This window comes from Sphingobacterium haloxyli (assembly GCF_002980525.1).
GTDB lineage: Bacteria > Bacteroidota > Bacteroidia > Sphingobacteriales > Sphingobacteriaceae > Sphingobacterium > Sphingobacterium haloxyli.
Genome location: NZ_PVBQ01000006.1, coordinates 1 through 57671, shown reverse-complemented (window position 1 = coordinate 57671; position 57671 = coordinate 1). Strand labels below are relative to the sequence as shown.

Here is a 57671-nt window from a genome sequence, read left to right as displayed (position 1 = left end):
TCTTCTGAAACGCCGATCCCTAACGCTTCAATAATTGCTTTAATTTCTATATCGGGTATTTCCTTACCGATCAATTGACGCACTCGACCATAATGAACGGGGAATATAAACGGCGAGACGGGTCTTGGATAGCTGTCGCTTATAGAAGAAACGATCTTACCACCGGCGATCTCCTGAATCATTAATGCCGCTTTTTGCAATGCATACACCGGCATATTGGGATCTGTACCGCGCTCAAAACGAAACGAAGAATCTGTTTTTAGACCGTGACGTTTCGATGTCTTCCGTATCGATACGGCATCAAAATACGCCGATTCCAAGAAAATGCTGGTAGTTGCCTCGTTAACACCCGAATACTCACCTCCAAAAACACCAGCGATACACATCGGCTTATCCGCATCTGCGATAACCAGATCTTCTGACGAGAGCTTTCTTTCTACGCCATCTAATGTTACAAAAAGCTCGTTTTCTGCCGCGTACCGTACGACTATTCTATTTTCGGCAATCTTCGCTGCGTCAAACGCATGCAGGGGTTGCCCCAAATCGTGTAATATATAGTTTGTGATATCTACTATATTATTTATAGGACGCACGCCGATTACATTCAGTTTTTCTTTCAGCCAATCGGGCGACTCTACTACGGTAATACCGGAAATAGTCACTCCGGCGTACCGTGGGGCTGCCTCAGGCGCTTTTACTTCTACTTGCACACCTACTTCCGTTCCTTCTTCAAAAGCAGATACATCTTCTAGTGTATAAGGTTTACGGAAATACGCCGCCAAATCACGAGCGACACCTAAATGCGACGCAGCGTCTGCCCGGTTGGGTGTTAAACCGATTTCATATCGGAAATCGTCTTGGATGTTAAAATAATCTTTTACCAGCGCGCCTACTACCGCATCAGCGTTCAGCTCTACGATGCCCGCGTGTGAAGTTCCTAAACCGATCTCGTCCTCACCACATAACATCCCCTCCGAAACTTCTCCGCGGATTTTAGATTTCGTGATTTTAAAAGGTTCACCATTTGTCGGATGGCAATACGTTCCCACCGTAGCTACGATTACTTTTAGCCCCTCCCGCACATTGGGTGCACCACAGACAACATGCAATAATTCCGGTCTGCCAACATCCACTGTTGTGACTTTTAATTTATCCGCATTGGGGTGCTGTGCGCATGTTTTCACTTCTCCTACAACTAAACCTTCTAAACCACCTGGAATGCTCTGCACCGTCTCTAATAACTCCACTTCCAGTCCTATGTCTGTTAAAATCAAGGATAGCTCTTCTGGTGTTTTATCGATGTTTATGTAGTTCTTAAGCCAATTATAGGAAATATTCATGTTGAATCTTTATTTTAGGCACAAAGATAGTTTTTTTGGCGTGTTCGGTAAAACGTTTTCTGTTGATGCTGATGAACACGTCGTTTTTTTGGCGAAAATATGGAGATTAAAATCCGGTATTTTATCATTTTTGCTGTTCAAAAACGTCGTTTAAGAGTGTTTTTAACGCGTTTTCTATTTAAAAACACCAGCATACAGCAGGGACAGGAAGTGATAAACAATGAGTCAAAACACATGAACAATGGGCCAAAGCATATCAACAGTGCGCCGTAGCGTACCACCTGTAAGCCACAACACATGTACAATGGGTCTAAACACATGCACAATGAGCCAAAGTAGATCACCAATGTACCGTAGCGTACCCCCCGTAAGCCACAACACAAATGCAGAACTTCAAAGTGCATCGGCTATGCGTAAAAACGCATGTACAATAAACCAAACCCCACACGTAATGGAGCAAAGCGCATCACCAACGCGCCATAGCGTACTATCTAAGATCTATAGCATGTATTCGGTAAGCCAGGATAGATGCGCTTTACTTCCGCTTACAGATTGCTTTTCGCTCTTCGCTAGGAGAAAGTCGAAATAGTTCTTTGTATCGCGTGGCAAAGTGCCTGGCACTGGAAAAATGTACTCTATCGGCAATCTGTTCGATAGAGAGATGGGATCTTTTAAGCAACAACTCCCGACCTCTATGCAAACGAAGTATACGAATATATGCATGAAGTTTAACACCGCTTCCTTCAAACGCACGGCTCAGATTTCTGGTTGAACAGCCTAGCGCAGCGGCAATACGGCTGCGATCCAGATCTCGTTCCATATAATGCTCTAGTATGTACGCACACGCCCGACGACTAAGAATATCCAGTTTTTTTTCTGACATAGGAATCCAAGATAGCGATTTTCTCTAAAATCAAATTTAATCCTTACTTTTGGGCTCTTTTTAGGGTAGAGAAATATGAGTATAAGCAATAATAACAACAATCAGCAAGACAGTTTATTAGGAGACCTTGAAAAAACCATCATCATCAACCAATTGATGGGCGCCCCTTTTTCGGAGCGGGATGAACAGTGGCGAGATCATTTTTTGAGCCATATCGATGGAGCAAACCTCAAACTTGGTGAACCGGAAGTAGCGATTAGCAAAGACGGGTTTCCCTACATACAACTCCAGACGGTTGCTGCTGGTGAGAGTTTTCAGGCGTTTGTTATCAAAAACCAGCTAAACACTATATTAGATCAAGGCTTTGGCATCGCCATCAATGCACATTTACAGCAGCCTGATTGGATTTTTTCCTACGGTGATGTCGTAAATCTTAAATTAAATGGCTCTTTTTACTCCGATAAAAGTGTCTTTTCCAATTCGAAAGAATATCTAGGTATTGATAAGGACGAAGAGATTTTGGTAGGACAGCCTGCTGAAGAGATTTTTCCTAATTTTCTTCGGAGACAGATTCGCGAGTTTTTACGATATTCCGGGGTCAAAAATCCAAAAATTATGTTAATTGCGCGTAATTACACTGATGAAGAGCGTGCATCACAGGATTTGGTGTTTAATATTATACCTGCACAATTTCAGTCGGAAAAAGACTTTAACGCCATCATGAACACCATACAATGGTTTTTACCAAAACATTACTCATTTTTCGGTGTGGATGAACTGGCCATCGAAAATGGATTTCAACCCCTCTAACAAAATCAAAATAAACTCAAATGTATTTTAACGTACGTGTTTACGGTCTATTAATTACAGATACCAAGGAAGTTCTTATTAGTGATGAAAAGACGCTCAATGTATCTTTCACTAAATTTCCTGGCGGCGGGCTGGAGTACGGCGAGGGGTTAATCGATGCCCTAAAGCGAGAGTTTATGGAAGAATGTCAATTAGATATAGACATTGTTCGGCATATATATACCACAGATTTCTATGAACGATCCAGCTTTAACGACAGCCAGATTATTTCTATCTACTATCAAGTGACCGCGAAAAGTCCGATCTTATTCGATATAAAAACAAGTCCTTTTGATTTTTCCCACGAAAAACAACAAGAAAAAATGGAGGTCTTCAGGTTTATGCCAATCGATATTCTGCAAGAAGCTGATTTGACATTTAAAACAGACCAGATGGCTTGGCATCAATTCAAAAAATCGGCATTGTAAAAAACGCGATTACAGTCCATCAATTGGCGAAGAGCCCTTGGAAGATAACCGCGTCTTCAGTTTATTTCAAAAAATACGCTAGTGCAATCACGACTACAATACCGACGATAATAATGATCAGATTTCGTTTACCTTCATTATCCGACTCTCCGCTTTTAAATTTATAGTCTCTTTTGAATTTGTTCATATCCATAACTGCCTCCTTTTTCTATGGTGATGATAATAAACGTAAACCTAAATAAATTCACTTTTATATGCAAAAATATAACGCATATAAAATGAACTTACTTTAGCTCTCCTCGGCCTTTAAAAAATACTTAATAGCGGAAATTCACATAGATAATTATTTATTCGTGGTGGTAGGGCTCTCCCCGTTGAATTGTAAATGCCCGATAAAGCTGCTCCACAAAAAACAAACGAATCATCTGATGAGAAAATGTCATTTTGGACAACGATAACTGTTCATTGGCCCGTTCATATACTTCTTCTGAAAAACCATAGGGACCTCCAATGATAAATACGACATGCTGAACAGAACCCACCATTTTCTGCTCCAGAAACTTCGCAAACTCTAGAGAACGAAATGCTTTTCCGCGTTCGTCTAATAAGACCACAAAGTCCCCATTCTTCAATTGTTTTAGGATAAGCTCACCTTCTCTGGTCTTTTGTTGTTCCTGCGTTAAGTGCCTTGCGTTTTTAATATCAGGAATAACGAAAATATCAAAATGTACATAATGCTTTAGCCGCTTCGCATAATTTTCTATGCCCATTTTAATAAAACTCTCATCCGTTTTTCCGACACACAATAAAGCTACTTTCATTGAAATTACCTATAAATTCTAACATCAAAAAAGCCTGGGAGTAATCTGGCGATTTCCCAGGCTTTAAAAATATAATCCCGTAAACGGGATAATCAACCTAAACCTATAGCAAAGGTAAATATAATTATTATACCTCCCAATTTTTCTTGTGCTTTTTTTAAGGGAAAAAGAATAGATAAAGCTACCTTTGCAAAAAAAAGATTATGTTTACCGGCATTATTGAAACTGTAGGAACACTGACCGACATCGAAAAGGAATTAGGAAATATACATTTCTTTATACAATCTGACATCTCTAACGAGTTGAAAATCGATCAAAGTGTATCACATAATGGCGTATGCCTAACGGTGGTCGGCATAGAAGAAAATACACATAAGGTGACGGCAATACAGGAAACATTATTGAAATCCAACTTGGGTGATCTTAAAGTTGGAGACTTGATCAATCTAGAACGCTGCACTCCGACGAATGGGCGATTCGATGGTCACATTGTGCAAGGGCATGTAGACCAAACCGCTATTTGTATTGGGAAAGAAGAGCAACGGGGAAGTTGGTTATTTACTTTTGAATATCTGCCTCAACAGCAAAACATAACCGTGGAAAAAGGCTCTATAACCGTAAATGGAATTAGCTTAACCGTAGTCAATTCGCAGAAGAACCAGTTTTCAGTTGCCATTATCCCCTACACGATAGAACACACCAATCTGCAACAGGTAAAAATTGGCGACACCGTCAATCTAGAATTTGATATTGTTGGAAAATATGTATCAAAAATAATGGCTATGCGTGATCACTCTAAATAATGCCCTTGCCTGACCAATAATGCTCTATATTTATTGAATACGCTGGATTTTGAAATAAATCCTAAATATCGATCATCTTCGTCGACCACAGGCAGTATCCACACATCATCTTTGTTCATCTTTGTCATCACGACTTCCATATTCTCTTTGTCACGTACGACATCGTTAGGCTTTTGGGCTAGTTGTTCGAACGTCTTATCAGCACCCTCCTCTTCGCCCAATAAAATGGCAAAAAGGCGTTCACTGTAGATTGTCCCCAACAATTTACCGCTATCATCTACGATAGGAAAGATATTACGTTTTGAATGGATAATATCTGATTTTCTATCCAATGGCGTTTCATGGAGTCGCAATATGACAAAATTGGTCTCTAGCACATATCGGAGCTTCATCATACTTAACACCGTTCGATCTTTATCTTCGTAGGAAAGTAGATCGCCCGAATCTGCCAATACTTTTGTATAGATAGAATGTTTGAGTATAGACCGATTAATGAGATAAGATATAGATGTAACCAACATCAACGGTACCATCAGTGTATAGCCACCCGTAATTTCTGCTATTAGAAACAGACCTGTCAACGGAGCATGCATAATCCCCGCCAACGCACCGGCCATGCCGGCCACTACAAAGTTAGGTACATTGAGCATCACAACTCCGGTCTGATTGATGCCGTAGGCAAAAGCAAAGCCGAGCAGCCCGCCCATTACCAGGCTCGGGCCAAACACACCTCCGTTTCCACCTCCGTTCAGTGTAAACAGTGATGCAAAAGATTTTGCAAATAATGTTAAAACAGTATAGCATACAACGACACCTGCCATATGCCTATAATCAGCAAAGAGACTATTTTTCACAATTGCGTCAAATTGCCCGTCCAACATTTGTTGGATCGCGAGATATCCCTCACCATATAACGCCGGAAAAATAAAAATCATCAGCCCTAGCGAAATGCCACTGAACCATACCTTATGATAAGGATTATGGATTTTCGCGAACCAAGACTTTACGGACGTGCTAATTTTTGCAAAATAAACCGTATAGAGACCAACAATTACCGCCAATAGTATATAGAAGATAAGTGCTCCGACCTCCCATTCGGTGCTAGCCGTATGGAAAAGAGGTTCGCTATAAAGTAGCCGAGAAACAACGGAGGCTAATGCGGCAGAAATCAATAAAGGAATAAAAGCTGGTATAGAAAATTCCGGTAATAAGATCTCAATAGCAAAAATCATCCCTGCAATAGGACTATTAAAAGCTCCCGCAATTCCTGCAGCTGCACCACAAGCCAACAACATGGTAATTTCCTTATATTGTAGTCCAAAGAAACGTCCTACATTGGAGCCGATGGACGACCCACTGTATGCGATAGGGGCCTCTAAACCACAAGAACCACCAAAGCCCACCGTGATAGCGCTCGTTACGATCTGTGAATATACATTATGTGGCTCTATACGACTAGATTTCCGCGATATTGCATAAATAATAGGTGTGATACCATGTTCAAATTTCCTCTTTTTAAGAAACTTGCGCACATATAATACGCTTAGCAAAATACCCAGAAGCGGGAGAATCAAATAAAAAGAATATTTATAATGCCACTCGATATCGTTCTGCAGCGTGGCCGCGATAAAATGAGTCAGACCTTTTAACAGTGCAGCCGCCAACCCGCCTATGATCCCAACGAGAAACGCCAGTATAATTAGAAAATTCCGGTTTGAAATTTTCTGCATCCGCCAGCGGTTCAGTTCGTCTAATTTCTTTTTAATGCTTACTTTCATGTGAACACGGCCTCCTTTTAGAGGTCAAACCCCATTACCTCTCTTTTCTTTTTCGTTTTAAAACGTTCGGGTACAACAGCTAAAATTTCATTTTTCAAGGCATTTACAGCCTGTTTCTTCACGAAGTTTGACGTCGTTGCCAAGCTTATTTCTCGTACAGGTTCCGGCATTTTGAAATACCTTACGTGGTTAAGCTGATCTTCATCATAACCCAAGATGCTCATTTCCGGCAATATTGTGATTCCTCCATTGATATCTACCATTCGTTTCAGGGTTTCCACACTTCCTGTATTATATTCAAATGTCCCTTCAGCTGCTTGATTATGCTTATAATGACATATATTTAAGACTTGCCCGCGCATACAGTGCCCCTCGTTAAGAAGCCACAATTTTTCATTGGCGATTTCGTCTGCCGTTACTATCTTCTTTTCATACAGTGGGCTTTTCTCCGATACATACGCGACAAAAGTCTCGTAGTACAGTTCCGTTTCTTCTATGCCGGCTTCCTGTAAAGGGGTAGAAAGAATACCACAGTCCAAGCGTCCTGTTTTAAGCTCCTGAATAATCCGTTCGGTCGTATATTCCCAAATCTGCAGCTGTAATTGTGGGTAGGTTTGAAGCATCTTTGTCAATACATCAGGAAGCAAATAGGGTGCTACTGTCGGGATAACACCCAATTTTAATTCTCCCGAAATAACGCCCCTCTCCTCTTGCAGTAATTCTTCTATTTTTTTGGACTCATTCAATACCACTCGTGCTTGCCGAACAATCTTTTCCCCTATTTCTGTAGGCACCACCGGTTGTCGACTTCGATCAAATATCTTCGCTCCCAACGACTCCTCTAATTTCTGAATCTGCATACTCAAGGTCGGCTGTGTTACATAACAGTGCTCTGCCGCAGCGACAAAACTACGGTAAGTATCCACGGCTATAATGTATTCCAGTTGCACAAGTGTCATCTTATCGATTTTTAACTAAGCAAAGGTAGTTTTTTATTCGTACAAACAGCCCACGATTGAATGATTAATGCTTAACTTTGAGCAATGCTAAATTAGAAATGTATGATCAAACTAAAAGCCAAAGGCGGTCTGTTATGTGCCTTTTTATTAGGAGTTAGCGTATTTAATTTTTCGGCATCCATTCCCGACGAGGGGATGTTTCCGCTCAGTGAACTTAGCCGCGCAGGATTAAAAAAAGCAGGCTTAAAAATAGCCGAGAAAGACATCTATAACCCTGGACAAGTTGGATTGGTAGACGCGCTGGTACAGGTAAGTGGTTGTTCGGGTTCTTTCGTATCACCTAACGGTCTTATCATTACGAATCACCACTGTGCATTTAGCGCGGTACAGCTAGCGAGTTCACCCGAATTCAACTACTTGAAAAACGGCTTTGTTGCACAATCCTATGAGCAGGAAATTGAAGCCGAGGGTTTAACCATCCGCATTACAGAATCTTACGAAGATGTATCGGAAGAGATTTTAAGTGCAGTGGCTTCCATCACCGACCCGGCAGAGCGCATTAATATGATCAGCAAAAAACGGTCTGAAATTGCGAAAAGAGCAGAAATGGAAGATCCAACCATTAAGGCGGAAGTATCAGAAATGTTCATCGGAAAAAGCTACGTCCTCTTCCGTTACAAAACGATCGAGGACGTACGTCTGGTTTATGTTCCCAGACAAGATATTGGTGAATTCGGCGGTGAAACAGATAATTGGGTTTGGCCGCGGCATACGGGAGACTTTTCTTTTTTACGTGCTTACGTAGCACCTGACGGATCGTCGGCGAAATACGCCAAAGAGAACGTGCCTTACCAACCTAAAAAGCACCTTAAAGTGAATCCGAAAGGTGTCAACGAAAATGATTTTGTTTTCATATTAGGGTATCCAGGCAGAACATTTAGACACCGTCCGGCACAATACATTGAATATCAACAAAAGTTTTTATTGCCTTATACGTCCGAACTCTATGATTTTCAAAACCAGCAAATGTTTGCAGCGGGAAAAGAAGACCCAAAAACGGAACTGGCGCTGGCAACACGTATCAAGCGAAACGCGAACGTCATGAAAAACTATCGTGGTAAATTGAAAGGGCTTCAGAATTTGGATTTGGTAGGCGACAAACGAGAGGAAGATGACGCACTGAGAAAATTCATTACAAGCAAACCCGATCTCCAAGCTAAATACGGCACGCTGATGGCCGACATTGATAAGCATTACCAAGCTGTTTTTGAAGTGGCTCCAAAAGAGCTTTGGTTCAATAACATTTATAATAGCGTGTCCTTGCTTCGGGTAGCTTATACGATCAACGATTTTAAAGAAGCTATCCTCAAGCAAAATGGACTTAACGCACAAGAAGAGGTATTCGCGCTTAACCTAAATCAGCTGCGGGAATATGTAGAGAACATCTACGGTAGTTACCACCTTACGGTAGACAAAAATATTGGACGCCGTATGTTTGAGGACGCCTATCAGCTAGATGGACCCAACCAACTGGATTACTTCGCTAAGAGAAACTTCACCAATAAAGAGGAAGCGGGAGATTATATTGTAGCAGCTTTAGACAAATCCAAACTTAACAACAAAGAAACACTCTACCATACGGTATTAAAAGATATCCAGTCGTTAAAGAATTATAACGATGATTTATTGACGATTCTAAAAGAGCTGGATGCTGAGCGCGAGGTATTCAATGCGGAGCAGAAACGCCGTGAGGGTGTCTTAAATCGCCTTATGGGAGATTACGTGGCCGTAAAGGAGCAATATCAGGCAAAAAACTTTATTCCAGATGCGAACTCCACGCTACGCCTTACTTTCGGAAATATCAAAGGATACAGTCCTGCCGATGCCACGTATATGAGTCCGTTTACAACGATAAAAGGGCTTATAGAAAAAGGAAATTCGGGGTTATCGGAATATGAATATCCTGAAAGTATTAAAGCGGCATGGTTGGAAAAGAACTTCGGTGCCTATGTAAAGAAAGATCTCAACGATGTTCCAGTCAATATCCTCTACAATATGGATACAACCGGTGGAAACTCTGGTTCGCCGATTATGAATGCGCATGGTGAGCTCATTGGTGTCAACTTTGACCGTGCCTATGATGCGACCATTAATGATTTTGCCTGGAGCGAAGACTATAGCCGCTCCATTGGTGTGGATATCCGTTACGTATTATGGATAGCTGACAAAATCGACAATGCACACTTCATTTTAAACGAAATGGGGATTTAGCGACGAGTCACTTTCCGTATCTTCACCGTTAGCACCGCAATGGCTACTATAAAACATACCATAGCAATTATGGCCATCACTATCACGCCCTTATAAGTATGATAATTTTCTCCGTGCTGGATAAACATAACTCTAAAAATGCGTAAGTAGTGAGTGGAAGGAATGACATCCGCAATAAGCTGTACCCAGGTTGGCATCAAACTAGACGGCCAAGTGAAACCACTTAAAATGAATGCTGGTGTTGCGATCACCATTAATATCTCCGTGGCTTTCAATTGTGACGGCAAAACGATGCTTACTAAAACACCGATAAAACATACGGCCAACATAAACACGAATGTACATAACACAAACCACCAAAAATCAGTATGTAGCGGCATCTCATACCATTTTCCAAATCCCCAATATAATATCAGTATACCAACGGACATGAGGATATAAGGAATAATCTTGACAAAGATAAGCCCCACAGGGTTTCGCATTTTCTGTGCTAATTCTACAAAAGTGCCGTTTTCAAATTCGGAAGAAAAGGATAATGCCAGTCCCAAAAGGAGTACCTGCTGCAATACAATAATCAGCACACCTGGCAGCATGAAATACAGGTAGTTTCCACTTCGGATATTCTGTCTGACCATGGTCGTTTTGAAAGGCTCGTATTGTTCGGCTGCGATCTTAGCAGGAACACCTTGCTTCATCTGGGTCTCTATTTGTACGCCCGCTTTCAGCGTCATCGCACAGACATTAACCGCCATGGCGGCTGTATTGGAAGTCAGCGTGTTGGAACCATCCACAAAAATGGTCACTTCTGGAACCCGCTTTTGCTGGACACCTGCGGCAAAGCCCTTCGGGATATGCACGATAACCGTTGCATCATGTTCAATAGCAATCTCCTTTGAATCAAACAGCGACGGCAGCATACCCACCACCTTGATGCTTTCGTTGTCGTTCATCATATCGACAAAAGTAGCGCTCATTGGACTACTGTCCTCATCGACAACAATAATCGGCATTTCCGTTACTTTCCCTTGTTGATACACATGCCCTATCAATACACCATAGAGAATCGGTGCTCCGATAAAGAGCATCATCAGTACACTGTTGTTGAAAAAGAGCTTAAACTCGCGTTGAATGAGTTCGATAAATTTTTTCACGTTCTAATCCTTTCTATGGTGCTTGAAGAACAACCAACGTCTTTGTTAACAAATCACTCACCTCTGCATGATCTTGAGGCACTACTTTAACCTCGAATACCGTCAATTGGTTATCATAGTCCGGATAAGCCGTAGAAATATTTGCATACGAGCTCAATGCTTTCATCGCTACTACCCTACCCTTGATTTCCTTGTTATCCAAATAAGGGACACGCAGAACAACTTCACTTCCTCTATTTAATTTACCTACTCTATTTTCAGGAACAGTAAACCGGAAATAAGTCGCATTGTTAATGTAACCATTGATAACTGCATATCCAGCAGTGGCGAGTTCCCCTACGTTTAAATTAACAGTCTCCACACTCATATCCTGCGGAGCGATAAGGTATTTTTCCCGTGCGGCTACCTTAACCTCCGCTACCGCCCCTAAAGCGCGCTCTTTCTGACCTAATGCCATAACCTGCTGCTCATAACGCGCACCATTCCGCGCCTCTTCTATTTCAGCTTGCGCCGCAAGGTATTGATTTTTCGCTCCTTGGTATTTGGCGTACGTTTCATCATATTGTTGCTGCGACACTAAACTGTCACGCAATAAGTTTTTCAAGCGATTGATCGATTTCCCGGCGAATTCATATTGCTCTTTTAATCCGTCTACCTTAGCCTGCAATTGTACCAACTGCCCACGTGTAGCACCTTTTGTCGCCATATTATATTGTGCTTCGGCAGATTGTAGAGCTCCTTGTGCCTGCTCTGCTTTTGCATCCACTTCGGGGATATCCAATATCACCAACGTATCTCCCGCATGTACAAACGCTCCTTCTTGAACACGTATTTCCGCCACTTTTCCGGATACTTTTGTCACAACCGTTATTTGTTCACGTTCTACTTTTCCTTCCAAAGGCTTCTCCCGAACTTCATTTTTGCACGCAAAAAATAAGAACGCCAAGGGTATAAGGTATAACTGTTTCATTTCTATTCGTATATGGTTTGTAATAGTTTTCCTGATGTATGTAATAATTCCAAGGCCACTGCACGTTGCTGCAAAACATGGCTGTAAAAATTAAGATTGACTTTATACCACTCATTTTCGGTTGCCAACAGTTCCGTTATATCAATCAAACCGGCTTCATACTGCTTTGAAGCCATCTGCAAATTATTCTGGGCTACTTTTACCTGCTGGTCACCTACTTTCAATTTTTGATTGCTAGTGGTATAACTGACTTTGTTTTTATCCAGCAATAAGTTCAGCTTTTCCGTTGCGTCAAGAAGCTTCGTTTCGTTAATGGCTTGATCTAATTGTACTTGCTTCACTTTATTTCGGTGTTCCCCACCGTTAAAGATATCCCATCTCACCCCGACGCCAACCATAAAGTTAGGTCTACCCTTTAAATAGTTGGTAGAAAGATCGATATCACCTACTACGGGTCTGTCTTTAATGGTTAAATTTGTATTATGGAGATTCAAATAGCTCGCTGAGCCGAAAGCAAAAACCGTCGGTAGTGATGCTCCTTTTTCTTTTTTATACAGATATTCATAAGCTTTAGATGACGCATCCAACGCTTTTAGTTCGGAACGCTCTTCCACTCCCGTTGGTACATCCGATAAATAGATGGGCGAAAGATTATACAATACCTCTTCTACTGCTGATGTCGACAAACCTGTTTCTTGTTGTATTTTTTTGACCAGTAACGCACGATTTCCAGCTAACTCCACCTTTTTTTCTTCCAATTCCAACAGAGCAAGTTTAAGTTTATCCCGATCATATGGAATAGCCAATCCATTTTCGATGGCCTTATTCACTTTTTCCTGTTCCTTTTTCAACCTCCGCTCGGAATCTACAATCAGTTTATCAACCTCGTTCAACAGCATCAGCTGATCGAACGTAGACGCAATCTCCTTCGCCATTCCCTCTTTTCCCGCTTCGGCCAAATAGCCTTGTGCCCGTGCCTTTTCCTGAAGGGCACGTTCACCATTTGGTATCTGCAATCCCGAAAAAATAACTTGCTTTACAGATACACCCGCATATGCAGCTTGTGATCTAAGGTTAAAATCTGTCGCACCGTCAAATAGTCCTAGATTTAATACCGGCAGATTTACTGTAGGAACGTCTATACTGCCATTGTTGTACATAAAACCATACAAACCCGTTGCTGACACATGTGGTAGTTTATTGGCTTTCACACCCTCCGCCTCAAGATTTGCTTTATCTACTTCTAAGCTTTTAATTATCAAACCTTTATTGATCTGAAATGATTGCTGTATAATTTCTTTTACCTTTGGATCTATAAAGGACTGTGCCCGTCCTGTTTGCTGTAAAACGACGCCAAACATGATAAAGATCCATCCCCATTTATTACCCATAACCTTTTTATTTGTATTGCGAAACAAATATCTGATTTATATGATGTGCTTTTTTTAAGATATCTTAAAAAAGGAAGTCTTCTGTCGATTTATTGAGTTAACGCTGTGCTCTAATGACGCTAAGCGTCTGTTGAGAAATGCCTAAATAGGAAGCAATATCTCCTAATGGTGCTCGCAGAAGTATATTTGGATGCTGCTCCATTAAGTTTTGATAGCGCTCTTGTGCCGTTTCAAATTGCAAGCTCTGTAGCCGCGTGGAAAACCCGATCAATGCTTGCAACAGTATGGTTTGTATAAGTCTGTTCATGGCTATGGAACGGGATGCAAGTTTCGCTATCGCATCAAACGGGATCAGGGTGATTGTTGAAGGTTCGAGTGCCTCGATACCGTACATTGATTTTTTATGATAGAATACGCTTTCTGTACCTGCTGCAAAGGTTTGTTCTGAAAAAAAATAATGTGTGATGTCCTTATCCAGTTTATAATAAAACATCCGCACAAGCCCCTGCTCAATGAAAAACACGTTCCGCGAATAATGCCCTGCATCTAAAATAACGGCTTTTTTTTCATAGGTTTTAGTGACAGATACCTGTTCCAAGTATACTAACAGGTCATCTGTCAAACCAAACGTTGTCTTCAAATAGGGAATCAACTGCATCCCCTAAAATAACATAATTTTTAGAAAATACAATCTCATAATTTGTGATTAGCTAGCGTGCTAGATAACCAAAGGTCTTCACATCTTACGCTGGATTTTTATATTTGATTTCCAACGCCAATATAATGTCCCGTTTCTTCCCTTCTATTAAAGATAAATTTCCCGCAACAAACACCCCTTTCTTACCGTTGATACTATTTGAAATACCATATACCGTGGATTCGTCGTCTGGATTGGAGGGCCCCTCGTAACGATAAAGATGATCTATCTGATAATTTTCGGCGTCATTCAATATCTCATCAAATTCCACATTAAAGTCGATAGTGTATCCCATATCTCTTAATTTAGCTAATGCTACGTCCGTAGTTTCATAATCGTGTTTTGTATCCATAATATCTAAAGTTTGTTTTATTTAATAGGATAACACATCAAAGGGCAGTTCTGTTTTCGCATTTTTTTTCTAGCTTTGGACATCTTTTTAAAATAGGAAGCGAAAAATTATGGCATACCCTATACCCGAGGCTCAATACACTCCTGGAAAAGCATTGGAAAGGTTAATCACCATCCTAGATACGCTCCGTATCGCCTGTCCGTGGGATCGAAAACAAACCATGGAATCCTTGAGACATCTCACCATTGAAGAGCTCTATGAGCTGACAGATGCGATTCTAGAAAAAGACTATAATGAGATAAAAAAAGAGCTTGGCGATGTTATGCTACATCTTCTTTTCTACACCAAGATTGCCGATGAACAACAACAGTTTAATGTAGTAGACGTATTGAATGCGATTTGTGATAAGTTGATTATACGACATCCGCACATCTACGCAGATACACAGGTAGCAAATGAGGAAGATGTAAAAAGCAACTGGGAGTCTATCAAATTAAAAGAGGGAAACAAATCTGTTTTATCTGGTGTACCAAAAGGATTGCCTGCCCTCGTCAAAGCGTATCGTATTCAAGATAAAGTGCGGGGGGTCGGTTTTGATTGGGAGGATAAAACGGAAGTTTGGGGAAAGGTAGAGGAAGAACTAGCAGAATTTAAGCACGAATTTAACCTCACAGACGGCGAGCCTGTCGACCAAGAGAAAGCAGAAGCAGAATTTGGTGATCTGCTATTTTCCTTAATTAATTACGCCCGACATCTGGGCATCAATCCTGAAAATGCTTTAGAACGTACCAATAAAAAATTTATGCAACGATTCAGCCATTTGGAAAAGCGGGCTGCCGAAAACGGACAAAGCCTCAAAGAAATGACATTAGCCGAAATGGACGTTTATTGGAACGAAGCAAAAAAACTGTCCTAACAAAAGACTTTAAGGTTCATCGCAATCCAAGGTATCTACCTTAACAAACAGTTTTTGAAACTGTTCCATTTGTGTTCCATCATAGTTAATATGGGGGACCAGATGGTTCGCACTATTCCACCAGCCGTATACCAATACGTAGTCGAAAGCACGATCTAACCTATCAGCACGTTTCATGGTGTTTTCATAGTTATGCCATAGGTAGGCAGGCGTGCTATTATTTTTCATTTGCTCCCTTGTCACCTGTTCATAAGCTTCCAGCAAACGATCTCCACCTTGATGAAGCGCCTCGGCATATTCCCTCGCCCGCGTACCTTCTTTCACAGCAGCAATTAAAAGCTCCGGTTTTTCTTTCGCTTTTTTTTGTACTTTTTTTAAGTCTGCAGTCTCCAGTAAATAACGTAACACGTCTTTTTTCAAACGTTGAAAATAAGATGCTTGGACGATTTGCAAACTTTCAACAGATCGTATCACGCTGTCATATCGGATAGTCAGCTCTTCCAACGTCCCCTCATCATGAACGTAGTGGCTAGTACGAAAAAGATTATACGTATCGGCGAGCTGCACCTCCGTATATTTTTTGCTATCGTAATATCCCTTGTACGTACATAACTCATCGTTGAACCCCCAAGCTTTTGTTTGGGCAAAAGCTGAACTCAAGAGAGATACCACCATAAAAGATCCGATCGAAATTTGTCTTAACCTCATAACCTCCATTTATAAAACTAATATAGTGAGCTTGTCTTTAATTAGCAATTAATCCGTAAATTCGCGACATGAAAGAAACTGTCGTTAGCGGTATCAGAAGTACCGGGAGATTACATTTAGGCAACTATTATGGAGCATTGAGCAACTTCGTCAAAATGCAACATGAATACAATTGCTTTTTCTTTATAGCGGACCTGCATTCCCTAACCACACATCCCACTCCAGAGCATTTAAATCGAACAGTAAGAGAAGTTGTGGTAGAATACCTAGCGGCAGGCATTGATCCCGAACAGTCGACTATATATGTGCAGTCGGATGTTCCAGAAGTAGCGGAGCTCTACCTCTACATGAATATGAATGCCTATTTGGGCGAATTAGAGCGCGCAACGGCTTTCAAAGATAAGGTCCGCGCTAATCCGGACAATGTTAACGCAGGTCTATTAACATATCCGGTATTGATGGCATGCGACATCTTGATTCATCACGGCACCAAGGTTCCCGTTGGAAAAGATCAGGAACAGCATTTAGAAATGACACGAACTTTTGGAAATCGGTTTAACAGGCTATACAATGTAGACTACTTTAAGGAAGCGTTTGCGTTCTCTTATAGTGATAAACTGGTCAAAATTCCAGGGCTGGATGGCAATGGAAAAATGGGTAAGTCCAATGGTGAGGCAAGTTGTATATACTTGAGTGATGCACCAGAGGTTATCCGCAAAAAGGTAATGCGCGCTGTATCTGATGCTGGCCCAACAGAGATGAATCAAACGAAGCCTGAGCCTATACAGAATCTATTTGATTTAATGAAGGTCGTTTCTACACAAGACACCCTGCAACATTTCGAAGACCTATATAACAAATGTGCTATCCGTTATGGTGACTTTAAAAAGCAGCTTGCCGAGGATATGGTCTTAGCGACGGAGCCCGTTCGCTCACGTATACAGGCCATTTCAAACGATGACGCATATCTCAAAAAAGTTATCCACATGGGAGCAGAAAAAGCTCGGGAGAGCGCATGTAGGACGATCAAAGAAGTACGTGAAATAATAGGAATCAAGAAGTTATATTAAACTATGCATATAGCAATCGTAGGAAATATCGGAGCAGGAAAAACGACGCTGACAGCATTGTTAGCTCGTCATCTTAACTTTGAAGCACAATATGAAGCAGTAGAAGACAATCCTTATTTGGAAGACTTTTACGGCGATATGAAGCGGTGGGCATTTAATTTGCAAATATTCTTTCTCAACACGCGTTTTAGACATATTGTAGATCTCCAGAGCCGAGGGATAAATATGGTTCAAGACAGAACAATCTATGAGGACGCTTACATTTTTGCGGAAAACCTATATGACATGGGGCTAATGAGCGCCCGTGATTTTGAAAATTATAGCAATATCTTTCAAAGCATTGTTCATTATATCAAAGCACCGGATCTCTTAATATACTTACGCGCTTCCGTACCCACATTAGTAAATAACATCCAAAAAAGAGGACGTGATTACGAGTCGGCAATTCGTTTAGACTATCTATCTAAACTCAATGAAAAATACGAAAAATGGATCGGCAATTATACCGACGGAAAACTGTTGGTTTTAGACAAGGACAATCTAGACTTCGCCAATAAACCGGAAGACCTTGGTAAAATAATCGAGAAGGTGGAAGCGGAAATGTTTGGGCTATTTTAACCCATCACTTTTTACAACAATCCCTCATCACGGAAGCTGAAATAAGAAGTATCCGTGAAGATAATGTGGTCATTCACCCTTATATCCATCAGCTCGGCGGCTGTAACAATTCTTTTTGTAATTAATTTATCCGCATTACTAGGCCGCAGCGTACCTGATGGATGATTGTGAATTAAAACAAGAGAGCCGGCTTGTACTTGCAATGCATATCGGAGAATGACCCGTATATCCACAGGCGTCGAATCATTGCCTCCTCGACCTATTATTTTCTTATCTACCAATCTACAGCCGGTATTTAAGTAGAGTACCCAAAATTCCTCATGCACCAAGTCTTGTATATAAGACCTAAAATAGTCGTAAACCTTCCTACTGCTGTTCAATACGGAGATCGTTTCGGGTTCCATCTCTTTTCTACGTCGCCCCAGTTCTAAAGCGGCAATAATGCTAATGGCCTTTGCCTCTCCAATACCATGATAACGACATAGGTCGGGCACTTCTAACCGCGAAATATTATTTAAATTATTTTGAGCATCGGATAATATCCTACGACACAGCTCAACCGCAGTTTCCTTGCTTGAGCCGGAACCAATAAGGATAGCCATCAACTCTGCATCTGTCAAGGCCCTTCGACCTTGTTCCAATAGCTTTTCTCGTGGACGGTCAGCTGCTGACCATTCCCGAATGATTAGTTTTTCCATGACAACAAGTATATAATGGTGCACTAAAGTTACTATTCTTTTTAGTAAAAACAAATCTACTAACACAAAACGCATTAACAATTCTTAACCGATTCAAGCCTCGCATTTCGTAGAGAAACTTTATCTTTGCAATCCATATAAATATCAAGACATGAGTAAAGCAATTATCAAGACGGAAAAAGGCGATATGACCGTGCAATTCTATGCGGAAGACGCTCCAAATACGGTGGCCAACTTTATCAAACTGGCAAAATCTGGTTATTACGACGGCTTAGCATTCCATCGTGTCATTCCTGATTTCGTTATCCAGGGTGGTTGCCCCAATACGCGCGAAGGAGCAACAGGTATACCTGGTACTGGCGGCCCCGGTTATAAAATCGATTGCGAATTGACCGGAGAGAACCAATATCATGATAGAGGTGTATTATCGATGGCACATGCAGGAAGAAATACGGGCGGTTCGCAATTTTTTATCTGTCACAGCCGTAACAACACCGCACATTTAGATCGAAACCACACCTGTTTCGGTAAAGTTATTGAAAATGTAGATGTCGTGGATGACATCCGTCAAGGAGATCGCATCTTAGGAATTGAAGTTATTGAAGAGTAAAACCTAAAGAGATATGAATTTAAGAGCTTTAGTATCAGTTACGGGAAAACCTGGCCTTTTTAAATTAATTGGGCAGAGTAAAAGTGGGTTTATATTAGAAACCTTGGATGATAAAAAAACCAAATCCACGGTCAATCTATCTACGACTAAAATGGCTACCCTAGAAGACATCACCATTTATGGTGAAGAAGAAGAAATACGTCTAATCGATGTGTTTGAAGCCATTAAAGAAAAAGGAAGCCATACACCAGATATCAAAAATGGACAAGCTTTACGTGAGTTTTTCCGCGAAGTGGCCCCCGGACATGACGAGTCAAGAGTTTATGCCTCTGATATGAAAAAAATTATATCATGGTACAACATCATCAAAGAATTGCCGTTATTTGAAGAGGAAACACCAGAACCGATTCAACAGTAAGGTTTTAATAGAGGCGCAATAAACTTGCGCCTCTACATATGTTACATTAGAACAACCTCAGTTGCATGTCACGATTCGGCCTTTCGAATAAGTCTGTACGCAGAACAGGATAAGTCTCTTGTCCCATATATTTTCTGACAGCGATCTTGAATAGTTGTCGTATTCCTTCTGCAGTTTCGCCGTCTCCGCGAATTCTCCTCCCCCATTTGCTGTCGTTCAGCTTGCCTCCATGACAAGCTTCTATACCGTGTATAATCTTTTCCGCTCCCGCTGGATAATTCTTATATACCCAGTCCCTGAAAATATTCGCGATTGCACCGTTTAGGCGTACAATGGTGTAACTAGCCCATCTAGCTCCTGCGTCAGCCGCATACTTTATCAATGCGGGCATCTCGTCGCTGTTTATTCCCGGAACAATCGGAGCGATCATTAACGATACAGGGATGTTTTTCTCGGCCAATTTTTCTATGAGCTTGAGTCGTGCAGTGGCGGTTGCCGTCCGCGGTTCCATCTTCCTTCTCACTTCTTCCCGCAAGCTATTAATGGTCACCGATACACTTACTAACCCCAATTCAGCAAGGGCTGCTAGTATATCCAAATCGCGAAGCATAAGGACATTCTTGCTGATGATCGAGACTGGGTGCTTGTAGGTTAGAAAAGTGTTTAAAAGTTGCCGGGTAATCCCCAGCTTCCTTTCGATCGGCTGATAGCAATCCGTATTGCCGGACATAAAGACCGGCTCTGGAATATAACCTTTCCTATCAAATTCTTTTTCCAACAACTCCACGGCATTATATTTAACCAAAATCTTTCGTTCAAAATCCAGCCCTGCGCTGTATCCCCAATACTCGTGAGAATTACGGGCATAGCAATAAATACAGCCGTGCTCACAACCTTGATAGGGGTTCAGCGACTGGTAAAATCCTATATCGGGGCTATCCACCTTAGATAAAATTGCTTTCGGATATGTTGCTATAAATTTCGTGGAATCAGATGTTAAAAAAGGTTCATCCAATCCTTCTATATATTCCTGTACGTAGCTCTGTCCGAAAAATTTATTATTGGGATTTAGCTGCGCCCCTCTTCCTTTAAAATACTCTTCTTCCTTCGAATCCATAAACAAAAATACTAAAAATATTAGTTTTTATGTTTGTCGCCGGAGAATATTTCATTTCTTTTCCACTAACCCTGTAACGGTTTGGCCGTAACAATCTACTTCATCAGCTCTCATTGTTGTCAAGCGATGCCATCGTTTATACGTATTAATAAAAACGGTCAAGCATGAGAACCTTGGCTGACAAAGCCAATGATACCAGTAGGTCGTATTTATTTTTTGTTACCCAGGATTTGAGATTCCAATTCCAACTGTTTTCTCAATGCACTATACTCGACATCCTGCACAGTGGTGCCTTTGTCAATCGCCAATACGGCAGCCAACGCCGCGCTCTGCCCGAGGATCATAAACACGGGTTCCATTCGAATACTACCGAAAGCGATGTGAGAACTCGAAACACAAACCGGAACCAACAGGTTTGTGCATTCCTCCTGTTTTGGAATCAAGGAACCGTAGGATATCCGGTAAGGCCCCTTCTTCGGTTTCACCCCAATATCTCCCTCATTCTGCACATATCCATCGGGCTTAATGTAACGTTGGACGTTATGTGAATCAAGCGTATAGGAGCCCATGCCTACCGGATCAGCAACCTCCTGATCGCTAAACACATCATGCTCGGTCATCACATGTTGCCCAATCATCCGTCTTGCTTCGCGGATATATAGCTGGTGCGGCCAGTTCCCGTTATCCACGAACTCATCCTTGGCCAGCCCCCATTGCGCCATCTCCTCCCGTACATCTGCCGGGACCCGTTCATCGTTGGCAAGAAAGTACATCAGTCCTTTCTGGTAATCCTCATGTTCCTTAATGATCTCCTTCCGCCGCTCATACGAAGCTATGGGGTAATCGTAATTCATCCCGATGAGGTCGGTACTGAACGGGCCGTGGTTGTTTGTGTCCGTTTTTCTATTTGGGATTGGATCGAACTTATGGAATGTTTCCCGCCAGCCCGACGCAAACACGCGCGCCAATAGTTCATAATTATTTGGGTTATAATTATCTGGTTTCGGAAATTCAACCCGATTTTCGGGATGATTGCTCAGGCAAATTCGGAAGCAGTATGCCTGCAACCGGTGGTCACCCTGCCCATATTCCCCAGGGTGCTCTGCCGATACTCCATATAGCAATCCACTAGTACTGTCTCCCGGAACCACGTATGGACTGATGTCCGTAGCGAACCAGTGCTTGTGATGCAAAACCCCTGTCTGTACACCGTTCCATTGCTCCTCGTACACACTATTTGCCTCACGGCCCACATGGTAGCTCACCCCAGCGGCGGCCATCAGATCCCCCTCGTAGGTAGCATCAATGAACATCTTCCCCGTGTAAGTCTTCCCGCTTAGCGTGGTGATCGACACGATCCGCCCGTCCTTCATCGCAACACCCGAATCTCGGTCAAGCCATTCGTCACGACGAACGTCGATATCATATTCCGTTACGTATTCTTCAAAGACCTTTTCGGCTGCATGTGGCTCGAAAATCCACATCGTCCGGTTATCTCCATCGATTGCAGCTGTGCCCTGTCCCTTGTTACCGTATTCGTCCTGATTTTGCCAACGCCAAGAAGCGCTATCCTGATAGTGCAAGTATAGACGGTGGTAGAAATCACGTGCCAGGCCGCCGATCACTGACTTGTCGCCTGTATCCGTGAATCCTAATCCACCGGACGATAATCCTCCCAGCTGCCTGTCAGGAGAAACTACAATTACCGATTTGCCCGACTTAATGGCTTGCACAGCCGATATGATTGCTGCCGAAGTACCGCCATAGATTACGATATCAGCTTTCTCCCCAGCCGAATCGAAATTACTACAACCGCCATGGGCGTACAAGGCAATAAGCAATAGAAAAGAAATGTACTTCATTATCAGTTTATTTAGTTTTTTCGTCATCCGCAGGCACAAATAGCACCGCATTGGCAGCCACAATTCCGTCTGCACCTTTGGTGCTTAACTCAACAAACGTTTCATTGCCCACTGCGCTTACGTGAAGTTCACCCAATGACACCCAAGTGCTTGACGTTTGTCCTTTAATTTCAATTTCAGACAAATCTAATGTTTTTTCTAAAACCTGCCCGCCACGTGCCAACGTATATCGAAACTGGGATGCGCTTTCAGCGGTTTTTGGGAAATAAGTATACACGTTGTAGCACCCCGGTTTCAAGTCACTTGCTACAAATCTGGCCGTGCTCACTCCGTCTTCGCTGTTAGCTTCCACATAGGTAGAACCGTAGCCCTTTCTTATACTTTGGTTCCATGTTCCAGTAAAATGTACCGCGTCTCTGTCTGTGCTACTGATTAAGATATCCGGTTGACGTCCGTCAGCCTTCGGATTTGTTGCTAGCTCAGCCTTTATGCTATTCACATCAACCTGCTGTACAGGAATACGCTCATCAATGGCTAAACATGCAGCCACAGCAGCCGATTGCGCCAGCACCATAAACACCGGCTCCATACGGATCGACCCGAAAGCAATGTGACTTGCCGAAAGACATACGGGTACCAATAGATTAGTTACCTCTTCCCATTTCGGAACGATCGAACGGTAGGAGATCGGGAACGGCGGGAATCCACCAACTTCCACATTCCCTTCATTTTTCACCATCCCGTTTACTACCAAACGATCACAGTTGTGCGAATCCATCGTGTAGGCAGCCCAGCCAACTTCATCGTCCACTACCTCCCTACCCTGGCAGTGGTGCTGGGTCATCACCAGTTCGCCGACCATACGCCGCGCTTCGCGTATATATAACTGAGGACTCCAATGGCCATTGTCCACGTATTCGTCTTTCGGATAACCCCACTCTTTCATCTGTTTACGAATGAATTCCGGAACCGAGGAATCGTTTCCCACGAAGTAAAGCAGTCCTTTGGTATAATCCTCATGTGCCTTTATAATCTCTTGTCTACGTTTGTAATCCGCCTCCGGATAGTCCCAGTTCTCTCCAATCATATCCGTGGAAAATCCGTTTCGGTTGTTAATATCGGTCTTTCCGTTCGGCATCAAACTCCAGATAAATACATCGGCAAGTGCTTTCCACGGCTGGATTTCCTTCTGTCTGCGGAGCAGCTCGTAACGCGAGGGGTTGTAATTATCCGGTTCGGTAATCGGTATTCGATTTTCCGGCACGTTAGTCAGCGCAATGCGGAAATTGTAGGCCTGTACCTTTTTGTCCCCTGTACCATCGGGCTGCAGCTTACCATCGCGTATCCCCCACAGCAATCCGCTGGCAGGATTGCCTCGCTCTACATACGGGTCGACCCCATCAGGAAACTGGTGTCCTTTCATCAACTGTACTCCGTTTATTGTCTCACCGTACACACTGTTGGCTTCTCTTCCCACGTGGTAGGAGACTCCCGCCGCAGCGAACAGATCTCCCTCATATGTACAGTCCATATACACCTTAGCCTTGACTGCCATAGCAGGTTTTTCGGGTCCATCTACAGGTTGAAACCGGACTAATGTGATCTCTGTTCCACTTTTTTCCACGTCGAGCAACAGCTGTCCGTGGTGCATCTCTGCTTTGCAGTTCTCCATATACTGCTTGAACAAGCCTTCGGCGACTTTCGGCTCAAATATCCACTGTTCAAATCCGCCGTAGTGTTTGCCAATTTTACGGTAGAAGTCCAGTGCTAAACCACGCACCACATACTTGTTACCAATATCGGTCTGCCCCAGTCCACCGGAGGTCAAACCACCAAGCATTTGGCCCGGATCAACTAGGATAACTGATTTGCCGGCTTTAGATGCCGTATAGGCTGCCACCACACCGGCAGAGGTACCACCGTAAATGCAAAGATCATATTCTTTTGTCTGGGATTGACTAGTAGCAATCATTCCTATCCATAGTAAAGTAAACAAATAACTTTTAAGATGTTTCATATTAGTAATTTGGATTTTGTTCAAGATTAGGATTCGTTACGGTCTCAATATTCGGAATAGGCCATAGGTAATCACGCTGTGCATTGAACTTGCGATTTTCGATTACCCTCATCTCGCCTCGATTCGGAACAGCTGAATAATCGACAAACCCGTCTATATCGATTTTAGGCGCAGTCGCTAATAAGCCTCTGGGAATACGACCGTAAACCGTACCGTTCATTATTTTTTCAGCCAACTCCCAACGTCGTAGATCAACCATCCTAAACCCTTCATTCGCTAATTCATATGCCCGCTCTTTGCGGACAAGTTCTCGTAGTTCAGCTTGCGTTTTGTCTAAAGCAATTGGCGGCATTTCTACTGAAGATCGCTGTCGTACTTGGTTTAATGCATCATAGACCGACTGGTCGATTTCACCAGCCTCAATTTTCGCTTCCGCATAAATCAAAAGTACTTCGGCATAACGCGATTGAATGATGTTTAACTCGGAGTTAGCGACGAAATCTTTATCTTCAAAGTCGACGTATTTTTTCCAGCAATAGCCTGAAAAGGTTGCATAGGCATTGGTTGCTTCCTGATTCCCTATACGGACTGGGACTGACGTATTGTACGCGTAATTCCAGCACTGCGTACTATCCTTATGAGTCTCAAACTGAAACCCGAAAAACTCGGTACCAGGAAGAGCAACCGTGTAGCCCAAGCGCGGATCGCGATTTTCAAATGGCTTTTCCGGGTCATATAGTTGACTTTCATCAATCTCCAGTCCATCTGTACAGGTATATAGGTCTATCAACGCTTGGGAAGGAATTTTATTAGAGTGCCCCTGTGCATTTCGGGAAAGGAAAGCTCGCGGAGCGACATGGGTCCTAGTCCCCTGATCCCTTAAATATTGGAAAGCGAATATAATCTCCTGGGAAGATTGTCCCGCATAAGAAAACAATTCCCCGAAATTCGGATGAAGCGAATAAATCTCCATATCCATTACCGCTTTGGTAGATTTAATCGCTTCACTCCATCTTCCGTTATTCAACGCTGCCCGGGCACGTATAGCCAGCGCTGCTCCTTTCGTAGCACGTCCTATGTCAGCTGCCCCGTAACTTTCTGGCAGCATCTCAGCCGCTTCATACAATTCTTGAAGTACAAAATCTACAACTTCTTCCTGAGGAGCTTTCGGTATCAGCGCGCTATCCAAGGTCAGTCGGCTTTTCGCGAGAGGCACACCACCGAAGAAGTCAGCCAAATATTGATAGGTGAACGCACGCACAAACCGAGTTTCTGCTTGATAACGTTCGTACAGCGCCATGTCCATCTCTCCTTCCAATTTATGCATGTTGTCCAAAATAAAATTGCACTTGCCAATCACCTTATATGCTTCCCGCCAGATATTGATCACGTAGTCATTGTTACTGTCGTGATCGCCACGGCCAAGGGATTGTAACGGCGACGTATTTCGGTCCCAACCGAGATCAGAAATAGCATCCTGTGTAAGATTCACGGGTATACCATCTGATGCGTGGTAAGTCATTGCACTATACAAACCGCTAACGGCCAAGCTTAATTCGTCTGCATTGTTGAAGTAATCCTCGTCCGACGGACCGAAAAGTGGCTTACGGTCCAAGTAACTTTCGCACGACTGAAGTGTAATAAAAAATACAACCGCCGTCGAAACAAATATATGACACATTCTTTTCATGATTTACTATAATTTAACTATGCTAAAAAGTGATATCCAATCCAAAGGTGTATACCTTTACCTGCGGGTAAAAATTGCCCGTCCCGACAGGTGCTTCCACATCGTATCCATCCCAAAAATCGTCTACGCTAAACAAATTCGTTCCATTGGCAAAAATCCGTAGTCGCTGAATACGGGTTCTTGACAGCCATGCTTGTGGAAACGTATACCCAATCTGTGCATTTTTAAGCCTTAGATAAGCTGCATCCCGCATCCAGAACTGGGAAGCCTGCGCATTATTATTCTGTCCGAAGGCCAATCGTGGATAAGTCGCATCCCGATTTTCCGGCGTCCAACGGTCCTTATTATCTTCCCGGATTGTTCCTCCGATGGCACCCGTTGTGGTAAACGGTTGGATTCCGGCTCCATAGAGATAGCCATCCGCCTTGCCAACGCCTTGTAGTAATATGCTTGCATCAAAACCTTTATAGGACGCTGAACCATTCAGTGAATATGTGTAACGTGGCACCGTACTTCCGATAACCACCTTGTCGGTTTCATTGATGATGCCGTCGTCATTTTGGTTTGCATATTTGATATCGCCCGGCGCAAGTGTCCCAAATTGTGTAGGATGGTCAGCTATCTCTTCTTCGGACTGGAAATAGCCCTCCACTTCATAGCCAAAAATCGATCCGATGGGATAACCTTCACGGTTTACGGTCAAACCCGTATTGTTGACCCCGCGCATATCCAATACCTTGTTTTTCACATCAGAAAGATTGGCTGTTATACTATAACGGAACTCACGCTGAAAATCGCTGTTATATGTAGCTGCAAACTCCCATCCTCTATTCTCCACTACACCAACATTTTGGTACGGTGCAGCTAAACCTATAATCATCGGGATATCCAACAAAAGCAGAATATCATTGGTTTTTCGATAATAGTAATCTGCTGTTAGATTCAATCGGCTAAACAACGTCAAATCCAACCCTATATTCTTTTCCTCGGTGCTTTCCCAAGTAATGTTGGGATTAGAAAGATTGTTCAACGCTGCCGTACCAATAATTCCTCCTCCCAGCGTGTAAGACCCGAGATCCAACGCTGCCACAGCCGGATAGGTACCGATGTTCTGATTTCCCAATCTCCCCCACGACACACGCACTTTACCTTCGACCAGCCAGTGTTTAGTATTCTCCATAAATGGTTCTTCTGAAAACCGCCATCCTGCCGAAGCGGACGGGAAGAATCCATAACGATTCCCTTTCAAAAACCGCGAGGACCCATCATAACGTGCATTAACTTCCAGTAAGTATTTTTCCTTGTAATCGTAGTTCAGCCGTGAAAAAAAAGACTGCAACGCCCATTCAGATGCACTACCGGTTGCCTGCTGGTTCACGGCTTGACCTGCGTCTAATACCGGGAATTCTGGCAACACATACGTGTCACGAAATCCCTGTATCCATTCCTCGGTAAAATCCTCTCGCGATGCCCCGATTAGCCAGCGGAGGGTATGATCGGAAATCGACTTGTCAACTGTCAGGGTGGCGCGCATATTGTTGTACAACTGCTGGGCATTTCGTTGAGTAAGTGCAGAACGTTGGGGAACGGCATATGCCGGCGAACCATCTGCATAATAGGATTGCACCACCTGCCTAAAATTCTTATTCACATCCGTTGAGTATTTCGGCGCATAGTTCAGTTCAGCAGTCAACCAGTCGACGGGTTTATAGGTAAGAAAGGCATTGATGCTGCCAAATGGCGACTTGTTTATGGACATGCCACCATCTTGCGCCGCAGAAACAGGATTACTCCCATTCCACCCTAAGCCCCAGGTACCGTCGGAATTCCGAAAAGACTGATTGGCCGGAATACTGTTCATCCATTGGAAAATATTTGCAATTCCTGCCGATGGCGAGGTCAAAATCGGATTTACATACTGTAAATCTACTCTGGCCGATAGTCTCTCGGAAAACGTAATATCCATATTATTCCGGATGGTGTATCGTTTAAAATTACTGTTCGCCGTCAATCCGTTTTGGTCGAAATACCCAAATGACGCCAGCATTTTTACCTTATCCGTTCCACCGTTGATGGTCAAGAAATGACTCTGTTGAAATCCAGATCCTGTTAACGATTCTTTTTGCCAGTCGGTATTTGGATAAAGATCGCTGCTGCCATTACCCTGCGCACGATAAGCGTCCATCAATTCCTCGGAATAGAGAGGTGAACTGCCTACATTGGTATACGCTTCATTTGTCAGTGACATGTGGTCCAGAGCATTCACGATATCCGGCATATTGGTAGGCGATTGCCATCCAAAATAATTGTTATACGAAATCGATACCTTATCCCCAACACCTCTTTTCGTCGTAATCAAAATCACGCCATTTGCCGCACGAGACCCGTAAATAGATGCAGATGCTGCATCTTTTAATATGGAGACCGATTCAATTAAGTTTGGATCAATGTTGTTCATAGAACCTTCTACCCCATCAATCAATACCATCGGATTGGCATTTCCTGTCGTTCCGATACCACGGATCCGAATATTTCCTCCATCAGCTCCGGGTTGTCCGGAGCGCTGCGTAACAGTCACCCCTGGAGCCAGCCCCTGGAGAGCGGCAGATGTTTGACCGGCGGGGCGCGCAGCGATATCTTCCCCCGACACGGATGATACCGCGCCCGTCAAATTCACCTTCTTTTGTGTGCCATACCCGACCACCACCACCTCGTCTAACCCCTGTTCGGCATTAGTCAGACGCACCGTGTAGTTGGTTTGTCCGGTCAAGTCAACCTTCGACGGACTATAACCAAGTAAAGTAAAAATAAGTTGATGGTCATCAGCTGCTACAGCGATACTAAAATTACCATTATCGTCTGTCACGGTTTGACGCAAGTTGGTGTTGGTCTTTACGGTGACATTCCCCAAGGGTTTCCCCTGCTCGTCAACAACCTGTCCGGTGAGAGACCGCTGCTGTACAAGTTGTTGCTTGCTTTGCGTCACCTTGCGGATGATGATCGTATTATCTCTGACCGAATACGTCACGTTTTGTCCTGAAAGCAGAAAATCAATAACAGATGCTGTCGATTTGTCAACAAACTTTCCAGATACCTTTTTGTTTTCGTCCAAATCCTTGGACGAGTACATAAATTTGACACCAGCTAAATTGTTGAGTTCCTTAAAAGCATCTTTTATGGTCGCATTTTTAAACTCAACGGTAATTAGCTGACGCAAAACCTGCCCAAGTCCGAGTGCAGGCCATATTACTATCAGGTTTGCGACAATAATTAGGTACAATAATCTCCCTTTACACCTTTTTAGTGTATTAATTCTCGTTAGTAATTTATACATTTGAATGTTGATTTAAACATGATCAATACATGGGGCCGCTAAAAAGCGTCCTCTTCATTAGAGGTGTTCGCCGCACCTCTAATTTTTTATCTTCCCTCTAGGTTTATTCATTCGCCGCTACATACATCACTCCTTTCTCTTCTACAAATGTTATATTATTCGTCATTTCTATAATCTGTAATACATCAGTCAACTGCTCATACCGAGTTATCATACCTGTAATAGGTAAGTTTCGTATAGCCGGGCTTACTTGAATAGGCTGCTCGTACCATTGTGCGAGTTCTTTCATAACGTCTGCCACCCGCTCTCCTTCAAAATGAAAGAGCCCTTTGCGCCACGCACGAACCTTGTTGTTCTCATCCGCGGATGCTACGAGTATACGATTATTGCCCGGGCTTAAAAACGCTTTTTGATTCGGCTTGAGCACCACAGAAGTATTATATTTATTGTGCTTTAGTTTTATTTTTCCTTCAAGCAAGACTACACATTCTTCATCAGCCTCTTGCGTATTCACACTAAACTCTGTTCCCAAGACCTCTACCGTCTGCAATGGCGTTTTGACTAAAAAAGGCATCGGTTTACCGTCCTGCTCACGCTTGGCGACATCTAAACTTACTTCGCCTGATACATGCACAATACGTTCGGTCTTATTGAAGCTAGGCATAAATTCGATCGAAGAATGAGCGTTCAACCAAACTTGGCTTCCATCATCCAATAAAAACGTAAAAACTTGTTTAGTGGGATTCGTAATTTTCCTCGGCGCATCATCTATTTCCTGAGCTAGAGATGATAGCAGAAACACCTTTTGATCGTCAATGATGCGATAACTCGCACTATCCTGTATATCTTCGTCCAGCGGATAAGATTTCTCGGTACCAACAGACAAAATTGGATTTTCTTTCTTTACAGTGATAGTTTGCGGACTCTTCGAAGGACTATCAGATCCACTAATACGGAAAACGATAAAAGCCACGGTACATACGAACAACAGACAAGCGGCAAGCCGGATATAGGGATCGTGGCTAAGTTTTATGATCTTATTTTTTGACGATATTTGGTTGTCAATAGTCTCTTTAATTTCCTGTCCCAAGCGGTCGAAATTGAGATTTGCATGTTCTTGATCGCCAACCTGTTGGTAAAATCGTTCTACGAAACGCTTCTCTTCAGCAGATGCTTCACCATTGACATATCTTTTGAAGATTGCCGACAGCTTGCTTTTTATTCTATTTGAATTCCCAGACATACGAGAAATGATCTATAATCGTTGCTTTCTTATATGTCGTGAAAAGCACTGTCAACTCCCAAAAAAAAATAAAGAAATTAGAAATAAAATTTTCTGCATTAAACTACGGAGAAACGTAGTCGCATTAAGAATCTGATTTTGAACGGTTTTTGTAGATATATTCAATAGTTTCCCTATTTCTTCCGTGCTCAAGTCCTCCTCATATCTTAACAAAAAGATCTCTTTTCGCTTGTTCGGAAGTTGACTGATCCAATATTGGAGAAGATCGTTCAATTCTTTGTCCAGCAATTTACTATCTGAGAACTCACTATTCGCTAACACCTCTGCAAAACATTCAACTTCTTCCACGATAAAATCTTTTTTTCTGAATCTGTCAATCACTTTAAATTTGACTGCTTGTATTAAATAAGCGTTTACATGGTGAATGTTTCTTAGCTGCCTTTTATTCCAAAAGTCTACAAAAACTTCTTGAACCACATCTTTAGCCAAATCTTCATCTCGTAATTTTTGGAAAGCATGAATGTATAATTTCTTCCAGGTACGGCGATACAATTCATCAAATGCAAGACAATCCGACTCTCTTACAAGCTTCAAGAGTTCGTCTAAACTATAGGCTGTATATATGTGCTTTGACCGATTCAATGAAACACTGGATTATAATTGTGAGAGCAATATTAAATATTTTTATTTACAAATCAAATTTGGGTCTGATTATCAAAATGGTTATCATCTACTTTAAAACCATTTGCTACCTACCGTGTTTAATAGGTAATCCTCGTACTGTCAACTCTTTTACAAAAACAATATGGCAAAACTAATAGCAGACCAACTCGTAGAAACGATAGCGCAGGCAGGCATTAAACGTATTTACGCAGTTGCCGGCGACAGCTTGAACGAAGTGAACGACGCGGTACGCCGATCTACCGACATCGAATGGATCCATGTGCGACATGAAGAGACAGGCGCATTTGCTGCGGCTGCAGAAGCCGAACTCAATGGTATTGCTTGTTGCGCAGGAAGCAGTGGTCCAGGACATGTCCACCTGATCAATGGGTTGTATGAGGCACAGCGCAACAATGTGCCGGTATTAGCTATTGCTTCGACTTGTGCGACGGATGAATTCGGCACAGGTTATTTTCAAGAGACCAACACGATAAAACTTTTTGCAGATTGTAGTGGATATAACGAAATCGCCACCACACCTAAACAATTTCCGCGCATGTTGCAAGCGGCCTTACAACACGCGCATACCAAGGGAGAAGTAGCCGTCTTGGGACTTCCGGGAGATCTCAGTAAAGAAAAAGCGGAAGAAAGCAGTGTTACGCCCTACCTTTTGAAGCAACGTCCGGTTTTCCGACCTGCAGACAATGAGCTGCGCGAACTGGCTCAGCGATTAAATAAGGCTTCCAAGATCACCATTTTCTGCGGATTTGGTGCGAGCGAAGCACATACTGAAATCATCGCATTGGCAGGCTTGCTGAAATCACCCGTGGCTTATTCCTTTCGAGGCAAAATGGGCATACAATATAATAATCCCTATGAAGTGGGCATGACCGGATTGCTTGGATTGCCCTCAGCCTTTTACGCAATGCATCATGCAGAACTATTATTGCTTCTGGGTACGGATTTCCCGTATAAGGAGTTTATGCCCGATGATCTCGAAATTATACAAGTAGATAAACGCCCCGAGCGTCTCGGGCGTAAGGCTAAAGTATCGTTGGGCTTGGCTGGGAATATAAAAGACACCTTGGCAGCATTACTCCCCTTCCTAGAAGAAAAAAAGGATGACGCATTCTTGCAAAAACAATTAGATAAATATGAAGACGTTAAGAAATCGCTTCGCACCTATGTAGAGGATACCGGGAAACAACGCGCCATATCTCCCGAATTCCTAACAGATATCATCAATAAATTGGCAGATGACGACGCTATCTTTACGGTGGATACCGGAATGTGCTGTGTATGGGGAGCACGATATTTACAGGCTACGGGAAAACGGGTATTATTGGGTTCGTTTACTCACGGATCAATGGCGAATGCCCTACCGCATGCAATAGGAGCTGCTTTGGCTAGACCAACCCAGCAGGTTATAGCACTTTGTGGCGACGGAGGGCTTTCCATGATGATGGGCGATTTGGCGACCGTCGTGCAATATAAACTGCCTATAAAAATCGTCGTATTCGATAACCGATCGCTAGGCATGGTAAGGTTAGAAATGCAGGTAGAAGGGCTCCCCGATGGTGAAACCGATATGGTCAATCCTGATTTTGCGAAAGTCGGTGATGCGATGGGCATGAATAACTTTACGGTAGATTCTCCCGAAGATGTAGAGAGAACATTGCAAAACGCATTCGCTGTTAACGGACCTGCCTTGATTCATGTATATACCAATCCAGACTCGCTCGCCATGCCGCCGAAAATAGAATTTGAGCAATTAAAAGGAATGGCATCTTCCATGGGCAAGATGATGCTTCACGGCGATTTTAAAGATGTTGCCAATATCATTAAAAGTAATTACAAGCACATCGAAGATGTCTTTTAGCTTCTATTCAATAAAGCGTGTTGCGAAGCTGTAAAAATATGACGAAAAACGATATTCAATTCATTCTCACGCTGTGCGCCCGCAATGCCTGTGTAGGGAAATAAGTCTATTGTTCCAGTCCGAACATCGCTAACCAACGCTCTGCTTAAATCAGCTATTTCCGCTATAAGTAAGGTGTCGGGTTCTGTCTCCTTCCATGTCTCGTCTATGAGTTGATAAAGACGTTTGGCTTTTTTGTCAAAAGTGCTCCTCACCGCATCTACTTTTTTAAATAATATTTTTCCGTTTGTCTTCACCCATTCAGGATCAGACGATTTAACAAGAAGCTGTTTTTCGAACAGGTCAAGAAAGCGACGAAACATACCGATATAATTAACGGCTAATGTGCATTCTGCAAAGGTCATGAATGGATAATAAAAAATAGGCTCATCGCTCGTGCGGCAGTCCGGGTGCAGATCAAAAGCGCGTCCTTGCGGAACTTTCAACTCATTAATAGAAAAACTATGACTTGCCGTACATTCTAACCCAAACGTATCCCAATCGTAATGAATAAGTACATGCTCACGATCTACAAAAAACGAACGGTAGACCTGACTTCCGCCGGTGTCAAGCACAGGTTCTCCATCTTCATATACCCAAGCGTTCAAGGTAAAATGAGTTAAGTGAGGGGCTCCCGTAGCGTACTTCCACGAGCCAGTGATAATAAAATGGTCTCCTTCTTTATCAGCTCGTCCAGAAGGCATACCGCTTCCGCCCCAACAGACTTGTTCCTGCTTGAAAATTATTTCCGCCACGGCAGGGTTAATAAATCCCGCAAACATATTAGCTCCCGCACAAAGGGTTACCGTCCAAGCAAAACCACCATCAATGTATGCCAATTCCTCCAGCAACTGACACCCCTCTTTCAGTTCAGCATTTAGTCCCCCATAAACTTTAGGAACCCATAAATTAAACCAATTTTGCCGAGATATTAGTTGTAATAATTCGGGGGTCAATGTCTTTCTCCGGATACTTGCAAGCACATTATCGCTGATAACGTGTCGAGTTTCAGTATTAAGCATCATAAAATTAAAATTGACTAGACATAATTTTCCTCCATTTTATATAGCCGGATATAGCGACAATAAACAGGAATATGGTCAAACAAGCAAAAAGATAAAGTCCCTTATAAAATAACAAAGGTACGGCCACGAAGTTACTTATATTCAATAATATCCAGTTTTCAATTTTTCGTTTGGCAAGTAGCCACATCCCCGCCCAAGCCGTGCTGGAAACAAATGCATCCATTACGGGTACATCAGAATCAGTAAAGTATGTCAAAAAACCGAACAGTATGAAATAACCGACTACAACGATGCCAGCAACGATAGACCAATCTTGCGGACCACATCGGGTAATGTGTATTTGTTGTTGACTTTGGTTTCTAAATTTCCAGTACCACAAGCCATAAATACTCATAACCAAATAATACGCATGTAGCAATATCTCGGCATATAGCTTAGCGCCGTACAACACGGAAATGGTCAGGCAAATGCCAACGATGCCAAAGAAATAATTGGATATTTTGTTTTTACGGGATAGTAATACCTGCACAACACCAAAAAGCACCGCTAGCCGCTCTAACCAAGAGGTCTGAAGAAAACTATTTTGTATCTGTTCAACAAATTCAGTTATATGCATATGGCCCCAAACATCCCATAAAGTATGTTGTTAGCTTACGCTAATTGTAAAGCGTCTTTCGAACGATTTCTAACCGATTCACATAAAGCAGGGTCATCATTTAAACTTTTACCCCACGATGGGACAAGCTCACGAAGCTTTTTGCGGTATTCATCCGATTTTGCTCTTTCGGGGAAACAACGTTTCAATAGGTTAATCATGATGGGCACAGACGTAGACGCCCCCGGAGATGCCCCTAATAAAGCTGCGATGGAACCATCGGCACTTGAGACTACTTCCGTACCAAATTCTAAGATACCACCATGTTTTGGATCTTTTTTTATAACCTGTACTCGCTGCCCCGCAACTTCGACTTTCCAATCCTCCAACTCCGCTGTTGGCATAAATTGTTTTAACGCATCCAATTTATCCGAAGGGCTTTTCATGACTTCAGTAATCAGATATTTTGTTAAATCCAAATTATGCAGACCCGCCGAAAGCATGGGTTTAATGTTCGACAGTTTGATAGATGCTGGAAGATCAAAATAAGAACCTTTTTTTAAGAACTTCGTCGAAAAACCTGCATACGGTCCGAACAATAGTGCCTGTTCACCGTCAATATAGCGAGTATCTAGGTGAGGAACAGACATGGGAGGTGCACCTACCGATGCTTTTCCATATACTTTAGCATGATGCTTTTCTATAATCTCCTTATTGGTACAGCGTAGCCACTGCCCACCGACCGGAAACCCGCCATATCCTTTTGCCTCGGGTATCCCGGATTTTTCTAGAAGAAGTAAAGAACGGCCTCCTGCGCCAATAAACACAAACCTCGCTTTTATTTTACGCCTTTCGCCTGTGTTCAAATCTTTGGTTTCCACTTCCCAACGGCCATCCTCTTCGCGTTCTATATCACGTACTTCCTGGTTGAGTGATAGCTTAATATTATCCTTCGTTTGTAGGTGACGAACCAAATCACGCGTAAGCGAACCAAAATTTACATCGGTCCCTATTTCCATGCGTGTGGCAGCCATCACTTCGTTTTTCGATCGCCCCTCCATCATAAGTGGTATCCAGTCTTCTAAAACCCCTTTGTCCTCGGTATACACCATACCTTTAAATAAGTTCTCTTTTTCCATTGCGGTATAGCGCGTGCGCAAAAATTGAACATCCTTCTCGCCGAATACGGCACTCATGTGTGGCACTTGACGGATAAATTCAGTAGGCTCTTTTAGAATTCCTTTTTCTACCAAGTAGGCCCAAAACTGTTTGGAAATCTCAAATTGCTCGGCAATATTAATAGCCTTATCTATTTTCACACTGCCATCGGGTTGTTCTGGCGTGTAATTTAATTCGCATAACGCCGAATGCCCTGTACCAGCATTATTCCAGGCATCTGAACTTTCAGCCGCAACAACGTCCAGCCGTTCGATGATTTCGATATTAATATCAGGACTCAGCTCATTGATTAAAGTCCCCAACGTAGCGCTCATGATACCTGCACCAATCAATACGACATCGACTTCAGATTTTTTAGCTTTTTTACCCATAGTTTCAAAATTGCGTACAAAATTAACATTCAAATTGGTTATAACCGAATGAAAGTGTCAAAATTCTTTCATTATTCTTGTTATTTTTTTAAGAGGGCTGCATCGCATTTAACCAAAAAATAAAAACCCATGAATATCACTATTCATGGGCTCGTCATATTCCTGAAAAATGTTACGGTGGTGTCAGGATTTTTGTGCTATTATTATTAAGGCTGCGTGCTTTGTTCCTGTTGTAATTCCAACAACACACCATCTAACTCACCTTTTACTTTTTCGCTGTTTTGATAGGCGTACATAATTTGTTCGAACACCTGTATATCGATACCCTCTTCTTTTATTGCTTCTTGAATATCTCCTCCAACGTCGTCTTGAATTTTCATTATTTTTTCAAAAGCGGTATTGAACATTTTCTGATCTTCGGCACTTTCATTTTGAATCCCTTCCTCTGAATTTTCTTGTGCTTGCGCCATCGTATTAAATTTCTCCACTGTTAAGCCCTCTTCTTTGACCGCGTTCGCCATACTCTCTTGTACTCCCATTTGTATAGCTTCCACTTTGGAACTCGCTTTTATAAATGAAATTAATTCGTCTTTTTCGAAATCTTCTTTCAATTCCGGTTCCTGCAGTAGGTTCGGTTCCTGCGCCATAGCTCCAACGCCAACCATCATCATTACGGCTAATAAAATTACTTTTAGTCTCTGCATAATAAATTTATTCTTGTTCATCTTCATTCGTTTTTCGAAAATTTTCCTACATATATAACGCATATAGATAATATTATTGCCTATAACTCCCATTTATATCGGAAATAGCATCGTAAACTGAGGCTTTTTTTACATGAAACCGTTAGGTTGTAATTAAATGGCTGCAAGATGCAGCGGTACGACCAATTGATTTTTTTTATTAGGTATTGGTGAATGCAAAGCATTTTATTTAGGTTTGTTGGATATTTAAGAGCGGAACTAGAATCATACAAACATAAAATGAAATTATTAGAAGGCAAAACAGCTTTAATCACGGGAGCATCAAAAGGCATCGGTCGAAAAATTGCTGAAGTTTTTGCTCGGCATGGAGCGAACGTTGCATTTACCTATTTATCTTCTGTAGAAAAGGGAGAAGCGTTGGAGAACGAATTACAGGCTTTTGGCACACACGTAAAGGGTTTCCGTTCCGACGCATCTAAATTTGAGGAAGCTGAGAAGTTAATCGAAGACATCGTTGCTGAATTTGGAACAATTGATGTCGTCGTCAACAACGCAGGGATTACGAAGGACGGTCTGTTAATGCGTATGACAGAAGAAAACTGGGATGATGTCATGAACGTTAATCTCAAATCAATTTTTAATGTAACTAAGGCGGCATCGAAAATCATGATGAAAAACCGTAAAGGTTCGTTTATCAATATGAGCTCGGTGGTCGGCATACAAGGTAATGCCGGACAAGCAAATTACGCTGCTTCTAAAGCGGGCATCATCGGTTTCTCTAAATCCGTAGCCAGAGAACTGGGTTCTAGAAATATCCGGACTAATGTGATCGCACCCGGATTTATCCGCACCGAAATGACTGAGGTACTCGATCCAAAGGTCGTTGCCGGATGGGAAGCAAACATTCCGCTAAAGCGTGCCGGAGAAGCTGAAGACGTGGCCAACGCTTGTTTATTCTTGGCGTCGGATTTATCCTCTTATATCAATGGCCAGGTTATTCCTGTGGATGGTGGTATGCTGTAAAAAATGATACGCAGCTGAATTGACGAAATTCAACTGGCCAGATAATATGTAAAAAAATGTTAAAGCCCTTGACAGGAATGTTAAGGGCTTTTTATTTTAGGCCAATAAAATTAATAAAACCACTCTTTTTAAAATTTTACTTTATGCTAAAAAGTCGGATAATCTATTTATTGGGCATGATTTTGGCATCAAACATTGCCATTGCTCAAAATTTGCAACTGTACACGACCTATCCGAAGATTTCGGTTTCACCGGGAGAGGTCATTGATTACAATGTGGAGCTAATCAACAACAGTTCGGTTACGCGAAACGGAAGGATCAGCTTGCGAAATCTCCCTAAAGATTGGGATTATGAAATGAAGTCGGGAAATTATAGTGCGGCGGAAATCTCCGTCTTACCCAAAGAGCGCAAATCGCTCAACCTAAAGATTATCGTACCTTCCAAAATAGAAAAGGGACAGTACCGATTTCAGCTGGTTGCGCAAGGTGAATCGTCCCTGCCGCTGACTGTCGATGTCACCACGGATGGAAAATCGTCGTCAGAGTTCAATAGCCCACAAACCAACATGGAGGGTTCGGCAAAATCAACCTTCACTTTCAATGCGTCCTTGCTTAATCGCTCTTCGGAAGCGCAGGTATATCGTTTGGGCGCTAATCTACAATCGGGCTGGGGAGCGACATTCAAAGTCGACGGAAAGCAAGTATCATCTGTTAACATAGAAGGTAATCAACGAAAGGATATATTAATTGAAATTCTTCCTCCCGAAAGTGTCAAAAAGGGAAAATATACGATTCCACTATTTGCCCAAAGTCCACTAAATCAGTCCAACCTCTCACTAGAAGTTGTCATTACAGGTTCCTACGAAATACAGCTCACTACACCCGAGGGGCTGTTGAGTACGACAGCAACTGCCAATCGAAATAAATCAATTCAATTTTTAGTTAAAAATACCGGTACTTCCGATCTGAGTCAAGTCAATCTTAGTGCTTCCACCCCCTCACAATGGGAAGCTCATTTTGAGCCTAGCCGGATTAGCAGTCTCAAAGCCGGCGAGAGCCAAACCGTCACAGCAATCGTTAGACCTGCAAAAAAAGCCATTGCAGGTGACTATCAAATTACATTGAATGCCAAAAACAATGAAACGAGCGACAGTATTAAGTTTCGCGTGACCGTAGAAACTTCCTTACTATGGGGCTGGGTGGGTATTTTTGTTATTGCTATCGCCGTCGCACTCGTTTATTTTTTGATCCGCAAATATGGAAGGAGATAAAATGGATAACCCTATTATTCGTGTGCGGCAATTAACGAAAAGGTATGGGAATTTCACAGCGGTAAACCAGCTGGATCTTGACATTGCAGCCGGTGAGATTTTCGGTCTATTAGGACCAAACGGAGCCGGAAAATCGACCACGATCTTGATGCTGCTCGGTTTGAGTGAACCAACGTCCGGCGAAATTGGGGTTTGTAACATCGACCCCGTCCGATCGCCTATTGCTGTCAAACGCCTGGTTGGGTACCTCCCTGACAATATCGGCTTTTACGAGAGTTGGACCGCGCTAGAAAATCTAATATTGACCGCGCAATTGAATGGGATTCCCTACGAAGAGGCTAGACAACGTTCGCTTTCTCTTTTAGAGAAAGTAGGTCTTCAAGACGTTGCCGAGAAAAAAGTAGGTAAATTTTCTAGAGGGATGCGGCAACGGCTCGGCTTAGCTGACAGTTTAATAAAGGATCCCAAAGTACTGATTTTGGACGAACCGACGTTAGGATTGGACCCCATGGGCGTTAAAGATTTCACCTCGCTTATATTGCGTTTGAGTCGAGAAGAGAAGCTGACCGTCTTATTATCTAGTCATCAGCTTTATCAAGTACAAAAAATTTGTGATAGAGTCGGTCTGTTTATCAAAGGAAAGTTGGTTGCTGACGGTCCTATTCAGGATTTGGCATCAAGACTTTTTCAAGATAGGCCACGTAACATCCAGCTCAAAGTATCTCGGACGGACACACAACGAACTCACAATATTTTGAAAGAAATGTCAGCTATTAAATCTATCAAACAAAACGATGATGTGTTTCATATTGATGCGGATGAAACCATCGTACATCATCTCGCAAAAGAGCTGGTCGATCACGACATTACTATCATGCAGCTGCAGCAACGCGCCTATGGCATAGAAGATATTTACGCACATTATTTCGAAGGAGGTCTTACAAAATGACGCTAAATAAAAACAATAATCTATATGCGTTCTCTATTCTAGTGAAAAAGGAAATTGCCGATCATATCCGAAGCTGGAAATTTATCATCCTGCTAGCTATCGTCTTATTGACATGTATAGCTTCTTTATACACGGCGTTGCAGGCATTGAAAAACACAGCGCCCAATCCAAACGACCCCGATGCAGCGTTCTTTTTTCTCAAGATTTTTACAACTTCTGATGGTACTATGCCGTCTTTTCATCTATTTATTGGCTTTTTAGGGCCGTTGCTTGGTATTTGTTTGGGCTTTGATGCCGTTAACTCGGAGTTTAACGGTCGCACTTTGGGTCGTATTCTATCACAGCCTATCCATCGGGACTATTTTCTAAACGCGAAATTTATTGGCGCATTAATCGTTATAGGGACCCTGTTTGTGTCGCTTATTCTCCTGACCATAGGCGCTGCAACATTGTTGATAGGTTTTCCGCCTACGTTCATGGAATGCAATAGGCTTTTTCTTTTCACCTTATTAACCATCGTTTATGTTGCTTTCTGGCTCAATTTATCGATTCTGTTTTCAGTTCGTTTTAAGCACACTGCAACGTCCGCTTTAGTCGCCATTGCGATTTGGCTGTTTTTCACAGTATTCTATCCGATCATTATCAATATTGTAGCAAAAGCAGTACAGCCAAACCCATACGCTTCGGAAGTGGAAATCATGCAATATCAACATTTTATGTTAACAATCATGCGCTTTGCACCGAGTCAGCTCTATAGTGATGGAACGAGTATGTTGCTCATGCCATCCATCAGAAGTCTTGGTCCTTTACACATGGAACAACTTCAGGGAGCAATCCCTTCGCCTCTACCTGTTTGGGAAAGTATAAAAGTTGCATGGTCGCAGATGGTGGCGTTGGTCGCCTGTACTATTGTGTGTTTTGCTGCTTCTTACTATTTATTTATGCGCAAGGAAATCCGTTGCTGACCATTCACCCGTGCGTTCAATCCAGATCAGGAGAGCTTATCGTATCATAACTATTATCTCGATTTAGGTTATTTAATGGTACGCCGGAATTATTCTCTATTTTCTGATCGACCGTGTCCGGGTCTTTATTACGTTCGAGATAATTCAGCGGGACACCACTGTCCTCAGCAGGATGGAGAAGAGAGTCGGTGTTATCTGTAGATGACGACGCCGACTCTCCATTACAAGCTACCAATACTATACTTGCTAGCGTGATTCCTATTGCTATATTGATCTTTGTCTGTTTTGTAAGCTTCCTCATAACGCGTTACCTTTTTTCATATCGTTTGCTCCTACTTAAGAGAACGTTATTAGCAGGAAAATGTTCGGACACGGTTATATCGAATTTCGCGACCATAGGTTATGTCGAACTGACGGTCTGCAAAATCTGTTAGCAGACATAGGGCGCAAAGTGTCGGATGGCTTTTGGTGACTGTACTTGGCTTATTAGCCTTTTTATGCAGAGATATTCTTTTGTAATTCGCTTTCTATAAGTTGTAAGGAGATATTCAACGCTTTTATTCGTCGTACCATTAATGTATGTTGTGAAGATTTCTTTTCCAATTTGAGGATTGCTTTGTCACATTTACTTAATAGCGAGGTAAGTGACATTTTTGCTTCTTTGAGTTCGAGTTTTGTTGGCATTGTATAGCGTACATGATTTTGTAGTAGCAAAATTAGAAATAATTTATCTGATGATAAATCATCAAAACCAAACGTATGCTTACATTTTTTTCTCGTTTCTTCTTTATGCCGTTGGCAAATGCATGTTCTTCATAGTCTTCGCCCCGCGCTTCCTGTGGCAATCCGCCCGACCTGTCTATCAATAAATCATTTATAGAAATCGCTGCTCTTTTTTATGCTTTGATTCTATCATTGCTCGATGATTGTCGCCCCAAACATTTAATTTGTCCCAAACAGAAATCAAGTTTTTGGTACTTGTCGTTAGCCTATACTCTACTCTTGGGGGTACCTCAGCGTATACATTCCGTTCAACTAGTCCATCTTTTTCCATTTCTTTTAATTGCAAGGAAAGCATTCTATCAGAAATATTAACTATTGCTTCTTTCAATTCCGTAAAGCGCAAATCGCGTTTTGACAGTTTATGAAGAATAGTCATTTTCCATCTACCAGAAAGTAAGGTCAACGCGTACATAGTACCGCATTCATTTTTTAAATAGTCTCTGTTTATAGTATTCGTACTTGTGAGTTTTCTTTTTCCCATTTCTAACAAAATTGTGAGTTGCTAACAATGTCCTGCTTCCTTGCAAAGATATGGAAATGAAAATAGCTTTGTTGGAAACTAAATTTAAAGCAATGAAAATATTAATTGTGTTAGCACATCCTGAACCTAAAAGTTTTAACGCTGCATTATATCAATCCGCCATCAAAACATTTATTGAAAATGGACATGAAGTAAGAACTACAGACTTGTACACAATGAAATTTAACCCTGTTTATGACCGAAGTAATTTTAAGTCTGTGAAAAATCCAAACTTTCTGAAATTACAGGTAGAAGAGATATACGCAGCAGAGATGAATAACAGTTATACCGATGAAACTCGAATTGAACAAGAAAAAGTTGAATGGTGCGATCTAATGATTTGGCAATTCCCTTTATGGAGATTTGCCCCTCCTGCTATTCTAAAAGGTTGGACAGACAGAATTTTTACATCTGGGAGATTTTTTAAAGGCGGTGGTTACTACGAAAATGGAACATTAAAGGGTAAGAAAGCATTAATATCTGTTACTACGGGAAGTCCAGAAGAAACTTATGCAAGTGATGGTTTTCATGGCGATATACTTGGTATTTTAAGGCCTATAAATAGAGGAATATTAGAATGTGTAGGGTTCTCAGTATTAGAGCCTGAAATCAATTATTCTGTTGCACATTTAACAGAAGATGAACGAAAATCATTAATAGGAAGATGGAATAGCCGGCTAAAAAATATATTTAATGAACCCATTATTTCGGCTGGAAAATACTAAAGGATATGCAATCATTTTACAAAGCGATAAGTCTAGGAATATTAGCTTCTTTAGCAACAATATTCACCTTCTCTCTGAATTTGCCTACCTGGGTACTTTTTTTAGGTTGGACCAGTTTGTCCCTTTTGAGCCCAACTAAACAAGTTTCTCTAAAGATTTACATACAACAACTTTTCGGAATACTTATAGCAATTATTATAGTTTTCTTTGGAAACTTCCTGATTGAAAATTTGAGTCAAATATGGTTTCATCTTTCCGTAGGAATTGTTTTGACAGGTGTGTTTTACGTAACAAAACTTAAAACTTTAAATGTACTTCCCGCTTATTTTATAGGTATGATTGTATGGTTCGGCTTAAATGCAGAACCAACAATTGAGCAAGCTCTTAAATCATCCGTTTCGCTTTTTTTAGGGTTCCTATTTGGTTGGGTTAATTATATAGTTTATGCAAAAATAGATAATTCGATTTGTTGAACACCGGCGATTCTGTGATAGTATATATGTTAACTCAAAAAAAGTAGTGAATTACTGTCTAAAAAAATGGGGTAAGTCTTTTTTTTTCTTTGTCCCAAGAAGTGATCCCGTTGGGATTGGCTCAGCCCGTCCCTTCATTCTCATCCCAGCTTAAATAACAAAAGCCACTCTTATTCGAGTGGCTTTGTGATCCCGCTGGGATTCGAACCCAGGACCCATACATTAAAAGTGTATTGCTCTACCAGCTGAGCTACGGAATCGTCCTTCATTTTCTGAAGCGCCGCTTCATTGTTTGAAGTGATGCAAAAGTAGGAATTTCGATTTAAAATGCAAATATTCTTTACCTCTTTTTTTTAGAAAAACAAAAACTTGTTCATAGTGAGGGGGATAAATTTAATGCATCGCTGTACAAATAGCGCACTTCATCACGTAGATTGTAATGAGAGGCCATTACTTCGCCATATGCACCCGCCGTGCGGATAGCAATCAAATCTCCCCTCTCCGATTGCGGCAAAGGCACTTCTTTACCGAAGCAATCAGAACTTTCGCAGATGGGTCCTACAACATCGTACAGGACACCTGGCTCTTGGTCTGTGTCCACGCGCTCTATCTTGTGGTACGCTTGATATAAGGCCGGTCTCATCAGTTCTGTCATCCCTGCATCAACCACTAAAAAGTGCTTCTTTACACCACTCTTGGTGTATAATACCTTTGTGATAAGCGATCCCGATTGCGCCACCAATGCACGTCCTAATTCAAAATGGACCTCCTGATGCGGAGCTCGTTCTAAAAACCGGTCGAATATTTCAAAATACGTCTCAAAATCAGGGATCGGATTGTCATCAGGAAGTTGGTAATCTACCCCCAATCCACCTCCTACATTTAACACTTTGATTTGTGTTCCCCGCTCTTCGAACCAATTTTTCCATTCATTTACTTTAACGCACAAGCTCTTGAAAACATTCATATCGGTTATCTGCGATCCGACGTGGAAGTGCAACCCAATCAGTTCGACGTTTTTTGCTTGTCTGATGACTGATGCAGCAGTTTCTAGCTCTGAAGTCGGAACGCCGAATTTGTTCTCATCGAGTCCCGTCGTGATATAATGATGCGTATTGGCGTCGATATTAGGGTTAATCCGTAATGACACCTTGGCGATGACACCCAGCTTACTAGCCAGCTCATTAATGACCTCCATCTCTTGAATAGACTCAACATTAAAGGCAAATATGCCATGTTGCAAGGAGAGGATAATTTCTTTATCCGATTTCCCCACCCCTGCAAATGTAATCTTATCGGCTGTAAAACCTAGATCAATCGCCTTTTGAACTTCGTTTCCGCTTACACAATCTGCGCCGAATCCTTTCGATTGGATCACAGACAACAAACGATCATTAAAATTAGCCTTCAACGCGTAATGCACATGGAACCCTCGCTTATCCGCAGCATGTTTCGCGTGGTCCAACGTCTCGTTCAATAGATCAAGGTCGTAATAGTAGAATGGTGTTTCTAAATCTCTTATTCTTTCTCGCTGAATATTATTAAACAACATATAATTTTTTCGTCTTTGTGATTTTGGGCAACGCCCTCTATTTCTTATTCACTGGGCGACGCCACCATCGCCCCCTCGCTTATAAAGGTCTAAAATAATCTATTATGCAAGGAACGAAGCGCTTCGGTTTTGTGACTATTGTCCAACAAGATAGAAACGTTATAGTCCGAGCCCCCATAAGAAATCATACGTAATGGGAGATGTTTGATCGCATCTAATACCTTGGCCGCATACCCATGTGTATTGGCGCTAAAATCACCCACTACACAAACGATGGTCTGATTATAATCCACATGTACGGAACCGAAGTCTTCGACTTCTTTGATAATGTCTTCTAGATTTCGAGTGTCGTCCACCGTCAACGAAACCGCTACTTCCGATGTTGTAATCATATCGATCGGTGTTTTGTACCGTTCAAATATTTCGAATATCTTCCGTAAGAAACCATAAGCCAACAACATACGGGAAGAGTGGATATGGATGGCCGTAATTCCATCTTTAGCCGCAATCGCCCTAATCTGCCCTTTGCTCCCCCCCTCTTTGCTTATTAGCGTGCCGGCTGCTTGTGGATCCATCGTATTCAGTAGACGCACGGGTACATTATATCGCTGTGCGGGGAATACACTCTGTGGGTGTAAAATCTTAGCTCCGAAATAGGCTAGCTCCGCGGCCTCATCAAAACTCAGATTTGCTATCGGCTGTGTGCCTTTTACTACGCGTGGGTCATTATTGTGCATCCCATTAATATCCGTCCATATTTCGACTTCTTCCGCTTGGATAGCTGCGCCAATAAGCGAAGCTGTATAGTCAGACCCTCCACGACGTAGATTGTCAATTTCACCAAACGAATTACGACAGATGTAACCTTGTGTAATAAACAAGGAATTATCAGAGCATTCCGCCAATAAAGCAGAAAGCTTCTCCCCGATATAAGGTACCATGGGTTCGTTGTCTTCATCTATTTTCATGAAATCCAACGCAGGCAACAATACCGACGAAACCCCGATTTCTTCTAAATGAAAATGAAACAATGTGGTCGACAACAACTCACCCTGTGCCAAAATGATTTTTTCTTCGACGGGCGTGAACATCTCATTCCCCAATGAAGCGATATAATTAAAGTGATAATCAATCAGATTCTTGCCCTTTTCAAGTCCCTGATCCGTCGAAAAGAGCTCCTTTATCAGTTCTTCGTACTTATCCTTGTGCAACTTGATTAAATTCAATGCCTCTTCGGTTTTTCCCGCTAAAAAAGCATGTCCAATTTCCACCAAAGCGTTTGTCGTACCAGCTACAGCCGATAGAACAACAAGCTGGCGTTCCGTAGGGTTTACAATATCCAGTAACCCTTTGATACGTTGGGCACTTCCCACTGATGTGCCACCAAACTTTAGAATTTTCATATTATAATCGTAGTATCTATTACTATCTTTCAAAAAACCTGTAAATGTAATTATTTTACACAAAAAAGCGGCACAAATGCTTTTCATTGCTTTTGTGCCGCATATATTTCATGCGGAAGAATTACTTCTTCAGAGCATCTATAAGCAGCGTCGCCAGTTCGATACCGATCCGCTCCTGTGCTTCATTTGTTGCCGCTCCGATATGCGGCGTCAAAGAAATCCGAGAATGACTCAAAATCTCTTGTCTCGGCGTTGGCTCATTATCAAACACATCTAATGCCGCAAAAGATACTTTACCAGAATCCAGTGCTTTGATAAGCTCTAATTCATCTATTACACCACCGCGAGCGGCATTTACTAACCCGACTCCATCTTTTAACAAAGTAAACTCTTCTTTTCCGATAGCAGGCTTATCCAGAAAAGGAACATGAAGAGTAATGAAATCCGATTGTTTTAATACTTCTTCGAAAGCCACTTGTTTCACAGGCAAGTCTGCTTGAACGCCACCGGTAAACGTCAGAGATAAAGATGTCGGTCCGTCGAATAGGTCGGTATAGATCACGTCCATTCCCAGTCCGAGAGCTACTTTCGCCGTTTCTCTACCGATCCGTCCAAATCCAACAACACCCAATGTTTTCCCTCTTAGCTCCACGCCTTTGGCGTAGGCTTTTTTAAGTCCCGCGAAATTTGTGTTCCCTTCTACAGGCATCTTGCGATTGGAGTCGTACAAAAAGCGCACACCATTTAAAAGGTGAGCAAACACAAGTTCTCCTACAGATAACGATGAAGCGGCAGGCGTATTGATGACAGCGATACCTTTCGAGCGCGCATAGTCGACATCAATATTATCCATTCCTACACCACCACGACCAATAGCTTTAATATTCGGGCACACGTCAAGCAATGCTTGACGAACCTTTGTGGCACTGCGTACAGTAATGGCATCATAAGCCTGCAACTTTTCCGCAAGCTCTTCTTGCGGAATATGATTTGTATCTACCTCAAATCCGGCATCTTCCAACAGTTTCTTACCCGCTGCATCAATACCGTCGTTCGCTAATATCTTCATTTAATAAAATGTTTATTCTATTTATTACTCAATTCTTCAAATTCTTTCATCACATCTACCAGGGCATTGATAGAACTAATACCTAGAGCATTATAAATCGATGCCCTAAAACCTCCAACCGAACGATGTCCTTTAATACCCACCATTCCACGCTCCTGCGCAAGTTTCAAGAAAGCAGCTTCCTGCTCCGGCGTGTCCATAACGAATGTCACATTCATTCGAGAACGGTCCTCTTCATTCGCGGTGCCTCTGAAAAATGGATTCCGCTCAATTTCATCGTATAATGTTCGCGCTTTAATAATATTTTCTTGCTCAATTACCGATATACCGCCTTTCTCTTTTAACCACCGTAGATTCAACATGGATACATATATAGAGAACACCGGAGGCGTATTATAAAGTGACCCTGCTTTTGCATGCGCTTCATAATCAAATATTGCCGGTAGTGTCCGCCCGGTTTTCCCCAAAATATCATTCTTTGCAATAACCAATGTAACACCTGCAGGTCCCATATTTTTTTGGGCACCGGCATATATCAAATCAAATTCAGCGACGTCTATCACGCGGCTCAATATATCCGATGACATGTCAACTACGGTAGGTACGTCTACATTTGGTTTCTGAAAAATTTCCGTACCGTAAATAGTATTATTTGAGGTGTAATGGAAATAAGCAGCGTCCGAAGGTACCGAAAACTCCTTGGGAATGTAAGTATAGTTTTTGTCGGATGAGGAAGCCACAATCGCTACCTGTCCTATTTTCGACGCCTCTTTTGCAGCTTTCGTAGCCCAGACACCTGTATCTAGATATGCAGCTTTCCGCCCTTCTGGCAAAAGATTCATCGGAATCATGGCAAATTGCTGACTCGCTCCTCCCTGTAAAAACAAAACAGAATAGTCAGACGGCACATCCATAAGCTCGCGCACTAAAGCCTCCGCTTCCTGAATCACCTGCTCAAACTCTTTGGAACGGTGCGATATTTCAAGAATGGAAAGCCCAGTATTATTAAAATCAATGACAGCTTGCGAAGCTTCTTGAAATACTTCCTGTGGAAGTATGCATGGTCCTGCCCCAAAATTGTGTTTCATCATGAATTATTTTACGTGAATAAATGAACCGCAAAAATAGCACATTTTTTAATTTTCTTCATATTTCCCAAACTTTTATTGAAAGATAAATAAGCATTTCTTTTGTTTTATAAAAATATGACATACAACAAACGAATATTGCCAAGTATTTTACTCTTACGGCGCACTTAATCGTCGCGGTATGGGCTTATATATTTTAGACACTTAAACGCTCCGTAATTAATAAAAAAAATCGTAACTTCGCATGCGATGTGTGCCTTTTTTTTGGAGACACACATTTTAGTTTTATTGAAACCAAATTAATATGGCTGAAGAAACAGAAAACGAAAACAATCTAGTGCCTGCAAACGACAGGATCATTCCAATTAATATCGAGGATCAAATGAAATCTGCCTACATAGATTATTCTATGTCGGTGATCGTTTCCCGTGCTTTACCCGATGCGAGAGACGGTTTGAAACCGGTACACAGACGTGTACTATACGGGATGTTAGATCTAGGTGTAACGAGTGGCAAACCCTATAAGAAATCTGCTCGTATCGTTGGAGATGTGCTAGGTAAGTATCACCCGCATGGTGACTCTTCAGTATATGATGCTATGGTTCGCTTAGCGCAAGACTGGAGCATGCGCTACCAATTGGTGGATGGCCAGGGTAACTACGGTTCTATCGACGGTGATCCGCCTGCGGCTATGCGTTATACCGAGGCACGCCTAAAAAAACTGTCTGAAGAGATGCTTTCCGACATCAATAAAGACACTGTTGATTTTCAACTGAACTTTGACGATTCGTTACAAGAGCCAACGGTTTTACCTACCCGGATTCCGAATCTTTTGGTAAACGGAGCGTCGGGAATTGCGGTGGGTATGGCTACAAATATGGCTCCCCACAACCTGACCGAGGTAGTGGATGGTACCATTGCCTATATCGAAAACCGCGACATCGAAATCGCGGAGTTGATGCAGCATATCAAAGGACCTGATTTTCCTACCGGCGGTATTATATACGGCTATAATGGTGTAAAAGACGCTTGTGAAACTGGTAAAGGCCGTATCGTAATGCGCGCTAAAGCGGAAATCGAAACCCTCAAAAATGGCCGTGAATGCATTATTGTGACCGAGATCCCTTATCAGGTCAACAAAGCGAACATGATTGAACGGACTGCTGAACTGGTCAATGAGAAAAAAATCGAGGGTATTTCTACCATCCGGGATGAATCCGATAGAGACGGCTTCCGAATCGTCTACGAGATCAAACGGGAAGCAAATGCAAATGTTGTATTAAACAACCTTTATAAATATACAGCTTTACAGACTTCATTTTCTGTAAACAACATCGCCTTAGTAAAAGGACGTCCGATGTTGTTGAATCTGAAGGACATGATTCACGAATTTGTAGAGCACCGGCATGAAGTTGTGATCCGTCGCACCAAATTCGAGTTAGCCGAAGCAGAAAAGCGTGCACATATACTAGAAGGCTACCTCATCGCACTTGACCATCTAGATGAAGTCATCAAACTTATCCGGAACTCCGACACGCCTGAAGATGCCCGTGTAGGCCTGATGAGTAGATTTGGCTTGACGGATATTCAAGCACGTGCTATCTTAGACATGACACTTCGTCGTCTAACAGGACTGGAACGCGATAAGATCAAAGAGGAATATGCGGAGCTCATGAAAACAATTGATTATCTAAAATCGGTACTCGCAGATGAAAATCTACGCATGGAGATAATTAAAACAGAGCTAGTAGAGATAAGAGAAAAATACGGTGATGAGCGGCGTTCCGTCATTGTGCATTCTGCCGAAGACATGCGTATGGAAGACTTCATCGATGATGAAGAGATCGTAATTACCATTTCACATAATTCGTACGTGAAACGTACACCGCTGACAGAATATCGCCGCCAAGGACGCGGTGGCAAGGGCGCCATCGGTTCTACCACACGAGACGAAGATTTTACAGAGCACATTATAACAGCCTCAGCGCACAATTATCTACTGTTGTTTACTGATCATGGACGTTGTTTCTGGTTACGTGCCTTTGAAATCCCCGAAGGTAGTCGCACATCGCGTGGTCGTGCGTTACAGAATATCATTAACGTGCCAAAAGAAGAAAAGATCAGAGCCTTCATTAAGGTAACTAACCTCAAAGATCAAGTGTATCTTGAAAATAATTTTATTATCATGTGTACGAAAAAAGGTACGATCAAGAAAACGTCGCTGGAAGCGTATTCAAGACCGCGTGCAAATGGTATAAACGCAATTAACATCAACGAAGGTGACGAGCTGTTGGAAGCATGTCTAACAACAGGAAATAGCGAAATCGTCATGGCACTTCGCTCTGGACGCGCTATTCGTTTCAACGAATCCACTGTACGTCCAATGGGAAGAACGGCTACAGGAGTACGGGGCATCTCGCTGGCTAACGACAAAGATGAAGTAGTTGGCATGATTGCTGTAGATAATTCAGAGACAACAGTGCTTGTTGTTTCCGAAAAAGGTTATGGCAAACGTACCGATATCGAAGATTACCGCGTAACAAACCGAGGAGGTAAGGGAGTAAAAACCATCAATGTTACGGATAAGACAGGGGAACTGGTTGCCATTAAAGGGGTTACTGATGAAGATGACTTGATGATTATCAACAAATCAGGTATCGTGATTCGTATTGGTGTTGATAACCTTCGGGTAATGGGGCGTGCGACACAGGGTGTGCGTTTGATTACGTTGAAAGATACCGACGCAATAGCCTCTATCACCAAAGTGGACCGTGAAGAAGAAGAGGAGATAGAAAACAGCGGTGGTAATATAGAAGGAAATGAAGTATCGGATGACACAATAGATGCTGAAGAAAACGATGAATAAATTGGGATTATGCCTGCCCGCAATTGTTTCGGGCTTGCTGATGTTATTAGGTTCAGTGCAAACCTCTGCTCAGTCTAACTACAAGGAGAGCAGCAATAGTTTTGCGCGCTATACCAAGTCTGGTGATTTAAAGAATCTCGAGAACGCAAAAAAATTCATAGATGAAACGTACAAAAACCGCCGCGATTCGAATAGCGTGCGTGTGAATGTCCTACGTGCTATGATATACAGCTCCATCGCGTATGCTGATTCTACTCGCACGGTAAAAAACCCGAAAGATCCCATTGATATTACCTACGAGTCGGTAAACAAGATAAAAAAGCGAGATTGGGAAAATTACACATCTGAATCCAATTACATCAAGCAGAATTTAGCTGCCTCGCATATTTACAAAGCAAAAAAAGCGCTTGAGAAAGAAGATTATGCTGGTGCTTATGAAAGTTACCTGAAGGTGAAAGGTCTTAATGTTCAAAATTATGATGTGACCTATAATCTTGCTCTTTTGGCGTCTCAAACCGGACAACACGATGCAGCAATAGGGTATTATAACGATCTGTTACAGAAGGGCGATGCACCTGTTGAATATTATTTGGAACTAGCAGAAGCTCACAAAAGAAACGGAGATAATCAGGGTGTGCTGAATACATTACATGAGGCACGTACAAAATTCCCCGAAAACAAACAGGTATTGTTGAATTTGATCCAACTTTTCGCTCAGAACAACGAGTATAAAGCTATCGCCCCTATTATTGACGAAGCTATAGCACATGAACCAGAAGATATTGACTTGAATTATCTAGCGGGGTACGCGAATGAAAATGTAGGAAATATCGAAATCGCAAAGCGATATTATGCGAAGGTTTTGCGACTCGACCCGAACAATTACGAGGCAAATCTGGCATTGGGCCTTATCTTTCTTAACAGTTTTCTTCAAGATGGCGACAATGTGGAAGCTCAGTATCAAGCGCAAAATTTATTACTAAAAGCAAACGAAATTCGCCCTTACGATGTTAATGCTTTAAAGTCTCTTTCATTATATTATGAAAGGTCTGGAGATCTCGCGCAGTTAGATCGCGTGAAATTACTATTGAATCAACTATCAAATAATTAGATATGAATATAAAAAAAGCAATATTATTTTCTTTATTGGTGGTGGCAGGTACTACTGCTTTCGCTCAAAGTAGCAACTTGCGGAAAGCCAAAGCAGGTTTGCAGAAATTTCAAGAGTTACAGGGAAACAATTTGCCTGCGGAGCAACTAGCTCAACTCGGAAAAAAAGATTTGGAAGGCGCCAAAGAGGCTATAGATGCTGCTATAACGCATGACAAAACAAAAGACGATCCCGAAACTTGGACTATTTATGCTTTAGTGAATGCCAATTTGGCGACGTTAGAAAAATCAGCAGAGGCAGAGCAAGCAGCTGAAGAGGGTATCCAAAAAGCGACAGCGATGGACAGCGATGGAAAACACAAAGAAAACATTGCGGTAGCCGGTCAACTATTAGGTCAGTTTAATTTTGGACAGGGTGCTGATGCTTTTAACAACCAAGACTACGAAACGGCCTACACAACCTTTAATCGAGCGTTGAACTATCTTCCAGGAGACACAACATTGCTATATTACTCCGGTTTGGCCGCTATCCAAAATCAAGACTATCCGAATGCTATTAAAAGATACGAGGAATTGATTCCGCAAAAAGAATTTTCTCAACATAAGGCGGTGATGGTAGACTTGCCAAAGCTATATCTGTCAGCTAAGGATACGACTAACGCATTGGAGTATGCTGCTAAAGCAGCGGCCGAATACCCGGAGGACAATGACGCTTCTGTACAGAATATCGAGTTGAATCTTATGACAGGTAACGAGGCAAAAATAATCACCGATATTGAAAATCAGATAGCAAAGGACGCGGACAACAAGGCGTTGTATTACTATTTAGGCATTGCGTACTCAGCGTCTGATAATAACGATAAAGCCATCGAAGCATATAAAAAGGCCGTGGAGATAGACCCTAATTACATCGAAGCCAATAAGAATGCTTCCGCAACTATCATCAACAGTGTAAGGAATCAATTGAATGCACTTAATGATGATAAAACGTTATCCAACAATGATTACAGCACAAAAGTAGAGGAACTTAAAGAGCAGATTAAAGTTGCCTTGCCGTACTTAGAAAAAGTTGTGGAGCTGGACCCGAAGGATGTTGATGCATTAAAAAGCTTGAAGGGCTATTATGACTTCCAGCAAAATGAAGAGAAATCAGCTGAAACACAAGCTAAAATTGAAGCTTTACAACAATAGAAATTCAAATAAAAAAAGAGCGTTGAAACGCTCTTTTTTTATTTGCCTAATTCTTTAGGCTAATCTCTCTCAGCAAATGCTCATCATCAAAGTTGTCGACGGAACGGTCCATACGTTGCCAAGTCATATAAGAATTGACGTATACACCATTGGAAAGGATTGGCTCAGTAGACCTAAGATAAAGTATATCGCCTTCAAAGTCTATCTTCCGACGTTGCAATTGATTTTTCCAATTTGGGAATAACGAGCTTTCAATCGAATAAGTAACAACAGCATTGTTGTTATCTATTTTGTATTTTCCAGAAAAGGCAATGTATCCTTGCAAGGAAGAAGCCATTTCTTCCTGTGTAGCCATCATTTTGTCATTGCTTTTATAGAGCATTCGTCCCTCTTTTGAGATCTGTACTGCCATATAACCATCGGGCGAATACATTAATATTCCATACGGGTTCTTTCCCATCGGGAAAAGTGAATCGTCACCTTCTATGGGGACTTCAATATAGGACAACAGTTTCCAAGTTCCTACCAGTTCGTTTTTTATTGATGTCATAATAGATGCTGTAGCATTAGTTTATAATAATAACGCTTTTCTTCTTAACTTAGTTTCTGCACGCAGGATGTATGATGAAATTTTGACATTTTTTTTGAGTGTCTCTGTAAAACTGTCTTTAATCGCATAGACAAAAAATAGATTATATCAGGCACTCGTGAATGCAATACATTTTATTTAGATTTAACCATTAAAAAAGCGCTATGATTCTATCGGAAATTGATACAGTAGACGATATAAGTAAAGAAGTGTTTCTGAACAAGTATTTCAAGCCACGAAAACCTGTACTTATTAAGGGTTTTGCTAAAAAATGGGACGCATACAACAAGTGGAATTTAGATTATATATACGAACAAGCTGACGAACAAGTTGTCGGACTATATGACAACAAGCCTGCTGATCCTAGCAGAGCAACAGACGAGCCTATTACTCGCATGAAAATGCGGGACTACATCCGTCTCATCCAGACGCAACCTTCCGATCTGCGAATTTTCTTTTATATTATTACGGATAAGTTGCCTGAGTTGCTCAAGAATTTTTCCTATCCGGATCTAGGCTTTAAATATTTCAAACGTATACCGACGCTATTTTTTGGCGGTAGTGAGGCGCGTGTACTTATGCACTATGATGTTGATCTCGCGGACTTAATGCATTTCCAATTTGAGGGCAAAAAAAGAGTTTTATTGTTCCCCCCCGAAGAGGCCGCTTTTCTATATAAAGTTCCTTTTTCTGTCCATACTATTTATAATGTGGACTACGAGCAACCAGACTACGAACGGTTTCCGGCATTACGTTATGCAAAAGGACACGAGATCTTTATGGACCACGGCGATGCGCTCTTTATGCCGAGCGGCTATTGGCATTTCAACCGCTATCTGGAAGCCGGCTTTTCTGTTACGCTCCGCTCCTTTCCTAGTTCGCCAAAGAAACTTTTTAGCCTGTTAAAGGAGGTGTTCTTTATACGGTATACAGACAAACTTATGCGTAAACTCTTCAAACAAAAATGGGTGGATTACAAACAACGACAAGCTTTTAAGAAAAGTCAAAAGGCATTAGATGCTTATTTGAAACAGCCAAACACAATCCCTGCTTAACTGCTAATGTCGCCTCCGGAACTTTGACGCATGTAGAAATTCACCCTTAGCATTATCCTGTTTGTCGAAGATCTGAAGCGAGGAGGCTTTTTGTTTACTTTTTTTGAGGTAAAAAAAGTAAAAATCATATTTTATCATTATCTTTGCACACTCGTTAAAGTACGAGTATTAAATTAATTAAAACAAATTTATTAAAACACAATGCAACAGTACGAATCTGTCATTATTCTTACCCCGTTGCTTTCAGAGGATATTGCGAAAGAAGTAATCGCTAAATTCAAAAATATCCTTACTGAGGGCGGAGCCGAAATTGTCGCTGAAGACAATTGGGGTTTGAAAAAATTAGCGTATCCAATCCAGAAGAAAACTACTGGATTCTATCACCTAACTGAATTCAAGGCTCCGGGTGAATTAATTCAAAAATTAGAGCTTGAATACAAGCGTGATGAGCGTGTTATGCGTTTCTTAACTATTGCTTTAGACAAACATGCAATAGCTTACAACGAGAAAAAACGTAGCGGTGCATTCAACAAAAAGGCTGAAACTAAAACGGAGGAGGTAGCAAAATAATGGCAAACGAAAACATCCAATACGTAACTGCTCCTAAAGTAGAGGACAACCGTAAAAAATACTGCCGTTTCAAAAAGAACGGTATCAAGTATATCGACTACAAAGACGCAAACTTCTTATTGAAATTTGTAAACGACCAAGGTAAAATCTTACCTCGTCGTCTAACGGGTACATCATTGAAATTTCAACGTAAAGTAGCTCAAGCCGTTAAACGCGCGCGTATTATCGGACTATTGCCTTACGTAGCAGATTCATTAAAATAAGGAGGAAACGACATGGAAGTTATATTAAAACAAGATATTAAACAACTTGGCGAGAAAGACGACATCGTAAACGTAAAACCGGGTTACGGTCGCAACTACTTAATTCCTCAAGGGTTTGCCATCCTAGCGACGCCGTCTGCTAAGAAGGTATTGGCTGAGAACATTAAACAAGCTCAGTTTAAACAAGAAAAAATCAAGAAAGACGCAACGGAATTAGCCGGTAAATTGGAAAGTATCAAACTTACTATTGGTGCTAAAGCTGGTGAAAGCGGAAAAATCTTTGGTAAAGTAAATAGCATCCAAATTGCGGAAGCTTTGAAAACACAAGGATATGACGTTGACCGTCGTCGCATCACTTTCGAAACTGAACCTAAAACAGTTGGTGAGTACATTGCTAACTTAAACTTACACAAAGAAGTTAAAGTTCAGATTCCGTTTGAAGTGGTAGCTGAATAATAAAATTAGACCCTTAAAAAAGAAAAGAGGCTGTCTCAAAAGTAATTTTTGAGCAGCCTTTTTTTATTTTCTACTATTCTCCACATTATTTCTATTTTTTGTTGATATTTTATTCATCTATCCTGTTGTATATCAGCGTTCTGATCCCTATCTTTAAGGTATGGCAAGAGGCAGAACGACCACGGTGGTTTTCAAGCGTAACCTGCAGCACCAGACCATGCTGCTCCCGCCCGATTTGGGGGAATTGATTGCTCCGGATCATCCCGTACGCATCTTAAACGAGGTTTTGGACAGGATAGAC

General features: G+C 42.0%; 54 protein-coding genes and 1 tRNA gene (1 of these 55 running past the window's edge). 23 read left to right on the top strand and 32 right to left on the bottom strand.

Annotated features, from left to right (window positions below; genetic code table 11):
* Together pheT and C5745_RS09095 are read right to left on the bottom strand one after the other, a co-directional pair.
* A protein-coding gene (gene pheT / locus C5745_RS09100; RefSeq protein ID WP_105716691.1) for a phenylalanine--tRNA ligase subunit beta crosses the window boundary here: on the bottom strand, positions 1 to 1340 show its 5' portion. Its footprint begins 1054 nt before the window's first position; 1340 of the gene's 2394 nt are visible here — the first part of the coding sequence; the start codon lies at positions 1338 to 1340; its stop codon lies beyond the left edge, outside the window.
* A 535-nt stretch (positions 1341 to 1875) separates the two neighbouring features.
* The gene (locus tag C5745_RS09095; RefSeq protein WP_105716690.1) at positions 1876 to 2223 is read right to left on the bottom strand and encodes a helix-turn-helix domain-containing protein; all 348 of its coding nucleotides are present in this window, start codon (positions 2221 to 2223) and stop codon (positions 1876 to 1878) included.
* Between the two features lie 75 nt (positions 2224 to 2298).
* Between C5745_RS09095 and C5745_RS09090 the strand changes: the two genes are divergently transcribed.
* Entirely contained in the window at positions 2299 to 3033 is a 735-nt protein-coding gene (locus C5745_RS09090; protein ID WP_105716689.1) for a hypothetical protein, read from the top strand.
* 20 nt (positions 3034 to 3053) lie between these two features.
* Positions 3054 to 3500 carry an NUDIX domain-containing protein gene (locus C5745_RS09085; RefSeq protein ID WP_105716688.1) on the top strand — a complete coding sequence of 149 codons (447 nt, stop codon included), beginning with the start codon at positions 3054 to 3056 and terminating at the stop codon, positions 3498 to 3500.
* Positions 3501 to 3561: 61 nt separating this feature from the next.
* On the opposite strand, the gene C5745_RS20730 is transcribed toward C5745_RS09085, so the two are convergent.
* Both C5745_RS20730 and rlmH read right to left on the bottom strand, forming a co-directional pair.
* A complete protein-coding gene (locus C5745_RS20730) occupies positions 3562 to 3693 on the bottom strand; it encodes a hypothetical protein (protein WP_262508122.1) in 132 nt (43 codons plus the stop codon).
* A gap of 154 nt (positions 3694 to 3847) precedes the next feature.
* Entirely contained in the window at positions 3848 to 4321 is a 474-nt protein-coding gene (gene rlmH, locus C5745_RS09080) for a 23S rRNA (pseudouridine(1915)-N(3))-methyltransferase RlmH (RefSeq protein WP_105716687.1), read from the bottom strand.
* Positions 4322 to 4524: 203 nt separating this feature from the next.
* Between rlmH and C5745_RS09075 the strand changes: the two genes are divergently transcribed.
* Complete coding sequence (locus tag C5745_RS09075) at positions 4525 to 5124, top strand: riboflavin synthase (RefSeq protein WP_105716686.1); 600 nt, start codon at positions 4525 to 4527, stop codon at positions 5122 to 5124.
* Here the strand turns inward: C5745_RS09075 and C5745_RS09070 are convergent.
* Both C5745_RS09070 and C5745_RS09065 read right to left on the bottom strand, forming a co-directional pair.
* Positions 5112 to 6902 (bottom strand): chloride channel protein, encoded by a 1791-nt coding sequence (locus C5745_RS09070; RefSeq protein ID WP_105716685.1) that lies wholly within the window; start codon positions 6900 to 6902, stop codon positions 5112 to 5114. The two genes, C5745_RS09075 and C5745_RS09070, sit on opposite strands and share 13 nt — an antisense overlap.
* 17 nt (positions 6903 to 6919) lie before the next feature.
* On the bottom strand, positions 6920 to 7861 hold the full coding sequence (locus C5745_RS09065) for a hydrogen peroxide-inducible genes activator (protein WP_105716684.1): 942 nt from the start codon (positions 7859 to 7861) through the stop codon (positions 6920 to 6922).
* A gap of 102 nt (positions 7862 to 7963) precedes the next feature.
* Here C5745_RS09065 and C5745_RS09060 point away from each other — a divergent pair, with 102 nt between their 5' ends.
* On the top strand, positions 7964 to 10132 hold the full coding sequence (locus tag C5745_RS09060) for a S46 family peptidase (RefSeq protein ID WP_105716683.1): 2169 nt from the start codon (positions 7964 to 7966) through the stop codon (positions 10130 to 10132).
* Here C5745_RS09060 and C5745_RS09055 read toward each other — a convergent pair.
* From C5745_RS09055 to C5745_RS09035, 5 genes are all read right to left on the bottom strand, one after another.
* Complete coding sequence (locus C5745_RS09055) at positions 10129 to 11283, bottom strand: ABC transporter permease (protein ID WP_105716682.1); 1155 nt, start codon at positions 11281 to 11283, stop codon at positions 10129 to 10131. The two genes, C5745_RS09060 and C5745_RS09055, sit on opposite strands and share 4 nt — an antisense overlap.
* A 13-nt stretch (positions 11284 to 11296) precedes the next feature.
* Positions 11297 to 12253, bottom strand: a complete 957-nt coding sequence (locus tag C5745_RS09050; RefSeq protein WP_105716681.1) for an HlyD family secretion protein — start codon at positions 12251 to 12253, stop codon at positions 11297 to 11299.
* Positions 12254 to 12255: 2 nt separating this feature from the next.
* Positions 12256 to 13644 (bottom strand): TolC family protein, encoded by a 1389-nt coding sequence (locus C5745_RS09045; protein ID WP_105716680.1) that lies wholly within the window; start codon positions 13642 to 13644, stop codon positions 12256 to 12258.
* Between the two features lie 97 nt (positions 13645 to 13741).
* Positions 13742 to 14284 carry a Crp/Fnr family transcriptional regulator gene (locus tag C5745_RS09040; protein ID WP_207795759.1) on the bottom strand — a complete coding sequence of 181 codons (543 nt, stop codon included), beginning with the start codon at positions 14282 to 14284 and terminating at the stop codon, positions 13742 to 13744.
* Between the two features lie 103 nt (positions 14285 to 14387).
* Complete coding sequence (locus C5745_RS09035; protein WP_105716678.1) at positions 14388 to 14693, bottom strand: hypothetical protein; 306 nt, start codon at positions 14691 to 14693, stop codon at positions 14388 to 14390.
* A 109-nt stretch (positions 14694 to 14802) separates the two neighbouring features.
* Between C5745_RS09035 and mazG the strand changes: the two genes are divergently transcribed.
* On the top strand, positions 14803 to 15609 hold the full coding sequence (mazG, locus tag C5745_RS09030) for a nucleoside triphosphate pyrophosphohydrolase (protein ID WP_105716677.1): 807 nt from the start codon (positions 14803 to 14805) through the stop codon (positions 15607 to 15609).
* A gap of 9 nt (positions 15610 to 15618) precedes the next feature.
* Here mazG and C5745_RS09025 read toward each other — a convergent pair whose 3' ends face one another.
* Complete coding sequence (locus C5745_RS09025; RefSeq protein ID WP_133166329.1) at positions 15619 to 16317, bottom strand: hypothetical protein; 699 nt, start codon at positions 16315 to 16317, stop codon at positions 15619 to 15621.
* Between the two features lie 68 nt (positions 16318 to 16385).
* Here C5745_RS09025 and trpS point away from each other — a divergent pair, with 68 nt between their 5' ends.
* Together trpS and C5745_RS09015 are read left to right on the top strand one after the other, a co-directional pair.
* Positions 16386 to 17387 (top strand): tryptophan--tRNA ligase, encoded by a 1002-nt coding sequence (trpS, locus tag C5745_RS09020; RefSeq protein ID WP_105716675.1) that lies wholly within the window; start codon positions 16386 to 16388, stop codon positions 17385 to 17387.
* Positions 17388 to 17390: 3 nt separating this feature from the next.
* On the top strand, positions 17391 to 18005 hold the full coding sequence (locus tag C5745_RS09015) for a deoxynucleoside kinase (RefSeq protein WP_105716674.1): 615 nt from the start codon (positions 17391 to 17393) through the stop codon (positions 18003 to 18005).
* Between the two features lie 11 nt (positions 18006 to 18016).
* Here C5745_RS09015 and radC read toward each other — a convergent pair whose 3' ends face one another.
* Positions 18017 to 18703: a RadC family protein gene (gene radC / locus C5745_RS09010; RefSeq protein WP_105716915.1), complete on the bottom strand. Its 687-nt coding sequence runs from the start codon at positions 18701 to 18703 to the stop codon at positions 18017 to 18019.
* 151 nt (positions 18704 to 18854) lie between these two features.
* Here radC and C5745_RS09005 point away from each other — a divergent pair, with 151 nt between their 5' ends.
* Entirely contained in the window at positions 18855 to 19313 is a 459-nt protein-coding gene (locus tag C5745_RS09005) for a peptidylprolyl isomerase (protein ID WP_105716673.1), read from the top strand.
* A gap of 13 nt (positions 19314 to 19326) precedes the next feature.
* On the top strand, positions 19327 to 19731 hold the full coding sequence (locus tag C5745_RS09000) for a DUF5606 family protein (RefSeq protein WP_105716672.1): 405 nt from the start codon (positions 19327 to 19329) through the stop codon (positions 19729 to 19731).
* A 46-nt stretch (positions 19732 to 19777) separates the two neighbouring features.
* On the opposite strand, the gene C5745_RS08995 is transcribed toward C5745_RS09000, so the two are convergent.
* The 7 genes from C5745_RS08995 to C5745_RS08965 form a co-directional block, all read right to left on the bottom strand.
* On the bottom strand, positions 19778 to 20848 hold the full coding sequence (locus tag C5745_RS08995; protein ID WP_105716671.1) for a PA0069 family radical SAM protein: 1071 nt from the start codon (positions 20846 to 20848) through the stop codon (positions 19778 to 19780).
* Positions 20849 to 21057: 209 nt separating this feature from the next.
* Positions 21058 to 22710 carry an FAD-dependent oxidoreductase gene (locus tag C5745_RS08990; protein WP_105716914.1) on the bottom strand — a complete coding sequence of 551 codons (1653 nt, stop codon included), beginning with the start codon at positions 22708 to 22710 and terminating at the stop codon, positions 21058 to 21060.
* Between the two features lie 7 nt (positions 22711 to 22717).
* Complete coding sequence (locus C5745_RS08985) at positions 22718 to 24727, bottom strand: FAD-dependent oxidoreductase (protein ID WP_105716670.1); 2010 nt, start codon at positions 24725 to 24727, stop codon at positions 22718 to 22720.
* A 1-nt stretch (position 24728) separates the two neighbouring features.
* The gene (locus tag C5745_RS08980; protein ID WP_105716669.1) at positions 24729 to 26417 is read right to left on the bottom strand and encodes a RagB/SusD family nutrient uptake outer membrane protein; all 1689 of its coding nucleotides are present in this window, start codon (positions 26415 to 26417) and stop codon (positions 24729 to 24731) included.
* 22 nt (positions 26418 to 26439) lie between these two features.
* Entirely contained in the window at positions 26440 to 29751 is a 3312-nt protein-coding gene (locus C5745_RS08975) for a SusC/RagA family TonB-linked outer membrane protein (protein WP_105716668.1), read from the bottom strand.
* A gap of 103 nt (positions 29752 to 29854) precedes the next feature.
* A complete protein-coding gene (locus tag C5745_RS08970) occupies positions 29855 to 30994 on the bottom strand; it encodes a FecR family protein (protein WP_105716667.1) in 1140 nt (379 codons plus the stop codon).
* A gap of 51 nt (positions 30995 to 31045) precedes the next feature.
* Complete coding sequence (locus tag C5745_RS08965) at positions 31046 to 31588, bottom strand: RNA polymerase sigma factor (RefSeq protein WP_165793056.1); 543 nt, start codon at positions 31586 to 31588, stop codon at positions 31046 to 31048.
* Between the two features lie 211 nt (positions 31589 to 31799).
* Between C5745_RS08965 and C5745_RS08960 the strand changes: the two genes are divergently transcribed.
* On the top strand, positions 31800 to 33536 hold the full coding sequence (locus C5745_RS08960; RefSeq protein ID WP_105716665.1) for a thiamine pyrophosphate-dependent enzyme: 1737 nt from the start codon (positions 31800 to 31802) through the stop codon (positions 33534 to 33536).
* Here the strand turns inward: C5745_RS08960 and C5745_RS08955 are convergent.
* From C5745_RS08955 to C5745_RS08940, 4 genes are all read right to left on the bottom strand, one after another.
* Positions 33533 to 34600 carry an acyl-CoA dehydrogenase family protein gene (locus C5745_RS08955; RefSeq protein ID WP_133166328.1) on the bottom strand — a complete coding sequence of 356 codons (1068 nt, stop codon included), beginning with the start codon at positions 34598 to 34600 and terminating at the stop codon, positions 33533 to 33535. The genes C5745_RS08960 and C5745_RS08955 overlap by 4 nt on opposite strands.
* Before the next feature lie 4 nt (positions 34601 to 34604).
* Complete coding sequence (gene pnuC / locus C5745_RS08950) at positions 34605 to 35216, bottom strand: nicotinamide riboside transporter PnuC (RefSeq protein ID WP_105716663.1); 612 nt, start codon at positions 35214 to 35216, stop codon at positions 34605 to 34607.
* 35 nt (positions 35217 to 35251) lie between these two features.
* Positions 35252 to 36745 carry a malate:quinone oxidoreductase gene (locus C5745_RS08945; protein WP_105716662.1) on the bottom strand — a complete coding sequence of 498 codons (1494 nt, stop codon included), beginning with the start codon at positions 36743 to 36745 and terminating at the stop codon, positions 35252 to 35254.
* A gap of 206 nt (positions 36746 to 36951) precedes the next feature.
* Positions 36952 to 37470, bottom strand: coding sequence for a DUF4168 domain-containing protein (locus C5745_RS08940; protein WP_165793055.1), 519 nt, complete (start codon positions 37468 to 37470; stop codon positions 36952 to 36954).
* Between the two features lie 258 nt (positions 37471 to 37728).
* Between C5745_RS08940 and fabG the strand changes: the two genes are divergently transcribed.
* The 4 genes from fabG to C5745_RS08920 all read left to right on the top strand — a co-directional run bounded on the left by fabG (position 37729) and on the right by C5745_RS08920 (position 41657).
* Positions 37729 to 38472, top strand: coding sequence for a 3-oxoacyl-[acyl-carrier-protein] reductase (gene fabG / locus C5745_RS08935; protein ID WP_105716913.1), 744 nt, complete (start codon positions 37729 to 37731; stop codon positions 38470 to 38472).
* A gap of 143 nt (positions 38473 to 38615) precedes the next feature.
* Positions 38616 to 39743 carry a COG1470 family protein gene (locus C5745_RS08930; protein WP_105716660.1) on the top strand — a complete coding sequence of 376 codons (1128 nt, stop codon included), beginning with the start codon at positions 38616 to 38618 and terminating at the stop codon, positions 39741 to 39743.
* Positions 39730 to 40692: an ABC transporter ATP-binding protein gene (locus C5745_RS08925; protein WP_243403296.1), complete on the top strand. Its 963-nt coding sequence runs from the start codon at positions 39730 to 39732 to the stop codon at positions 40690 to 40692. The genes C5745_RS08930 and C5745_RS08925 overlap by 14 nt, the downstream gene beginning before the upstream one ends.
* Entirely contained in the window at positions 40689 to 41657 is a 969-nt protein-coding gene (locus C5745_RS08920; protein WP_105716659.1) for an ABC transporter permease, read from the top strand. The genes C5745_RS08925 and C5745_RS08920 overlap by 4 nt, the downstream gene beginning before the upstream one ends.
* Before the next feature lie 16 nt (positions 41658 to 41673).
* On the opposite strand, the gene C5745_RS08915 is transcribed toward C5745_RS08920, so the two are convergent.
* Together C5745_RS08915 and C5745_RS08905 are read right to left on the bottom strand one after the other, a co-directional pair.
* Complete coding sequence (locus C5745_RS08915) at positions 41674 to 41958, bottom strand: hypothetical protein (protein WP_105716658.1); 285 nt, start codon at positions 41956 to 41958, stop codon at positions 41674 to 41676.
* A 573-nt stretch (positions 41959 to 42531) separates the two neighbouring features.
* Entirely contained in the window at positions 42532 to 42921 is a 390-nt protein-coding gene (locus C5745_RS08905) for a winged helix-turn-helix transcriptional regulator (protein WP_105716656.1), read from the bottom strand.
* Between the two features lie 50 nt (positions 42922 to 42971).
* Between C5745_RS08905 and C5745_RS08900 the strand changes: the two genes are divergently transcribed.
* Positions 42972 to 43685, top strand: a complete 714-nt coding sequence (locus tag C5745_RS08900; RefSeq protein WP_243403295.1) for an NAD(P)H-dependent oxidoreductase — start codon at positions 42972 to 42974, stop codon at positions 43683 to 43685.
* Positions 43686 to 43690: 5 nt separating this feature from the next.
* The gene (locus C5745_RS08895) at positions 43691 to 44158 is read left to right on the top strand and encodes a DUF1097 domain-containing protein (protein WP_105716655.1); all 468 of its coding nucleotides are present in this window, start codon (positions 43691 to 43693) and stop codon (positions 44156 to 44158) included.
* 187 nt (positions 44159 to 44345) lie between these two features.
* On the opposite strand, the gene C5745_RS08890 is transcribed toward C5745_RS08895, so the two are convergent.
* The 5 genes from C5745_RS08890 to serC all read right to left on the bottom strand — a co-directional run bounded on the left by C5745_RS08890 (position 44346) and on the right by serC (position 49270).
* Positions 44346 to 44418: transfer RNA gene (locus tag C5745_RS08890), tRNA-Lys, on the bottom strand.
* Positions 44419 to 44531: 113 nt separating this feature from the next.
* Positions 44532 to 45707, bottom strand: coding sequence for a diaminopimelate decarboxylase (gene lysA, locus C5745_RS08885; protein ID WP_394342073.1), 1176 nt, complete (start codon positions 45705 to 45707; stop codon positions 44532 to 44534).
* Positions 45708 to 45799: 92 nt separating this feature from the next.
* Complete coding sequence (locus tag C5745_RS08880) at positions 45800 to 47113, bottom strand: aspartate kinase (RefSeq protein ID WP_105716653.1); 1314 nt, start codon at positions 47111 to 47113, stop codon at positions 45800 to 45802.
* A 121-nt stretch (positions 47114 to 47234) separates the two neighbouring features.
* Positions 47235 to 48182 carry a D-2-hydroxyacid dehydrogenase gene (locus C5745_RS08875; protein ID WP_105716652.1) on the bottom strand — a complete coding sequence of 316 codons (948 nt, stop codon included), beginning with the start codon at positions 48180 to 48182 and terminating at the stop codon, positions 47235 to 47237.
* Positions 48183 to 48199: 17 nt separating this feature from the next.
* The gene (gene serC, locus C5745_RS08870) at positions 48200 to 49270 is read right to left on the bottom strand and encodes a 3-phosphoserine/phosphohydroxythreonine transaminase (protein ID WP_105716910.1); all 1071 of its coding nucleotides are present in this window, start codon (positions 49268 to 49270) and stop codon (positions 48200 to 48202) included.
* Between the two features lie 304 nt (positions 49271 to 49574).
* Here serC and gyrA point away from each other — a divergent pair, with 304 nt between their 5' ends.
* The 3 genes from gyrA to C5745_RS08855 are packed head-to-tail and all read left to right on the top strand — an operon-like array spanning position 49575 to position 54437.
* On the top strand, positions 49575 to 52136 hold the full coding sequence (gene gyrA / locus C5745_RS08865; RefSeq protein WP_105716651.1) for a DNA gyrase subunit A: 2562 nt from the start codon (positions 49575 to 49577) through the stop codon (positions 52134 to 52136).
* On the top strand, positions 52129 to 53247 hold the full coding sequence (locus C5745_RS08860) for a tetratricopeptide repeat protein (RefSeq protein WP_243403294.1): 1119 nt from the start codon (positions 52129 to 52131) through the stop codon (positions 53245 to 53247). Before gyrA ends, C5745_RS08860 begins: the two co-directional genes overlap by 8 nt.
* Before the next feature lie 2 nt (positions 53248 to 53249).
* A complete protein-coding gene (locus tag C5745_RS08855; RefSeq protein ID WP_105716650.1) occupies positions 53250 to 54437 on the top strand; it encodes a tetratricopeptide repeat protein in 1188 nt (395 codons plus the stop codon).
* Positions 54438 to 54483: 46 nt separating this feature from the next.
* On the opposite strand, the gene C5745_RS08850 is transcribed toward C5745_RS08855, so the two are convergent.
* The gene (locus C5745_RS08850; RefSeq protein ID WP_105716649.1) at positions 54484 to 54987 is read right to left on the bottom strand and encodes a lipocalin-like domain-containing protein; all 504 of its coding nucleotides are present in this window, start codon (positions 54985 to 54987) and stop codon (positions 54484 to 54486) included.
* Between the two features lie 203 nt (positions 54988 to 55190).
* Here C5745_RS08850 and C5745_RS08845 point away from each other — a divergent pair, with 203 nt between their 5' ends.
* The 4 genes from C5745_RS08845 (at position 55191) to rplI (ending at position 57370) form a co-directional block, all read left to right on the top strand.
* The gene (locus C5745_RS08845) at positions 55191 to 56081 is read left to right on the top strand and encodes a cupin-like domain-containing protein (protein ID WP_105716648.1); all 891 of its coding nucleotides are present in this window, start codon (positions 55191 to 55193) and stop codon (positions 56079 to 56081) included.
* A 201-nt stretch (positions 56082 to 56282) separates the two neighbouring features.
* Positions 56283 to 56651: a 30S ribosomal protein S6 gene (rpsF, locus tag C5745_RS08840; RefSeq protein WP_105716647.1), complete on the top strand. Its 369-nt coding sequence runs from the start codon at positions 56283 to 56285 to the stop codon at positions 56649 to 56651.
* The gene (gene rpsR / locus C5745_RS08835) at positions 56651 to 56914 is read left to right on the top strand and encodes a 30S ribosomal protein S18 (RefSeq protein WP_105716646.1); all 264 of its coding nucleotides are present in this window, start codon (positions 56651 to 56653) and stop codon (positions 56912 to 56914) included. Before rpsF ends, rpsR begins: the two co-directional genes overlap by 1 nt.
* Positions 56915 to 56926: 12 nt before the next feature.
* A complete protein-coding gene (gene rplI / locus C5745_RS08830; protein WP_105716645.1) occupies positions 56927 to 57370 on the top strand; it encodes a 50S ribosomal protein L9 in 444 nt (147 codons plus the stop codon).
* Positions 57371 to 57671 lie beyond the last annotated feature (301 nt).

What these genes read in the sequence shown, in the direction of transcription:
- C5745_RS08850 (WP_105716649.1), bottom strand. Translation starts at nt 54,987, where the DNA reads ATGACATCAATAAAAAACGAACTGGTAGGAACTTGGAAACTGTTGTCC.
- C5745_RS08860 (WP_243403294.1), top strand. Translation starts at nt 52,129, where the DNA reads ATGAATAAATTGGGATTATGCCTGCCCGCAATTGTTTCGGGCTTGCTG.
- C5745_RS08920 (WP_105716659.1), top strand. Translation starts at nt 40,689, where the DNA reads ATGACGCTAAATAAAAACAATAATCTATATGCGTTCTCTATTCTAGTG.
- C5745_RS08985 (WP_105716670.1), bottom strand. Translation starts at nt 24,727, where the DNA reads ATGAAACATCTTAAAAGTTATTTGTTTACTTTACTATGGATAGGAATG.
- C5745_RS08955 (WP_133166328.1), bottom strand. Translation starts at nt 34,600, where the DNA reads ATGATGCTTAATACTGAAACTCGACACGTTATCAGCGATAATGTGCTT.
- C5745_RS08960 (WP_105716665.1), top strand. Translation starts at nt 31,800, where the DNA reads ATGGCAAAACTAATAGCAGACCAACTCGTAGAAACGATAGCGCAGGCA.
- C5745_RS08905 (WP_105716656.1), bottom strand. Translation starts at nt 42,921, where the DNA reads ATGGGAAAAAGAAAACTCACAAGTACGAATACTATAAACAGAGACTAT.
- rpsF (WP_105716647.1), top strand. Translation starts at nt 56,283, where the DNA reads ATGCAACAGTACGAATCTGTCATTATTCTTACCCCGTTGCTTTCAGAG.
- C5745_RS09005 (WP_105716673.1), top strand. Translation starts at nt 18,855, where the DNA reads ATGAGTAAAGCAATTATCAAGACGGAAAAAGGCGATATGACCGTGCAA.
- C5745_RS09050 (WP_105716681.1), bottom strand. Translation starts at nt 12,253, where the DNA reads ATGAAACAGTTATACCTTATACCCTTGGCGTTCTTATTTTTTGCGTGC.
- C5745_RS08915 (WP_105716658.1), bottom strand. Translation starts at nt 41,958, where the DNA reads ATGAGGAAGCTTACAAAACAGACAAAGATCAATATAGCAATAGGAATC.
- C5745_RS08880 (WP_105716653.1), bottom strand. Translation starts at nt 47,113, where the DNA reads ATGAAAATTCTAAAGTTTGGTGGCACATCAGTGGGAAGTGCCCAACGT.
- C5745_RS08895 (WP_105716655.1), top strand. Translation starts at nt 43,691, where the DNA reads ATGCAATCATTTTACAAAGCGATAAGTCTAGGAATATTAGCTTCTTTA.
- C5745_RS08900 (WP_243403295.1), top strand. Translation starts at nt 42,972, where the DNA reads ATGGAAATGAAAATAGCTTTGTTGGAAACTAAATTTAAAGCAATGAAA.
- C5745_RS09085 (WP_105716688.1), top strand. Translation starts at nt 3,054, where the DNA reads ATGTATTTTAACGTACGTGTTTACGGTCTATTAATTACAGATACCAAG.
- rlmH (WP_105716687.1), bottom strand. Translation starts at nt 4,321, where the DNA reads ATGAAAGTAGCTTTATTGTGTGTCGGAAAAACGGATGAGAGTTTTATT.
- pnuC (WP_105716663.1), bottom strand. Translation starts at nt 35,216, where the DNA reads ATGCATATAACTGAATTTGTTGAACAGATACAAAATAGTTTTCTTCAG.
- C5745_RS08940 (WP_165793055.1), bottom strand. Translation starts at nt 37,470, where the DNA reads ATGAACAAGAATAAATTTATTATGCAGAGACTAAAAGTAATTTTATTA.
- C5745_RS08945 (WP_105716662.1), bottom strand. Translation starts at nt 36,745, where the DNA reads ATGGGTAAAAAAGCTAAAAAATCTGAAGTCGATGTCGTATTGATTGGT.
- fabG (WP_105716913.1), top strand. Translation starts at nt 37,729, where the DNA reads ATGAAATTATTAGAAGGCAAAACAGCTTTAATCACGGGAGCATCAAAA.
- C5745_RS09095 (WP_105716690.1), bottom strand. Translation starts at nt 2,223, where the DNA reads ATGTCAGAAAAAAAACTGGATATTCTTAGTCGTCGGGCGTGTGCGTAC.
- C5745_RS08875 (WP_105716652.1), bottom strand. Translation starts at nt 48,182, where the DNA reads ATGAAGATATTAGCGAACGACGGTATTGATGCAGCGGGTAAGAAACTG.
- gyrA (WP_105716651.1), top strand. Translation starts at nt 49,575, where the DNA reads ATGGCTGAAGAAACAGAAAACGAAAACAATCTAGTGCCTGCAAACGAC.
- C5745_RS08970 (WP_105716667.1), bottom strand. Translation starts at nt 30,994, where the DNA reads ATGTCTGGGAATTCAAATAGAATAAAAAGCAAGCTGTCGGCAATCTTC.
- C5745_RS08845 (WP_105716648.1), top strand. Translation starts at nt 55,191, where the DNA reads ATGATTCTATCGGAAATTGATACAGTAGACGATATAAGTAAAGAAGTG.
- C5745_RS08990 (WP_105716914.1), bottom strand. Translation starts at nt 22,710, where the DNA reads ATGAAGTACATTTCTTTTCTATTGCTTATTGCCTTGTACGCCCATGGC.
- C5745_RS09045 (WP_105716680.1), bottom strand. Translation starts at nt 13,644, where the DNA reads ATGGGTAATAAATGGGGATGGATCTTTATCATGTTTGGCGTCGTTTTA.
- mazG (WP_105716677.1), top strand. Translation starts at nt 14,803, where the DNA reads ATGGCATACCCTATACCCGAGGCTCAATACACTCCTGGAAAAGCATTG.
- C5745_RS09000 (WP_105716672.1), top strand. Translation starts at nt 19,327, where the DNA reads ATGAATTTAAGAGCTTTAGTATCAGTTACGGGAAAACCTGGCCTTTTT.
- C5745_RS09035 (WP_105716678.1), bottom strand. Translation starts at nt 14,693, where the DNA reads ATGGATACAAAACACGATTATGAAACTACGGACGTAGCATTAGCTAAA.
- trpS (WP_105716675.1), top strand. Translation starts at nt 16,386, where the DNA reads ATGAAAGAAACTGTCGTTAGCGGTATCAGAAGTACCGGGAGATTACAT.
- C5745_RS08925 (WP_243403296.1), top strand. Translation starts at nt 39,730, where the DNA reads ATGGAAGGAGATAAAATGGATAACCCTATTATTCGTGTGCGGCAATTA.
- C5745_RS09070 (WP_105716685.1), bottom strand. Translation starts at nt 6,902, where the DNA reads ATGAAAGTAAGCATTAAAAAGAAATTAGACGAACTGAACCGCTGGCGG.
- C5745_RS08980 (WP_105716669.1), bottom strand. Translation starts at nt 26,417, where the DNA reads ATGAAAAGAATGTGTCATATATTTGTTTCGACGGCGGTTGTATTTTTT.
- C5745_RS09075 (WP_105716686.1), top strand. Translation starts at nt 4,525, where the DNA reads ATGTTTACCGGCATTATTGAAACTGTAGGAACACTGACCGACATCGAA.
- rplI (WP_105716645.1), top strand. Translation starts at nt 56,927, where the DNA reads ATGGAAGTTATATTAAAACAAGATATTAAACAACTTGGCGAGAAAGAC.
- C5745_RS08975 (WP_105716668.1), bottom strand. Translation starts at nt 29,751, where the DNA reads ATGTATAAATTACTAACGAGAATTAATACACTAAAAAGGTGTAAAGGG.
- C5745_RS09025 (WP_133166329.1), bottom strand. Translation starts at nt 16,317, where the DNA reads ATGAGGTTAAGACAAATTTCGATCGGATCTTTTATGGTGGTATCTCTC.
- C5745_RS20730 (WP_262508122.1), bottom strand. Translation starts at nt 3,693, where the DNA reads ATGGATATGAACAAATTCAAAAGAGACTATAAATTTAAAAGCGGAGAG.
- C5745_RS09090 (WP_105716689.1), top strand. Translation starts at nt 2,299, where the DNA reads ATGAGTATAAGCAATAATAACAACAATCAGCAAGACAGTTTATTAGGA.
- C5745_RS08930 (WP_105716660.1), top strand. Translation starts at nt 38,616, where the DNA reads ATGCTAAAAAGTCGGATAATCTATTTATTGGGCATGATTTTGGCATCA.
- C5745_RS08995 (WP_105716671.1), bottom strand. Translation starts at nt 20,848, where the DNA reads ATGGATTCGAAGGAAGAAGAGTATTTTAAAGGAAGAGGGGCGCAGCTA.
- C5745_RS09065 (WP_105716684.1), bottom strand. Translation starts at nt 7,861, where the DNA reads ATGACACTTGTGCAACTGGAATACATTATAGCCGTGGATACTTACCGT.
- radC (WP_105716915.1), bottom strand. Translation starts at nt 18,703, where the DNA reads ATGGAAAAACTAATCATTCGGGAATGGTCAGCAGCTGACCGTCCACGA.
- serC (WP_105716910.1), bottom strand. Translation starts at nt 49,270, where the DNA reads ATGAAACACAATTTTGGGGCAGGACCATGCATACTTCCACAGGAAGTA.
- C5745_RS08855 (WP_105716650.1), top strand. Translation starts at nt 53,250, where the DNA reads ATGAATATAAAAAAAGCAATATTATTTTCTTTATTGGTGGTGGCAGGT.
- C5745_RS09015 (WP_105716674.1), top strand. Translation starts at nt 17,391, where the DNA reads ATGCATATAGCAATCGTAGGAAATATCGGAGCAGGAAAAACGACGCTG.
- rpsR (WP_105716646.1), top strand. Translation starts at nt 56,651, where the DNA reads ATGGCAAACGAAAACATCCAATACGTAACTGCTCCTAAAGTAGAGGAC.
- C5745_RS09060 (WP_105716683.1), top strand. Translation starts at nt 7,964, where the DNA reads ATGATCAAACTAAAAGCCAAAGGCGGTCTGTTATGTGCCTTTTTATTA.